A 57,671-nucleotide genomic window follows, 5' to 3' on the forward strand; every position below is an offset into this window, starting at 1 on the left:
CTGTATGACCCCTTCGCCGTGCCCGGCCGCACCATAATGGGGGGCCGCCCGCCCGGTGCCCCGGGGCGGGCCGGGCCGCCGGGCCGGCGCCGACCGGGGGGCGCCGGCCCGGCGGCGCTCCGGCACAGTGGGGACATGACGACTCGGGAGATGACGACACTGCTCGTCGTGGACGGCGCCAATGTGGTGGGTTCCGTGCCGGACGGCTGGTGGCGGGACCGTCGCGGTGCCGCCGAGCGGCTTCGGGACGGCCTGGTGGAGGTGGCCCGGCACGGCCTGCCCGGCCACCCCGGTCCGCTGGACGTCGTTCTGGTGGTGGAGGGCGCCGCACGCGGGGTGGACCCGGTCCCCGGGGTCCGGGTCGACGAGGCACCGGGCAGCGGCGACGACCGCATGGTGGAGCTGGTGGCCCGGGCGCGGGACCGCCCCTGTCTCGTGGTCACGGCCGACCGCGAGCTGCGCCGGCGGGTCACCGAGCTGGGCGCCCGGGTCACGGGCCCGCGCACCGTACGCCCCCGCCCCTGACACCGGCCGCCGCACGTCCGCCGCCACCGGAGGCGGTCGGGACGTGCGGCGGCCCCGTGCCGGGCGGCGTGGCGCCCGGCACGGGGCCGTCGGACGGGTGGCGGGCGGTCAGCCGGCCGTGCCGCCGGGCGGGTTCCGGGTGGCGTCCGGGCCCAGGTCGGCCTGACGCTGCAGGAGGCTGTGCCGGCGCCCGTAGAGGAAGTACACGACGACGCCGATCACCATCCAGATCGCGAACCGCAGCCAGGTCTCCGCCGGCAGGTTCAGCATCAGCCACAGCGTCGCGAGCACCGACAGGATCGGCACCCACGGAACCAGCGGGGTGCGGAAGGAGCGGGGCAGGTCGGGGCGCGTGTGGCGGAGGACGACGACGCCGACCGCGACCACGACGAAGGCGAAGAGCGTGCCGATGTTGACCAGCTCGGCGAGCTCGCTGAGGGTGGTGAAGCCCGCGAGGATCGCGATGATCACACCGAGCAGGATGGTCGGCCGGTGCGGGGTGCGGAACTTCGGGTGGACGCGGGAGAAGAAGCGCGGCAGCAGTCCGTCGCGGCTCATCGCGAAGAAGACGCGGGTCTGGCCGAGCAGCAGGATCATGCAGACCGTCGTGAGTCCGACGGCGGCGCCGAAGCTGATGACGCCCGCGAACCAGGGATGCCCGGTCGCCTTGAAGGCGTCGGCGAGCGGTGCGTCGATGGACAGTTCGGTGTACTTCTGCATGCCGGTGACCACGATCGACACCAGGACGTAGAGCGCGGTGCAGATGAAGAGCGAGCCGAGGATGCCGCGCGGCATGTCCCGCTGCGGGTTCTTGGTCTCCTCGGCGGCCGTCGCGACGACGTCGAAGCCGATGAAGGCGAAGAACACGACGGAGGCCGCCGTGAAGATGCCCATCACGCCGAAGTTCGTCGGCGCCCAGCCGAACATGATCTGGATCAGCGGCGACTTGATGCCGCTGCCCGCCTCCACGTTCTGCGCCGGCGGGATGAACGGCGAGTAGTTCTTGCCCTCGATGAAGAAGGCGCCCGCGATGATCACGATCAGGACGACCGTGACCTTGATCGCGACGACCAGCGTGGTGATCCGGGCGGAGAGCTTCACGCCGATGACGAGAATGGCGGTGAGGACCAGGACCAGCGCCGCGGCGAGGATGTCGAAACCGAAGCCGTCGGCCCCGTCACGCCCGCCGAGCGAGTCGGGAAGGTGCCAGCCCGCGTTGTCCATCAGCGAGCGCACGTAGCCGGACCAGCCGACCGCCACCACCGCCGTGCCGAGCGCGAACTCCAGGACCAGGTCCCAGCCGATGATCCAGGCGGGCAGCTCGCCCAGGGAGGCGTACGAGAACGTGTACGCGGATCCCGCGACGGGGACCGTGGAGGCGAACTCCGCGTAGCACAGCGCCGCCAGCCCGCAGGCGACACCCGCGGCGACGAAGGCCAGCGAGACCCCGGGGCCCGCGTTCTCCTTGGCCACCTTGCCGGTGAGGACGAAGATGCCGGTGCCGATGATGACACCGACACCGAACACGGTGAGGTCCAGGGCGGAGAGCGACTTCTTGAGCGCGTGCTCCGGCTCCTCGGTATCCAGAATCGACTGTTCGACCCTTTTCGTCCTGAAGAGGGTGTTGCTCACGGACGTACCTCCCACGCTTGTCGTCCTCGACATGATCGAGAGGGCAGGTAGCAGGTATGTCCCGACGCGGCGCGTTTCACGCAGATGGGCCGGTTCCACCACCCGTACAGGGTGCTGGAACCGGCCCATCGGCCGTGTGGGGATGCGTCAGTCGCGCGCGGGCTGTACGGCGTCCACGGCCTGCGCCGCGCTGCTCTCGAAGCGGCCGTCGAGCTTGGCGACGAGTCCGGTGACCTGCCGGGCGATGTCCGGCGCGGTCAGCCCGATCTCGGCCATGACCTCGGCGCGCGAGGCGTGGTCGAGGAAGCGCGGCGGGATGCCGAAGTCGCGCAGCGGGATGTCGACGCCCGCGTCGCGCAGGGCCTGCGCGACGGCCGAGCCGACACCGCCGACCCGCGAGTTGTCCTCGACGGTGACGACGACCCGGTGCTGCTCGGCGAGCGGCGCCATGGCCTCGTCCACCGGCTTGACCCAGCGCGGGTCCACGACGGTGGTGGAGATGCCCTGGCGGTCCAGCAGAGCGGCGATCTCCAGGCACATCGGGGCGAGCGCGCCGACGGAGACCAGCAGCACGTCCGGCGCGTCGGTGCCGGGCTCCCGCAGGACGTCCATGCCGCCGATCCGGCCCACGGCGGGGACGGCCGGGCCGACCGCGCCCTTGGAGAAGCGCACCACGGTGGGCGCGTCCTTCACCTCGACGGCCTCGCGGAGCTGGGCTCGGACCTGGTCGGCGTCGCGCGGCGCGGCGAGCCTGAGCCCCGGGACGACCTGGAGGATGGACATGTCCCACATGCCGTTGTGGGAGGCGCCGTCGGTGCCGGTGACACCCGCGCGGTCCAGGACGAAGGTGACGCCGCACTTGTGCAGGGCCACGTCCATCAGGACCTGGTCGAAGGCGCGGTTCAGGAAGGTCGCGTAGACGGCGAAGACCGGGTGCAGTCCGCCGGTGGCGAGGCCGGCCGCGGAGACGGCGGCGTGCTGCTCGGCGATGCCGACGTCGTAGACCCGCTTGGGGAACGCCTTGGCGAACCGGTCGAGGCCGACCGGCTGGAGCATCGCGGCGGTGATCGCGACGATGTCCTCGCGCTCCTTGCCGAGCGCGACCATCTCCTCGCCGAAGACGGAGGTCCAGTCGGCGCCGGAGGAGGCGATCGGCAGGCCCGTGTCCGGGTGGATCTTGCCGACGGCGTGGAAGCGGTCCGCCTCGTCCTGGAGCGCGGGCTGGTAGCCGCGGCCCTTCTCGGTGAGGCAGTGCACGATGACCGGGCCGCCGAAGCGCTTCGCGCGCGCCAGGGCCGACTCCAGGGCCTCGATGTCGTGGCCGTCGATCGGGCCGACGTACTTCAGGCCGAGGTCCTCGAACATGCCCTGCGGGGCGATGAAGTCCTTCAGGCCCTTCTTCGCGCCGTGCAGGGTCTCGTAGAGCGGCTTGCCGACGACCGGCGTGCGCTCCAGGAGGTCCTTGCCGCGGGCCAGGAAGCGCTCGTAGCCGTCGGTGGTGCGCAGGGTCGCCAGGTGGTTCGCGAGGCCGCCGATGGTCGGCGCGTACGACCGCTCGTTGTCGTTGACGACGATGATCAGCGGGCGGTCCTTGGCGTCGGCGATGTTGTTCAGCGCCTCCCAGGCCATGCCGCCGGTGAGCGCGCCGTCACCGATGACGGCGACCACGTGGTCGTTCCTGCCGAGGACCTCGTTCGCCTTCGCCAGTCCGTCGGCCCAGCCGAGGACCGTGGAGGCGTGCGAGTTCTCGATGACGTCGTGCTCGGACTCCGCCTGTGCGGGGTAGCCGGACAGACCGCCCTTCATCTTCAGCCGGGAGAAGTCCTGCCGGCCGGTGAGCAGCTTGTGGACGTAGGACTGGTGGCCCGTGTCCCACAGCACTCTGTCCTTCGGTGACTCGAAGACGCGGTGCAGGGCGATGGTCAGCTCCACGACACCGAGGTTGGGGCCGAGGTGACCGCCGGTCTTGGAGACCGCGTCGACGAGGAAGGTCCGGATCTCCTCGGCCAGCTGGTCGAGCTGCTCCAGGGTCAGCCGGTCCAGATCGCGCGGTCCCGTGATGCGGGTCAGCAGCGCCACCCGTGCCTCCTTGCAGTGATCGAGCTGTTGCCGGGTTCGTCGAGTCTAATGTTCCGCCTTTTCGGGCGCGGGCCGGGCCTGGCGATCCACGCCACACGAACGGCCCAACCGGACGGGAACACGCGCTCCCGTCCGGACGTGGCTGCGCCCGGCACCTCGACGGGTGCCGGACGTGACTGTGCCCGGCACCGCCATTGGTGCCGGGCACAGGCCTGGGTGGGTGAGGACCCTACGCGCGACCCGCGGTCTTCTGGGTCTTGCGGGTGACGGCGTCGATGACGACCGTGGCGAGCAGAACGCCACCGGTGATCATGTACTGGACCGGCGAGGCGATGCCCTGCAGGGCCAGACCGTACTGGATGGAGACGATCACCAGGACGCCCAGCAGGGCGTTCCAGGTGCGGCCACGGCCACCGAAGAGGCTGGTGCCACCGATGACGGCCGCCGCGATGGCGTTCATCAGGAGGTCACCGCCGCCCGCGCCCTGGTTGGCGGAGGCGATCTTCGAGGCGATGAACAGACCGCCGACGGCGGCGAAGGTACCGGAGATCGAGAAGACCGAGATGCGGATCAGCTCGACGTTGATACCGGCACGGCGGGAGGCCTCGACGCTGCCGCCGAGCGCGAAGATCTTCCGGCCGAAGGAGGTGCGGCGCAGCACGAAGTCCGTGACGAGCAGGACCGCGAGGAAGATCACCACGGCGAGCGGCAGACCCTTGTACTGGTTGTACATGATCGCCACGGCGAAGGTGAGGACACCCAGGAGCACCGTGCGGGCGATGGTCTCGCTCAGCGGGCGGGACGGCACACCGGCCGCCTCGCGACGCTTGTTGCCGAGGAAGGAGCTCACGAAGAACCCGGCGGTGACGACGATCGCGAGCACGTACGAGGCGGCGACATCGGTGAAGTAGTAGCTGGTCAGCTTGGCGACGACGCCCTCGCTGTCCAGGTTGATGGTGCCGTTGCTGCCGAGGATCTGGAGCATGAGGCCGTTCCAGAACAGCAGACCCGCCAGCGTGACGGCGAAGGCCGGCACACCGATGCGCGCGAAGAAGAAGCCCTGGATCGCGCCGGCGACCGTGCCGGTGAGGATGGCCAGGACGAACGCCAGCCACTCGTTCATGCCGTGGGTGACGCTGAGCACCGCGAAGGTGGCGCCGGCGACACCGGAGAGCGAACCGACCGACAGGTCGATCTCACCGAGCAGCAGCACGAAGACGATGCCGACCGCGATCATGCCCGTGCCGACCATGGCGACGGAGATGTCGGACAGGTTGCCCGCGGTGAGGAAGTTCGAGTTCAGGCTGGCGAAGATCGCCCAGATGATGATCAGACCGATGACGACCGGGATGGAACCCAGGTCGCCGGCCTTCATCTTGCGCTTGAACTCGCCGACGTAACCGGCGAGGCCCTGCTCGCGGACGAGCAGGCGCGGGTCGACGGCGGTGACCGCCTTGGCGGCCGCCTCCGGGTTCTCCACCTCGTGGGAGCCGGTCTCAGAAGTCTTGTCGATGCTCACTTCTGAGCCTCCCCGCTGCGCGCCGCACGACGGGTCACGGCGTTCTCCGTGGCGCCCGTGATGGCGGAAATGATCTCTTCCTGCGAGGTCGACTTGACCTCGAAGACGCCGTTGTTGCGCCCGAGGCGCAGGACGGCGACCTTGTCGGCCACGGCCTTCACGTCAGCCATGTTGTGGCTGATGAGGATCACCGCGTGGCCCCGCTCGCGCAGCCGCTCGACCAGGTCGAGCACCTGGGCGGTCTGCTCGACGCCGAGGGCCGCGGTGGGCTCGTCGAGGATGACGAGCTTGGGCTCACCGAGCATCGAACGGGCGATCGCCACGGTCTGGCGCTGACCGCCGGAGAGCGAGGCGATCGGGATGCGGACGCTGGGGATGCGGATGGACAGCGTGTCCAGCAGCTCGCGGGAGCGGCGCTCCATCTCGACCTCGTCCAGGACACCGCGCTTCTTGAGCTCGCGTCCCAGGTAGAGGTTCCCGACGACGTCGATGTTGTCGCAGAGCGCGAGGTCCTGGTAGACCGTCGCGATGCCCAGGTTCTGGGCGTCGTGCGGGCGGTTGATCTGAACGGCCTTGCCGTCCCATTCGATGGAACCCTCATCGATGGGGTGCACGCCGGCGATCGTCTTGACCAGCGTGGACTTTCCGGCGCCGTTGTCGCCCACCAGGGCGACCACTTCACCGGCGTGGACTTCAAGCTCTACATCGGTGAGCGCCTGGACGGCACCGAATCGCTTGGAGACCCCGCGCAACGCCAGAACAGGCGTAGCGGACACGTGAACCATCTCCTTCGCCGCCTGACCCGGCGGGAGGTTGTGCAGAAGTATGCGGTGGGGGTTCCGTCCGGTGCCCCGCTTAGCTTGCGGGGCTGTTGGATGCGGGGCACCGGAGGAGCTTTGGATATACGAGTCACGTACGGGAATCCAGCGGCGAATTCCCGTACGCGTTCACGACTCGCGGCTGTTTACTGCAGGCCGGCCTTCTTGCAGGCCGCGGCGTAGGCCGAGGTGCAGATGTCGTCGATCGTGTACAGGCCGTCCTTGACGACCGTGTCCTTGATGTTGTCCTTGGTCAGCGAGGTGACGGGAACCAGGACGGACGGGATCTGCTTGTCGGTCGGGCTGTCGACCTTGTCCTTGGCGACGGAGTCGAGCGACTTGCCCTGGGCGAGCGCGACGGCCAGCTCGGCGGCCGCGTCGGCCTCCGGGGCGTACGGCTTGTAGACGCTCATGAACTGCTCACCGGAGACGATGCGCTGAACACCCGCGAGCTCGGCGTCCTGGCCCGTGACCGGGACCTTGATGCCGGCGGCCTTCAGCGCGGTGATGATACCGCCGGCCATGCCGTCGTTCGCCGAGTAGACACCGATGATGTTCTTCTTGCCGAGGGCCGAGATCGCCGCCTCCATGTTGGCGTTGGCGTTCTCCGGCTTCCACTCCTTGGTGTCGTACTCCTTGCCCACGTTCACCTTGCCGTCGAGCACCTCGTGGGCGCCGGCCTTGAACTGAGCGGCGTTCGGGTCGGTGACCGAACCGTTCATCATGACGATCTTGCCGGACTTGGCCTTGTCGCCGAGCGCGGTGAGGAGCGCCTCACCCTGCGTCTTGCCGACCGTCTTGTTGTCGAACGAGGTGTAGGCCGAGATGGGGCCCTGCGCGAGGCGGTCGTAGGCCACGACCGGGATGCCGGCGTCCTTGGCCTTCTGGACCGAGCTCTTGATCGCGGCGGAGTCCACGGCGTCGACGATCAGCACGTCCACCTTGTTGGTGATCATGGTGTCGACCTGCTGGTTCTGCGTGGTCGCGTCCTGCTTGGCGTTCGCGTAGACGACCGTGCCCTTGTTGTTCGTGAGCTCCGCGACCTTCTTCTCGATCAGCGGCTTGTCGAACTTCTCGTAGCGGGCCGTCTGGTTCTCCGGAAGGAGCAGACCGACCTTGATCGCGTCGCCCTTCTTGGCGGAGCTGGCGGAGCTGTCGCTCCCGCCACCGGACTCCTTCGCGCTGCCACAGGCGGCGAGAGAGACAGCCATTGCACCAGCGGCAACGGCAACGGCGGCACGACGCATCTGCGTGTTCATTCCTAAACCTCCCTGACGAGGCCGCGTCGTTGCGGCCGAGGTGGACTGGAGTCAACTCGGCCACACGTGCGACGTCAAGAAGTAAATACTTAACGAGATGGCAACGGTGCCATGCGTTCTCTAAGTGAAGACAGGAGTACCGGCCGAAAGAGAACCATCCAAAAGGGTCGAATCGCCCATCTCGCTGAGTGCGAGAGCGAGCGCTCCGAGCACCTCCGCACGGCCCCCAAGTGCCCCTGGCAACACCGAGAGTTGACGTGCGGCGCTGGGGATCGCGTAGCGGCCGACAGACTCCCTTATGGGCCCCAGAACGAGCTCGCCGGCCTCGGCGAGATCGCCACCGAGGACCACTCGACTCGGGTTCAGCAAATTGCAGAGATTCGCGACTCCACTGCCGATGTGGCGGCCGACGTCGGCGATCACCCGACGGCAGCCCGGATCTCCGTCCCGCGCCAGCCTGACCACGCCCTCCATGGTCAGATCGGTACCATGGCTGGACTGGAGCAGCGGCAGCACGTAACGCGCCGCCGCGAACGTCTCCAGGCAGCCGCGGTTGCCGCAACGGCAGACGGGGCCGGATTCATCAAGTGTAATATGCCCGATTTCTCCCGCTGTGCCACCCGGACCGCGGTAGATCTTGCCCTCGATGACCAGGCCCGCGCCGACACCGCTGGCGACCTTGATGTAGGCGAGGTCCCGGACCCCGCGGCCACTGCCCCAGACCATCTCGCCGAGCGCGCCCAGATTGGCGTCGTTGTCCACGTGGACGGGCACGCCGAGCCGCCCCCGCAGCTCCTCGGCGGGCCTCGCGCCGGTCCAGCCGGGCAGGATCGAGGTGGACCCCAGGGTGCCCGACTCCACGTCGATGGGGCCCGGCACGCCGAGGCCCACGCCCGCGATCTTGGAGCGGTCCACACCCGTTGCTGCAATCAGGCGGCTGACCAGCTCCTCCGCCCGGTCGAAGCCCTGCGCGGCCGAGGCGTCGACGTCCAGCGGCTCGGACTCCTCGGCCAGCACCTGATGGGCCAGATTTCCGACAGCGACGCGCAAATGGGTATGCCCGAAGTCGACGCCGATGACGATCCCGGCGTCTCCGCTCAGGGACACGCTGCGGGCCCTGCGACCCCCCGCCGAAGTGGGTGTGACCTCGACCGTTCCGCCGTCCTTGAGTTCACGAACGATATTGGAAACGGTCGCGGCCGACAGGCCGGTCGTCCTCGCGATCTCCGCCTGCGTGAGCGAGCCGGCAAGCCGCACCGCTCGCACGACGCGCTCCAGATTGGCTCGGTGCAGCGACGACTGCGACCCCGGAGTCTCCATCGACTCATCCACTCCTGCCCTCAGCCGGGCGGCCCCGATGCCGCCCGTGTGATCTGGGTCACGTCAACGGGACCCCGGTCACTTACAAGTTGTGAACTCCAAGCTCCGCTGAACGGGTTACCGCAGTCAAGTCCTTGACGGAAATCGGGGTCACCCAGTCATGTTCGAGTCCCGGCACCACCCGGACACACGTGCGCCACCCCCGGGACGGGAGTGGCGCACGTGACGGACGGGGCGATTCGTTACTTGAGCGTCGCCGAAGTGAGACCTGCCTGGACCTGGCGCTGGAACGACAGGTAGACGATCAGCATGGGGACCATGGCGATGGTCACGCCGGCGAACAGGACGGGCAGATCGGTCGCGTAGCCCTGCTGCTGCTGGAGCTGGATGAGGCCCTGGGTCAGGACGTAGCGCTCCGGATCGGAACTGGTCTGCGGCTGCATCAGCACCGAGGGCAGGATGTACTGGTTCCACTGGCCCAGTACGTTGAAGATGCCGACGCTGAGCAGTCCGGGCTTGGCCATGGGCAGCATGACCTGGAAGAACGCCCGGGTGTGCGAGGCCCCGTCGAGCACCGCCGCCTCGAAGACCGCCGTGGGCAGCGTCCTGAAGAAGGCGTGCATGAAGAACACCGTGAACGGCAGTGAGTAGGCCACGTACACCAGCACCAGGCCCTGGTAGGTGTTCAGCATGTCGAGACGTTTGACCATGAAGAACAGCGGCACCAGGGCCAGGAAGACGGGGAACATGGCCCCGCCGACGAAGAAGAAGTAGACGATCCGGTTGCCCGGGAACTCGTAGCGGGCCAGGACGTACGCCGCCATCGCGCCGAGCAGCATGGTCAGCGGGACCGAGAACACCAGGACGATCAGGGTGTTGGTGAAGTAGTCGCCGATGCCCTTGTTCCAGGCGCGGCTGAAGACGTCGAACTGCCAGTTCGAGGGCCAGCCGAGGGCGGAGCCGCCGATCTGCGCGTCGGTCTTGAAGGAGCTCAGGACCAGCCAGAGCAGCGGCAGGATGATCAGGATCGCCCACAGGGCGAGGAACCCGTGCGAGAAGACGTTGAGGGCCACGCCCTCGGTGCGCTTGTCGCCCGGCCGCGGCGGGGCCTTCCGGGCGCCTCGCTGCGGGGGTACTGCGGCGCCGTCGACCTTCGCCGGCTCCGTGATGGGTGCGCTCATAGTCGTGTCTCCCGCTCAGAACTCGATGCGCTCGCGGCGGGTGGCGCGCAGCGTGACCACGGACAGGATCAGGGTGAGAAGGAGCATGACGACGCCCATGGCGCAGGCGTAGCCGCTCTTTCCGAAGTAGAGGAAGTTGCGCATCATGACGTTCGCCATGACCTCGCTGTGGTGGTCGGGACCGCCGCCGTAGCCGGTGCCCTGGGTCATGGTCGAGACGAGGACGAACATGTCCATCGCGATGATGCCGAGATAGACCCAGGCGGTCTGCACCGTGTCCCAGAGCAGGGGCAGGGTGACCCGGAAGAAGGTGTGGGTGCGGCTCGCGCCGTCCAGCAGCGCCGCCTCGTAGATGTCCTTCGGGATGGACTGCATGGCGGCGGAGAACAGCACCAGGTAGAAGCCGACGCCGTGCCAGACGACGACCGCCATCAGGCACCAGAGCACCAGGTCGGGCTCGTTCATCCACTCGATGGGGTTGTTGCCGTCCACCAGGCCGAGCTTGATCAGCAGGCCGTTGAGCAGACCGCCGCTGTCACTGCGGTAGAGGGCTCCGAAGAGCACCGCCACGATCGCGAGTGACAGGACCTGCGGGAAGAAGTACACGATCTTGTAGAAGCGTGAGCCCGCGACGCCCTGGACGCCGCCGGCGCCACCCCGCCCGCCCGCGTTCACCATGAAGGCGAAGAAGAGGGCGAGCAGGATGGTGATCACCGGGATGAACACCAGGAACAGGATGTTGTGCCAGATCGCCTGGAGGAATACGTCGTCCTGGAACAACGCCTTGTAATTGTCCAGGCCGACGAAACTGAACGACTGCGACTGACCCTTCCAGTCGGTGAAGGAGTAACCGATGGTCTGTAGGTAAGGCCAGATCACGAAGATCAGATACAGAGCCAAAGGTGCGAGGAGAAACCCCGCGACGAACCGGTTCTGCCCTTTTCGCATGGCATCCTGCCCCTGGTGTTCCGGGTTTACGTGATCAGTCGCGGTGGTTCTTCTTGGACGCCGGGTCCTTGGCCGCCTTGTCGACCGCCGCCTGGGCGCGCTTCAGCCATTCCTTCGGCTGGATGCGCTTGGACATGAGCTCGTTGGACGCGTTCTGGATCGCCACGTCCATCTCGCTGTACCAGTTGGGGTACAGGTAGTTGAAGGAGTTGTCGCCGGCCGCCTTGGATGCCTCGACCGTGGACTGCGTACCGGGCCGCAGCTGCACGCCGTCGGACACGCCGTCCTTGAGGATGGTGAGGGAGTTGGCCTTCTGGGCGAAGAGCGTCGACCACTCCTTGGAGAGCATGGAGCGCATGAACTCCTGGGCCTCGGGGAGGTTCGCGGCCTTCGCGGGGATGATGAACGGTTCGCCCGAACCGGCCCGGATCGCCTCGAACGGCAGCTTGTCGCCCGGCAGGCTGGGCATCGGCATGAACTTCATGTCGAAGTCGGCCGGGGTCTGCTTGAGCTGCTCGTTCTCCAGCCAGGAGCCACAGGTGATGAACGCGGCCTTGTACTGGTTCCACCGGGTCTGCGACTCGGTGTGGGTCAGGCCGTTGGTGCCGGCCAGCAAGTAGCCCTTCTCCACGACCTCGTAGATGGCCTCGATGGCGGCCTTGGCGGCGTCGGAACCGACGAACGCCTTCGGGTCGAGGTTGTCGATCGCCTTCATCGCGTCCAGACCGCCCTGCTTGGCGATCAGGTCCATGATGGCGACGTTGATGTAGTACGGGTACTTGCCCTGGTGGGCGAGGCCGCCGATGCCCTGCGACTTGGCGTCCTTGCAGATGGCGAGGAAGTCGTCCCAGGTCTTGGGCACCTCCCAGCCCTTCTCCTTGAAGAGCTTGCCGGAGTACCACAACCCCCACACCGTGTAGATGTAGTTGAGGGCCACGACCTTGCCGCCCTGCAGGCCCGGGTCGAGCGTGCCGGGGATCAGCGTGTCGCGGACCTTCTTCGACGGGTCGTCGATGGAGGGGGCGTCGAGGACGGCGGCGAGGTCGAGGAGCTGGCCGTTCTTGTAGAGCACGTCCAGCTTGATCTGCTGCGCGCCCGAGTCGTCGACGATGTCCGGCGGGTTGCCGCCGTTGAAGCGCGGCTGGAGCTTGCCGGTGATCTCCTGCGTGCCGGTGTGGGCGCTCTTGCTGCCCCACTTCTTGTCGAACGCGGCTTCCCACGCCTTGGCGTAGTCGTCGCCGTAGCCGCCCTTGAAGACGACGACGTCGAGCTTGCCGTTGCCCTTCTTCACACCGAAGGGGTTGTCCTTGCTGGTCTTGCCGGTGCCCTTGTCCCCCGACTTGTCGTCGTCGCCCCCGCCGCTGGCACACGCGGACAGGAAGCTCATCGTCGGGACGGTGATCAGACCGAGTGCGGCCGACCTCTTGATGAGGTCACGGCGGCCGACACCCTCGGGGCTGCTGTTCTCGGCGGAAGTGGATCCCATGCTCAAGTCCTCGCCTTCTCCAGGACTCAGGCGGTGAACCGGATCCTCCCCGGCACCGCGGTCAGTTCAAGCTGGGGTCGTGCGTGGGGGATTCACCGCGACGGACGGACGTTACGTGTATGGACCACGCTCCGCCGTCCCGCGAAATTCCCCCCTGGGTCCTGCCTGTCCAGCGCCAGTCGATCGACTGGCCGGACGCGACAGGTATAGTCCACTTCCCGCCAGCGGAGCAAGATCGAATGCAGGTTTGGCCGCCGGTCTTTTCCGAGTTGAGACCTCGCGGAAATATGGGGCAGCCCCGGACCACCCCGGCGAAGATCCACAGGGCGAGGCCTCCCGCAATGAACGCAATGCACGGTTCGTCACACGGTATTCACCCCGGATGCCACACCCAACACCCTTGACATCACTGTCAACTTGGCGCCCAAATGGTCCTTGCGCCTCGAATTTGACAACGTTGTCCTGCAGGGAGGGTGCCCGCGCATGCAGCACAGAGCTCGGTACAGACAGAGTTCCAAGCCGTGGAGGGGATGGCGTTCCTCGGGTGTCCTGGGGGTGGCGGCCCTCTCGCTGTTGGCGGCATCCCAGGGTGCCGCGGTCGCCCTGCCCGCCCAAGCGGCCAAGGCCGACCGGGAGTTCAGCTCGTCGTTCGAATCGGGCGATCCGGCCCCGGACTGGCTCAACACGGTGGACACCGCTCCCGACGGGACGAAACGGACCTCCGGCGTCGACGGCGGCTACAGCACCGGCATCCCCGGCAATGTGACCGACCATGTCACCGACGTGCGGGCCAGCGGCGAGAACACCGGCGCGGGCGAGGTCAAGGAGAACCTCGTCGACGGCGAGCCGAGCAGCAAGTGGCTGACCTTCGAGCCCACCGGCTGGGCGGAGTTCGACCTCGACGCGCCGGTCAAGGCGGTCACGTACGCGCTCACGTCCGCGAACGACCACGACGAACGCGACCCCGAGGACTGGACCCTCCAGGGCTCCTCCGACGGCAAGGACTGGAAGACCCTCGACACCCGCTCCGGTGAGTCCTTCGGCGAGCGGTTCCAGACGAAGTCGTACGACATCTCGGGTCCCGTCGAGTACCAGCACTTCCGGCTCGACGTCACGAAGAACAACGGCGGCGACATCCTGCAGATCGCCGATGTCCAGTTCTCCACGGGGCAGAGCGACGACCCGACGCCCAAGGACATGCTCTCGCTGGTGGACCAGGGGCCCAGCGGCTCGCCGACCGCCAAGGCGGGCGCGGGCTTCACCGGCAAGCGGGCCCTGCGCTACGCCGGCACCCACAAGGGCGAGAGCCGGGCGTACTCGTACAACAAGGTGTTCGACGTGAACGTCGCCGTCGGGCGTGACACGGAACTGTCGTACCGGATCTTCCCCTCGATGGCGGACGGCGACCGGGACTACGACGCCACGAACGTGGCGGTGGACCTGGTGTTCACCGACGGCACCTCGCTGAGCGGTCTGAACGCCGTGGACAGCCACGGATTCACGCTGACGCCGCAGGGCCAGGGCGCCGCCAAGGTCCTGTACGTCAACCAGTGGAACAACGTGTCCTCGCGGATCGGTTCCGTCGCGGCCGGCAAGACCGTCGACCGGATCCTGCTCGCGTACGACTCGCCCAAGGGTCCGGCCAAGTTCCGCGGCTGGCTCGACGACGTCTCGCTCAGGACGGCCGCTCCGCAGAAGCCGGCGGCACACCTGGCCGACTACGCGCTCACGACCCGCGGCACCAACTCCAGCGGCGGCTTCTCGCGCGGCAACAACTTCCCGGCGACGGCCGTGCCGCACGGCTTCAACTTCTGGACGCCGGTCACCAACGCGGGTTCGCTGAGCTGGCTTTACGACTACGCCCGTGCGAACAACGCGGACAACCTGCCCACCATCCAGGCGTTCAGCGCGAGCCACGAGCCGAGCCCCTGGATGGGCGACCGGCAGACCTTCCAGGTGATGCCGTCGGCCGCCTCCGGCACCCCGGACACCGGCCGGACGGCACGCGAACTGGCCTTCAGGCACGAGAACGAGACCGCGCGGCCGTACTACTACGGCGTGACGTTCGAGAACGGACTCAAGGCCGAGCTGGCCCCGACCGATCACGCCGCGGCCATGCGCTTCACCTATCCGGGCGACGACGCGAGCGTGATCTTCGACAACGTCACCGAGCAGGCGGGCCTCACGCTGGACACCGACGCGGGAGTCGTCACCGGCTACTCGGACGTCAAGTCCGGGCTGTCGACCGGCGCCACCCGGCTCTTCGTCTACGGGACCTTCGACGCGCCCGTGACCGGGGGGTCCTCCAGCGGCGTCAAGGGCTATCTCAAGTTCAAGCCCGGCTCCGACCACACCGTCACCCTGCGCCTGGCCACCTCGCTGATCAGCATCGACCAGGCCAAGGACAACCTGAGCCAGGAGATCCCGGACGGCACGTCCTTCGACGCGGTCAAGAAGGGGGCGCGCAAGCAGTGGGACCGGCTCCTGGGCAAGATCGAGGTGCAGGGCGCCACGCCGGACCAGCTCACGACGCTGTACTCCAGCATGTACCGGCTGTACCTGTACCCGAACTCCGGCTTCGAGAAGGTGGGTTCGAAGTACCAGTACGCCTCGCCGTTCTCCGCGATGCCGGGTCCGGACACCCCGACCCACACCGGGGCGAAGATCGTCGACGGCAAGGTGTACGTCAACAACGGCTTCTGGGACACCTACCGGACGACCTGGCCCGCCTACTCCTTCCTGACACCAGGTCAGGCCGGTGAGATGGTCGACGGGTTCGTGCAGCAGTACAAGGACGGCGGCTGGACCTCGCGCTGGTCCTCGCCCGGCTACGCGGACCTGATGACCGGCACCTCCTCGGACGTGGCGTTCGCGGACGCGTACGTCAAGGGAGTCGACTTCGACGCCAAGTCGGCCTACGAGGCTGCCCTGAAGAACGCGACGGTCGTCCCGCCGACCTCCGGCGTGGGCCGCAAGGGCATGACCACCTCGCCCTTCCTCGGCTACACGAGCACCTCCACGGGCGAGGGCCTGTCCTGGGCCATGGAGGGCTACGTCAACGACTACGGCATCGCGCAGATGGGCAAGGCGCTCTACAAGAAGACCGGCGAGAAGCGCTACAAGGAGGAGTCGGACTACTTCCTCAACCGCTCCCAGGACTACGTGAACCTCTTCGACTCCAAGGCCGGCTTCTTCCAGGGCCGCGACGCCAACGGGAACTGGCGGGTCGACTCCGCGAAGTACGACCCGCGCGTGTGGGGCTACGACTACACGGAGACCGACGGCTGGGGTTACGCGTTCACCGCGCCCCAGGACTCGCGCGGTCTCGCCAACCTGTACGGAGGCCGCGCCGCGCTGGCGGAGAAGCTCGACACGTACTTCTCCACCCCGGAGACGGCCTCGCCGGACACGGTGGGCTCCTACGGCGGTGTCATCCACGAGATGACCGAGGCACGGGACGTACGGATGGGCCAGTACGGCCACTCCAACCAGGTGGCGCACCACGTCAACTACATGTACGACGCGGCCGGTCAGCCCTGGAAGGCCCAGAAGAACATCCGTGAGGTCCTCTCCCGTCTCTACACGGGCAGCGAGATCGGCCAGGGTTACCACGGCGACGAGGACAACGGCGAGCAGTCGGCCTGGTACCTCTTCTCCTCGCTCGGCTTCTACCCGCTGGTGATGGGCAGCGGCGAATACGCCATCGGCTCCCCGCTGTTCACCAAGGTGACCGTCCACCTGGAGAACGGTCACGACCTGGTCGTCAAGGCCCCGCGCAACAGCACGAAGAACGTGTACGTGCAGGGCGTCCGGTTCAACGGCAAGGCGTGGAACTCGACTTCACTGCCCCAGTCGCTGATCGCCAAGGGCGGCGTGCTGGAGTTCGACATGGGCTCGAAGCCGTCCTCGTGGGGCACCGGCAAGAACGCGGCGCCGGTGTCGGTCACCGAGGACGACAAGGTGCCCTCCCCGCGCGCGGACACGCTGAAGGGGGACGGCGCCCTCTTCGACAACACCTCGGCCACGGACGCCCGTGTCACCTCGGTGGATCTGCCGGCCGGCGCCGGGACCAAGGGAGTTCAGTACACGCTGACCTCCTCCGACCACACGAAGGCACCGACCGGGTGGACCCTCCAGGGTTCGTCCGACGGGAGCACGTGGACGGACCTCGACAAGCGCTCCGGTGAGTCCTTCCCCTGGGACAAGCAGACACGGGCGTTCACGGTCGCGACGCCCGGCTCGTACGCCCACTACCGTCTCGTCCTCGACGGCGAGTCGACCCTCGCGGAGGTGGAACTGCTGGCCTGAGCCGCACCCGACGAGAAGGGGCGGGCCCGGAGGAGACTCCGGGCCCGCCCCGCGTCCGTGTACGGGCGCTCCTCTCGGGCGTTCCCGTCAGCTCACGGGCCGACCGCGAGGGTGAACACGTGCAGGTCGGCGTTGTCCGGGAGCTTCACGCTCCTGATCGTCCTTCCCTCCGGTGCCGTGAACGGCCTGGTGGCGAAGACATACGTGGCCACCGGGTCCTTGTCGGCGCCGGCGACGTTGCGGTAGGCGGTCCTCGCGACGGTCTCGTTGCCGTACTGGACGGTGCCGCCCCCGCCGCCGACGGTCCAGTCGGTGAAGGACAGGTCGACGGAGTCGGTGCCGCCGTCGGTGTAGGTGACGGTGGCCGTGGCCTTCTGGTTGCCGTTCACGGCGCTGCCGATGAACGACAACCGGTGCGCCGGGTCGCTCAGTTCGATGGTCTGCGAGGTTCCCGAGGCGTTGTCGGGGCGGCCGGCGGGGGACTTCGGCCAGACGAAGGCGAGTCCGTCCACCGTTCCATGGCCGCCCGGGGTCAGGCCCGCGTCGGCGAGCGCCTGACGGGAGTAACTCCAGCCGCCGCCGTCGTAGTCGGCCTCCGAGTGATCCCCGGAGTCGTCCGAGACACCGGTGTTGTCGTAGGCCGCGAGCAGGGTTCCCGGGGCCGCGACGGTGAGCGCCACCGGCTGCGTGTACGAGGTGTCGCCGGAGGTCACGGTGACCTTGGCGTCGTAGAACCCCTGCTCGGCGTCCCCGGCGGCGGTGAGGGCGATCCGCTGGGCGCCGTCGGTCACCGTGCCCTCGGCGGGTGTCGCCGTCACGCCCGCGGGCGTCTCCACCCGGAAGCGGACCTCGGGCCCGGCGCCGCCGCCCAGGGCGAGGGCGCGGATGTCCAGCGCGGTGCTGCCGCCGGGCGCGATCGTCGCCGCCGTCGGGCCCACACCGATCTGGTACGGCTGCTCACCCGTACGGAAGGAGGGCGGCGCGGCCGCCTCGGCGCTCCCCCAGTTCTTGTCCGGTGTCGCCGACAGCGTGTAGTCGAGGGTGCCGCCCTCACGGACGAAGGAGGCCGGCAGCCAGGGCCGCTCGCTGCCGCGGCCGTCGACCCGCAGCGACTGGACGTACGGGGTGTCCGCGGCCGCGCCCCGGGCCCGGATCGCGATGTCGGCGCCGCCCGGACGCTCGATCTCGACCCTCGGGAACAGCGGTGAGGCCAGGGTGAGTTCGGCGCGGGAGGGCACCTGCGGGTACATGCCGAGCGCGGAGAACACGTACCAGGACGACATCTCACCGAGGTCGTCGTTGCCGGGGATGCCCTCGGGCTTCGTCGACCACAGCCGGGTCATCGCCGCGCGGACGGTCTCCTGTGTCTTGTACGGCGCGCCCGCGTAGTCGTACAGGTAGGGCACGTTGATGGACGGCTCGTTGTCCAGCTCGGACTTGTCACCGCCGCTGCCGCTGAACGCCCAGCTTCCGTCCGCGTTGTGGAAGAACGTGTCGAGCCGGTCGAGGGCCTTGGCGCGCCCGCCCATGGCGGCGAAGAGGCCGGCCGGGTCGTGCTGCACCATCCAGGTGTACTGGGCCGCCGTGCCCTCCACGAAACCGTTGCCGGTCGCCGGGGTGAAGCCGGTGACCCAGCTCCCGTCGGCCTTGCGGTTGGCGATGTAGCCCCCGCCGGGGTCGGCCGCGATGTTGAAGTTGTTCTGCCACCACTGGGAGCGCTCGGCGAAGTCGGTCGCTGTCTTCTTCTCCCCGGCCGCCCTGGCCAGTTGGGAGATGGCGAAGTCCGCGCCGGACATCTCCAGGGTCTCGGCCGCGCCGCCCCAGGCGTTGGACACCGACGGCATGTAGTGGTGTTCGAGGTACTTGTCGAGCGAGGGGCGCTGGCCCACCGAGAGCACCGGTTTGCCCGCCGGTGAGAGGTCTCCTTCGGTCGGCACGGTCGCCGCCTTCACCAGGGAGTCGAGCGCGCCGTCCAGGTCGAAGTCCGTGCCGCCGAACGCGCGGATGCCCGCGAGGGCGGGGGCCGAAGGATCGCCGTTCATGACGTGCGTGCCGCTCGCGCCGTGCAGCCAGCGGTCCCAGACCCCGCCGTTCTGCCGGGCCAGTTCGAGCAGCGACTGAGCGATGTCGGAGCCGGTGTCCGGGTCCAGCAGGGTCACGAGCTGGACCTGGGAACGGTAGACGTCCCAGCCGGAGAAGGTGCCGTACTGCGCCTCGTGGCCCCGGCCGACCTTGTGCACCTTGTCGTCGGAGCCCCGGTATCTGCGGTCGGCGTCACTGATGACGTTCGGGTGCAGCAGGGCGTGGTAGAGCGCGGTGTAGAAGGTGGTGCGGTCGCCGTCGGTGCCGCCGCCGACGCCGATCGCGCCGAGCCGTTCGCGCCAGGCGCGGTGCGCCGCGCGCTGGACGGAGGCGAAGGAGCGGGACGGCGGGTTCTCGTCCTCCAGGTTGGCGGCGGCGCCCTCCTGACTGACGTAGGAGATGCCGACCTTGACGTTCACCGGGTCGGCGCCCGGCTCGAACTCCACATAGCCACCGGCTCCCTTGCCCGCGACGGGGCGGCCGCCCTGCGCGAAGCCCCCGGTGCCGCCGCTCGCCTCGGTGGCTCCCGGACTCAGCCGGTCGTCCTGCCAGGTGCCGGTGGTCTTGAATGCGCGGTCGAAGCGGGCGGTGAAGTACAGCGTGTAGTAGGAGCGTCGGCCCTCCGGGTCGAGGTAGCCGCAGAAGTTGCCGGAGGTGACGGAGCCCGAGACGGTCCTGGTCGCCGGGTCGATGCGCACGGCCGAATCCGTCGACCCGACCTCGGAGTTGGCGGTGCGGATCAGCATCGAGGCGGGCTTGTCCGCGGGGAAGGTGAAGCGGCCCGAGCCGGTGCGCGCGGTCGCCGTGAGGTCGGCCGTCACCCCGGAGGCGAGCCCCACCTTGTAGTGGCCGGGCTCGGCCAGCTCGTCGGCGTGCGCGAACCCCGAGGCGTAGACGGCGTCCTTGGTGTCGGTCGCCGGCGACGAGGTGACCTCACCCGCGTACGGGAAGAAGGGGATGTCGCCGCTGCCGCCCGCGCATCCCGTGCCGGACATGTGGGTGAGGCTGAAGCCCCGGACGCGCGTGGCGTCGTAGTGATAGCCGCCGGGCGCTGCCGTGCGGGTGGCGTCCCCTCTGGTGTTCTCCGGGCTCCAGGAGAGCATGCCGAAGGGCGTGACGGCTCCGGGGAAGACGTTGCCGCCGTTCCTGGTGCCGATGAGCGGGTCGACGTACGTGGTGGGGTCTTTGACGAGTTCCGGTGGCCCCGACGAAGGTGCGGCGAGCGCCGGGGTGGCGCCGGCGACCGTCAGGGCGACGGCCAGCAGTAACGATGACGGACGGAAACGCATGACGCGGCCCCTCCTCCTTCGGACGGGTCGCGCACCACAGGTCGCACAAGCCGCAGGGACAGTAACGTGCGCCACGGGTACCACGGAAGACCGCCTGGGCCGTCGACGCCGCGCCCCGCGCGCACTCCGATGGCCCCGGCGGCGGCCGGCGGTCTCCCGGCCGGGGCCGTCCCGCGCCGCGCTCGCTCCCGATGGGCCCGAACGCGCCGAGGACGACCGTCAACACGCTTGACATCGTTGTCCGTTGAGGCGATAGAGTCGGGAGCAGACCGTTCGACAACGTTGTCGTGCACCTCGGTCGCCACAAGCCGCACCATCCCGGGCAGGGCCTCCCCCGCCGCGTCCGGGCTCGCGGACCGGGTGGGCCCGAACCCACCCGCCCGGTCCGCCCCGAGCCTCGCCCGTTCAGCCGACCCGGCAGGGAAGGGCCGCCGAGGGATCGCCGCCCGAACCCGTGACGACGTAGCCGAACGTGGTGCTGCCGCCCGGGCTCAGCGAGCCGTTCCAGTCGGCGTTGTGCACCATCACCGCCTGCCCGCCGAAGGTCGCGTTGCCGTTCCACAGACTGGCGACCGACTGCCCGCCCGGCAGCGTCCAGTCGACCATCCAGCCGAGCATGGGGACCGTGCCGGTGTTGGTCACCGTCACCTCCGACTGGTAACCGCCGGGCCAGGTGCTGGTCGTGCGCCGGGTCGCCGAGCAGGTGCCGGGCGGGGGCTCGGTCGGGTTGCCCGGGTCGTGGATGCCGGTGACCTCTCCGTTGCCGCCGTCGAACACGACGTCGGAGCAGGAGTAGAAGGTCTCCGCGCTGTCGGAGCGCTGCCAGACCATGTAGACGATGTGGCGGCCGGTCTTGCCCGCCGGCAGCCTGCCGCTCCAGGAGTAGTTGGCCTCGACCGTGCCCGGGGTGCCGTTCAGCGGCGGGTGGTCGACGGTGAGGAAGGGCTGCTCCTCCACGGCGTCCCAGGTGAGCGTCCTGGTCGGGTCGAAGCCGTCCTTGGTGATGTAGACGCGGAACCAGCCGGGGTGCGCCGCCCAGGCGTTGTAGGCGAAGTCGACGGTCGCGCCCGCGGTGAGATGGGTCAACGGCCAGTCGGAGCGCGGCAGATCGAAGCCGGAGAAGTTGGCGTTCCCGCCGCTGCACAGCGAACCGTCGGGGACGAAGCCGCGGGTGCGCCCCGCGCCGTCCGAGCGCAGCACCGAGAACCAGTTGTAGAACGGCGTCGTCCCGCCGGCCTGCTGGGCCGCCCTGCAGGCCGGGTTCACCGGTTTGATCTCACCGGTGTCGGTCAGTCCGTCCTGCCAGCACAGGAACGTCCGGCTGCCGGGCTTCATGGGGGTGCCGTGCGCCTCGGCCCGGCCACCGGTGACGCCGATCAGGACGAGGGCCGGGATCACGGCCAGCAGGGCGAGGAGCACGAGCCAGGGGGACGGGCGGCGGCCGGGGAACCGTAATCGGGTGAGCGGCCGTCGCACACCCGCCGGACGCGGTGGGGTGATTGTTAGGTGCATGACAATGTCTCCTCCGTGGGGGCGTACGGGATCGGGGGCGAGGCGGGAGCGGCCCCCGGGCGGGTTCCGGTCCACCTGTGGGAGCGCTCCCACCTCATGCGGAACGTAGCGCGCCGAAGAACCGGTGTAAACGCCCGGCGCAGCCGCGACCCGAGCCGGGCCGGGCCGGTGGCCCCCTTTCCGCGAGGGTGCGTGGCCTCCGCGTGGTCATCACCTGGGGGAGGCGGCGGCTTGCCCTTCGGTACGGGGTGCGGGTGGACCTCCGGTCGGGGGTGCGGGTGCTGTTCCTGTCCGGGGTGCGGGTGGCCGCTCTCCCCCGGCGGCTCCCTGCGGGGTCCCCGGTTGGACCGGGTCCTCCGTGGGGCGCGACTGGTCGGGCGCCGAAGGGGGCCGTGGTGGGGCCGAGCCCGAAGCGGGACGCCGCGGAACCGAGCCCGAAACAGGCCGGGACGGAACCCAGCCCGAAACAGGACGCGGCGGAACCGAGGCCGAAGCAGGCCGCGGTGGGACCGGGGCCGAAGCAGGCCGCGGTGGAACCGGGTCCGAAGCAGGCCGCGGTGGAACCGGGTCCGAAGCAGGCCGCGGTGGGACCGGGGCCGGAGCGGGACGGGGCGGGGGAACGGGTCGTAGGGTCGGGAATTCGATGGTGAACTCGGTGCGGCCCGGGGCGCTCTCGGCCTGGACACGGCCGCCGTGCGCCTTCGTGACGGCGGCAACGACAGCGAGCCCGAGGCCCGAGCCGCCGTGGCCCGGGAACACGCGGGAGCGGGAGGCGTCGGCGCGGGTGAAGCGTTCGAAGACGTCGGGCAGCAGCGCGGGCGGGATGCCGGGGCCGTCGTCGCGGACCCGGATCGCGCAGACCGCCCCCGTGGCCTCCAGCGTGACGACGACCGTCGTCCCCGCCGGTGTGTGCGCACGGGCGTTGGCCAGCAGGTTCGCCACGACCCGGCGGAGGCGGGCCGCGTCGCCGGCCACCAGGGCCGGGGAGTCCGGAAGCCCGGCCAGGTGCCAGTCGTGGCCCTCCCCCGCGGCCCGCGCCTCCCGTACGGCCTCGGCGACCAGCACCCTCAGGTCCACCTCCGCCGCCTGCGGCGGGTGCCCCTCGTCGAGCCGGGCGAGCAGCAGCAGGTCCTCGACCAGGCCCGTCATCCGGGCCGACTCGGCGGACACCCGCCGCCAGGCCGTCGCCGCTTCGCCGACGCCGGTGCCCCGGTTCATCAGCTCGGCGTATCCGGCGATCGACGCCAGCGGTGTCCGCAGTTCGTGGCTCGCGTCGGCGATGAAGCGGCGCGTGCGCTCCTCGCCGCGGCGTGTCTCCCGCTCGGCGCGCAGGCGCTCCGCGTGAGCGGTCACGGCGTGGCCCGTGAGCCGGTCCAGGGCGGCGCCGATCCGGTCGGCCTCACTGCCGGACCGGGCACCCTGTCCGGGTACCTGGTCCGGGTCGGCGGTCTCATCCCCGGCCGGGGGTGAGAGGCAGATCTCGACGGCCGCGGCCGCCACCCGTTCGAGCGGGCGCAGTCGGCGCCGGACCACGACCGCGCAGACCGAGCCCACGAGGGTGAGGGCTCCGGCCGCCACCACGGTCTCGGCCACGGCCAGACCCCGTACGGCGTCCCGTACGCCGTCCATCGGGAGGGCCGTGAGCACGGGCCGTCCGCCGCCGTCGAGCGCGGCGACGCGGTAGACACCGAGCCCGGGGACGGTACGGGTGTGCGGTGAGCCGTCCGGTTCGATGCCGGCCAGGGCCGAGCGCTGGGCGGCGCGGAGCCTGCGCGGCTCGCCGGAACGGCTCACCACCTCGGCCACGACGACGGTCCCGTCCGCGCCGAGCCGGGCGGTGATCGTGCCGGCCGGCTGTCCCCGGCCGTCGAACGAACCGAGGCCCGTCCCGGCACCGGGCCCGTCGCCGAGGACGCCGTCCCGGCCGCGCTCGGCCGCCTCAGCGACCCTCCGGTCCAAGTCGTCGAGGAGATAGGCGCGTTGCGCTAGGAGCGTGGTGAAGGCCATGGTCACGCACACCGTGAAGAGCGCCAGTCCGACGAGCGTTAGGAGCCGTGCGCTCAGGGACCGCGTCCGGCGGGAACGTCCGCGCGGCCGCGCCCAGAGGAGCCGGTGCGCCCCGGACGGGCTCATCTCCCGTACTCCGGCGAGCCGATGGCGTACGCACCGACGGGTGCCGTGCTGCGCACGGGAGCCCGGAGCGGGCCGCTTTCGCGCTGCGGGACGGCGGCAGGCGGCTGGCCGGCGTGCACGGGGCCATGGCGGACGACCGGTTCACGGAGCCGGAGACCGGACCCGGGACGGACGCGGACGCGGACACGAGCAGGGAGAACTCGGAGGCGCGCTCCGCCGCTGACACGGACAGCTCGGAGACGGACTCGGACTTGGCTGACAAGGACCCCGGATGCGCCGTTCATGGGGCAATCGTGGCCCCGCCCACTGAGGGAATCCTGTGTTCCGGCTGAGCACCGCCGATGTTCCGCAAGGGAGTTCGCGGCGACGGCGAAGGGCCGCACCCCCCTCAACCGGGGATGCGGCCCTCGACTCCTGCGGAGCCGACCTACAACTGCGTCACCAAAGTGCTCAGTTGCGGATCAGGTTGCGCAGCACGTACTGCATGATGCCGCCGTTGCGGTAGTAGTCCGCCTCGCCGGGGGTGTCGATGCGGACGACCGCGTCGAACTCGACGCCGGTGTCGGTGGTGACCTTCACCGTGCGCGGGGTGGTGCCGTTGTTGAGCTCCTCGACGCCGGTGAAGGAGAAGGTCTCCTCGCCGGTCAGACCGAGGGACTCGGCCGTGACGCCCTCCGGGAACTGGAGCGGCAGGACGCCCATGCCGATGAGGTTCGAGCGGTGGATGCGCTCGTACGACTCGGCGATGACGGCCTTGACGCCGAGGAGCGCGGTGCCCTTGGCGGCCCAGTCGCGGGACGAGCCGGAGCCGTACTCCTTGCCGGCCAGGATGACCAGCGGGATGCCCTGCGCGATGTAGTTGCGCGAGGCGTCGTAGATGAACGCGACGGGCGCGCCCTCGACGGTGAAGTCGCGGGTGTAGCCGCCCTCGGTGCCCGGCGCGATCTGGTTGCGCAGGCGGATGTTGGCGAACGTGCCGCGGATCATGACCTCGTGGTTGCCGCGGCGCGAGCCGTAGCTGTTGAAGTCACGGCGCTCGACACCGTGCTCCGTGAGGTACTTGCCTCCGGGGGTGTCGGCCTTGATCGCACCGGCCGGGGAGATGTGGTCGGTGGTGACCGAGTCGCCGAGCTTGGCGAGGACGCGCGCGCCGGCGATGTCCGAGACCGGGGTGGTCTCCATCGTCATGCCCTCGAAGTAAGGGGGCTTGCGGACGTACGTCGACTGCGGGTCCCACTCGAAGGTGTTGCCCTCGGGGATCGGCAGCGCCTGCCACTGGGCGTCGCCCGCGAAGACGTCCTGGTAGGACTTGCTGAACATGTCCTCGCCGATGGCGTTCGCCACGACGTCGTTGACCTCGGCCTCGGAGGGCCAGATGTCGGCCAGGTAGACCGGCTTGCCCTCGGTGTCGGTGCCGAGCGCGTCGCGGGTGATGTCCACCTTCATGGAACCCGCGAGGGCATAGGCGACGACCAGCGGCGGGGAGGCCAGGTAGTTCATCTTGACGTCGGGGTTGATACGGCCCTCGAAGTTCCGGTTGCCGGAGAGGACCGAGGTGACCGCGAGGTCGTGGTCGTTGACGGCCTTGGAGACCTCGTCCGGCAGCGGGCCGGAGTTGCCGATGCAGGTGGTGCAGCCGTAACCGACCAGGTTGAAGCCGACCTTGTCGAGGTAGGGGGTGAGCCCCGCCTTGTCGAAGTAGTCGGTGACGACCTTGGAGCCCGGGGCGAGGGTGGTCTTGACCCACGGCTTGCGGGTCAGGCCCTTCTCCACGGCCTTCTTCGCGACGAGCGCGGCGGCGACCATGACGTACGGGTTCGAGGTGTTGGTGCAGGAGGTGATGGCCGCGACCGTCACCGCGCCGTGGTCGATCGTGTAGGTCGTGCCGTCGGGGGCGGTGACCTGGACCGGGTTGGACGGCACGCCGTTCGTGGCGGCCGGGGCGTCGGAGGCCGGGAAGGACTCCTGGCCCGCTTCGTCGGCGGTGGAGACGTAGTTCAGGACGTCGGTCTTGAACTGCTCGGCGGCGTTCGCGAGGACGATGCGGTCCTGCGGGCGCTTCGGGCCGGCGATGGAGGGGACGACCGTGGAGAGGTCGAGCTCCAGCTTCTCGGAGAAGTCGGGCTCGGCGGCCGGGTCGAGCCAGAGGCCCTGCTCCTTGGCGTACGCCTCGACGAGCGCGACCTGCTGCTCGGAGCGGCCGGTGAGCTTGAGGTAGTTCAGGGTCTCGCCGTCGATCGGGAAGATCGCGGCGGTGGAGCCGAACTCGGGCGACATGTTGCCGATGGTGGCGCGGTTGGCCAGGGAGGTGGCGGCCACACCCTCGCCGTAGAACTCGACGAACTTGCCGACGACACCGTGCTTGCGCAGCATCTCGGTGATGGTCAGCACGAGGTCGGTGGCGGTGGTGCCGGTGGGCAGCTCGCCGGTCAGCTTGAAGCCGACGACGCGCGGGATGAGCATGGAGACCGGCTGGCCGAGCATCGCGGCCTCGGCCTCGATGCCGCCGACGCCCCAGCCGAGCACGCCGAGGCCGTTGACCATCGTGGTGTGCGAGTCGGTGCCGACGAGGGTGTCTGGGTACGCCTGGCCGTTTCGGACCATGACCGTACGGGCCAGGTGCTCGATGTTGACCTGGTGGACGATGCCGGTGCCCGGGGGGACGACCTTGAAGTCGTCGAAGGCGGTCTGGCCCCAGCGCAGGAACTGGTAGCGCTCCTTGTTGCGGCCGTACTCCAGCTCGACGTTCTGGCCGAAGGCGTCCTTCGTGCCGAACTTGTCGGCGATGACGGAGTGGTCGATGACCAGCTCGGCCGGGGAGAGCGGGTTGACCTTCGCCGGGTCGCCGCCGAGCTCCTTGACGGCCTCGCGCATGGTGGCGAGGTCGACGACACAGGGCACGCCGGTGAAGTCCTGCATGATCACGCGGGCGGGCGTGAACTGGATCTCCTGGCTGGGCTGGGCCTGCGAGTCCCAGCCGCCGAGCGCCCGGATGTGGTCGGCGGTGATGTTCGCGCCGTCCTCCGTGCGGAGCAGGTTCTCCAGCAGCACCTTCAGGCTGTACGGAAGGCGAGCCGAGCCTTCCACCTTGTCCAGCCGGAAGATCTCGTACGACTCGTCGCCCACCTGCAGCGTGCTGCGGGCGTCGAAGCTGTTCGCCGACACGACAGTCTCCTTCATTGATGTGCGCGTTCCCACCGCATCCTGCCGCCACGACGCCATGGCCGATCCGCTAAGGTAAGGCTAAGTTAGGTAACCCTTACCGTCGGACCGATGGCGGCGTGCCACTGCGGTACGCCTCGGCAGATATCTCGATGTCGAGATAACTCTAGTGCATGGGGGCGGACAGGTCATGTCCGCACGCCCGCATGTCCGGGCCGTGCCGCTTGGCCCGGCCCGGGCGGAATGCCCGCATCATCCGGTATCGCCCGGCCGCGGGGACGCACCCCCACCCCCTTCACCGGCGAGCCGCCTCCGCGCAAATCCCGCGCCCGGGCGGTCACGGCGCCACCTCCCGAAGGAAGTTGACGCGCCGAAGCCGCCGACAGGCACGCCGGAGCCGTTTCGGGGTACCCGGTGTCCGCCGGGAAAGCCCCGGCACGACGACACAGGGGGGCACCCATGCCGCTCACCTTCCGCAAGAGCTTCCGCATCCTTCCCGGGGTACGGCTCAACATCAACCGCAAGTCGTGGTCCATCACCACCGGCGGAGCCCACGGGCCGAAGCACACGCACAGCAGCACCGGGCGCAGGACGACGTCGATGGACCTGCCGGGGCCGTTCGGATGGCGTAAGACCACCCGCAAGGCAAAGTGACCCAAGAGCGACAAAGAGCCCAGCACCGACGAACCGTCACGGAAGTACGCCTTCACGGCATTCACGGGCGGCGGCACGGGCCCGCGGAGCCGTCGGCGCGCCGCGGGCGCCGTCGCCGCACCGGCGCGGGGCACCCGAACTGCCCCTCGAACACCGCCTGGTGACCCCGGCCACCCGGAAGGCGGCGCTCCATTTTTGTTTATCTCACATCCGATATACGGTCGCGCCATGGCAGACGACTACCTCGTACGTATCGGCAAGCTCATCCGTGACGCCCGGCAACACCGGGGCTGGACACAGTCGCAGCTCGCCGAAGCGCTCGGCACCAGTCAGAGCGCCGTCAACCGCATCGAGCGCGGCAACCAGAACATCAGCCTTGAGATGATCGCCCGGATCGGTGAGGCGCTCGACAGCGAGATCGTCTCGCTCGGATATGCGGGTCCGATGCATCTGCGCGTCGTCGGCGGGCGTCGTCTGTCCGGCTCGATCGACGTCAAGACGAGCAAGAACGCCTGTGTCGCCCTGCTGTGCGCGACGCTCCTGAACAAGGGGCGCACGGTGCTGCGCCGGGTGGCCCGGATCGAAGAGGTCTACCGCCTGCTGGAGGTCCTGGGCTCGATCGGCGTCCGCACCCGCTGGATCAACGACGGCGTCGACCTCGAGATCGTGCCGCCCGCCGCGCTGGACATGGAGTCCATCGACCACGAGGCGGCCATCCGCACGCGGTCCATCATCATGTTCCTCGGCCCGCTGCTGCACCGCCTGGAGGCCTTCAAGCTGCCCTACGCGGGCGGTTGCGACCTCGGCACCCGCACCATCGAGCCGCACATGATCGCGCTGCGCCGGTTCGGACTCGACATCGCCGCGACCGAAGGGCTCTACCACGCCCGCGTCGACCGGTCCGTCGCCCCCGGCCGGCCGATCGTGCTGACCGAGCGCGGAGACACGGTCACCGAGAACGCGCTGCTCGCCGCCGCCCGCCACGACGGCGTCACGGTCATCCGCAACGCCTCCTCCAACTACATGGTCCAGGACCTGTGCTTCTTCCTGGAGGCCCTGGGCGTACGGGTGGAGGGCATCGGCACCACGACGCTCACCGTGCACGGCGTGCCGAACATCGACGTCGACGTGGACTACTCGCCCTCCGAGGACCCGGTCGAGGCGATGAGCCTGCTCGCCGCCGCCGTGGTCACGGAGTCGGAGCTGACGGTGCGCCGGGTGCCGATCGAGTTCCTGGAGATCGAGCTCGCGGTCCTGGAGGAGATGGGCCTCGACCACGACCGCACGCCCGAGTACTACGCGGACAACGGCCGTACGCGGCTGATCGACCTGACCGTGCGGCCCTCCAAGCTGGAGGCGCCCATCGACAAGATCCACCCGATGCCGTTCCCCGGCCTGAACATCGACAACGTCCCCTTCTTCGCGGCCATCGCGGCCACCGCGCAGGGCCAGACGCTGATCCACGACTGGGTCTACGACAACCGGGCGATCTACCTGACGGACCTCAACCGCCTCGGCGGCCGCCTCCAGTTGCTCGACCCGCACCGCGTACTCGTCGAGGGCCCGACCCGCTGGCGCGCCGCCGAGATGATGTGCCCGCCCGCCCTGCGGCCCGCCGTGGTCGTCCTGCTCGCGATGATGGCGGCCGACGGCACATCGGTACTGCGCAACGTGTACGTCATCAACCGCGGCTACGAGGACCTCGCCGAACGCCTGAACTCGATCGGCGCCCAGATCGAGATCTTCCGGGACATCTGACCCGGCGTCGTGGTGGGGGCGCGACGGCGCCCCCACCCCCCACCGGCCCTCGCGACCGCCGGACGCGGGGCCAGGTCCTTCCGCTAGCCGTCCACGTCGGTGTCCGTCGCGGCCAGCACCGTCACCCGTGTACGGGTGGGATCCAGTACCGCGAAAGCCACGTCCGCGGTGTCGTGGTGGAACCAGTCCGCGAACGCCATGAAGCGCAGCCAGCGGTGGTCGAGGGCCTGCCCCGCCGCCTCCAGGAACGGGATGTCGGTCGGCAGGCCCATCAACGCGCAGAGGCTGTGCCACGCGTACAGACGGGAGTACGCGCCGCCTTGCGCGCTGCCGTTCACTCCTCCGTCGTAGGCCGCCGCGAACAACGTGGCGAGCACGTCATCGGGTGTCGTCCGGCAGGCGACGGCTCCGCCACGACGTGTTCCCTCGCCCGCCAGGCAGTCGAGCGGCAGTTCCTTGAGGAAGGAGATGTTGAAGTCGTCCGGGTCGAGCGGGCGTGGCAGCGTGAAGAAGCGCACTTCCGACGCGCGGGCCCATCCGCCTGCGGTGAAGGGCCTGGCGGCGGTCCTCGCACGCGGTCCGTCCGGTGTCCGCCCCGCCGCACGTCCCGCTGCCGCTCCGCCCTCGGTCGGGGAGATCTCAGGGAATCGCGCCCGGAGCTGATCGGAGGTCTTGACGCGCCCGAGGCCCCGTACGCGGACCGTGAACCGGTGTTCGACGTCGAGAAGCGTCCTGGGCAACACCGCAAGCGGGTGCCCCAGCTCTCGCAGTCGCTCCGCGTAGGCGTCGAGGGCCGGCCTGCCCCGGCCCGAGCCGATCAGCGCGAGTTCCCCGAGGAGACAGGCGCGCACCTCTGTCGACGGGTCCTCATCGGTGTCCGGAAGCTCCGCGAACAGGGGTGTCAGGTCACTCAGTTGTTGGGCCCCGGCCAGCTTCGCGGCCACCGAGCGCCGCAGCAGCTCGGCTTCCTCCCGACGGGCGGGGCCGACCGGCAGCAGCCGGCCCACCAGATCCACGGCGAACCTCGAGCAGTCCCGGGAGCGTGTCTCCGCCAGGACGGCGGCGAAGCGTCCGACGATCCGCACGGCAGCCGCCCCTTCGGGTCCGCCGTCGGGGGCGTCACGGCACAGCCGCTCCGCCGCCGCGTACAACTCCTCGGGACGGGACCTGGCCAGGAGCCTGAGCTCAGCCGTGTCGGACGGTTCCCCGAGGGGCCGACCGGAAGCGCCGCCGACGGGTGCCTCCGGGTTGTCGTCCACGCCCGGAGTCTACGAGGGGGCATCAACCAGCTGTGCGGCGGCGTACGGGCGTTGGGCGGACCGACGTGACAGTGGGCGGGCGCGGGAGACCGGCAAGGGGGGTGGGGCCACCGGTCCGCAGCGCCGGTGGCCCCTCGCTTGCGTTCAGCCCTGTACGACCGTGATGTCCTGGTCCCGGACCGCGTGGAACGTGGGGAGGGGGAGGCCAGTGGCGCTCAGTTCCATCAGGGTGGCCTGGACGTGGGCCGCGCCGGGCTTGAGGGTGCCGGCCTCGCGCTTCTCCGAGTTGCTCCAGGTGTGCTCGGCGCCGTCGCAGCGTGCCGACGTGCCGCCGATGCCCTGGTTGACCCGCGGGTCGCCCTGGGAGACCGAGGAGGACACGAAGACCGGTCCGGAGGCACCCGTGCAGCGGTAGGTGCCGGACAGCGTGATGGTGCCGTCGGACGCGACCGTGGCCGTCGGGTCGACCGTCACCTCGTCGGAGGAGACGGCCGAGGGGGCGGTCACGGCTACGGCGGACGGGGCGAGGAGCAGGAGCAGCGCGGCACCGGCGGCCGCGCCGACGGCCTGGCGGAACAACATGGGGTACCTCCTGGAGCGGGGACCTGCAAAGGGTGCTCAACAGGTACCGGTCCAAGGCCCCGCGGCCGGTGATCATCACCCCTTTGGTGGCGATTTGGCGCCGTCCGTCTCGGCGGCGTCCGAGAGTTGTCCTCGTGTTGTCACGCTTCCCGTCCGGGTGTTCCGATCGGTTCGCCGTGCGGGCATCTTCTAGCCATGCGAGGGCGACGACAGCGCCGCCGACACTCTTCGCATCCCACGTGGAGGTGCACCATGTGTACTCACCGGTCTTCGTGCCCGTCCGCGGACGCCGTCACCCCGCACATCGTCTCGGCCCATCCCGAGCAGGGCTGGAACCTCCTGTGCAACGGCGCGATCGTCTTCGACGACAGCGGCGAACTGCTCCCCGACGGCAGCGTGGTCGCTCCGCACCGGGTGTTCGCCGGGCAGTTGGCCGTCGCGGCCTGAACCCGGCCCGGCCCGCGCTCCTACGGCAGCACGGCGAAGCCGTCGAGTTCGACCAGCGCCTGTTCGTCCCACAGGCGCACGGCGCCCACGACGGCCATCGCGGGGTAGTCGCGGCCCGCCAACCGGCGCCAGATCCCGCCCAGTTCGGCGCCGTGGGCACGGTAGTCGGCGACGTCCGTGGCGTAGACGGTGACCCGGGCGAGGTCCGCGGGGGCGCCGCCCGCCGCCCGTAGCGCGGTCAGCAGATTGGCCAGCGCCGTCTCGAACTGCGCGGGCAGGGTCTCCCCCACCACCTTTCCGTCCACGTCCAGCGCGGTCTGCCCGGCCAGGAAGACGACGCGGGAGCCGGTGGCGACGACGGCGTGGGAGAACCCGGCCGCCGGGGAGAGTTCGGACGGATTGACGCGCTCGACGGTCATACGGGCCCCGCATCCCTGGTGGTCTGTTCGGCGGTCATGTGAGCATCCTGCCTACCGGCCGCTCGGCGGTCACGTGGGCATCGCGCCTTCGGTCGCCTTGACGGTCACGTGGACACCTTGTCTTCCGGCCGTTCGGCCGTTCGGTACAACTCCTTCGCGATGATGGTCCGTTGGACCTCACTGGCCCCCTCGTAGATACGCGGCGCCCGCACCTCCCGGTAGAGGTGTTCGAGCACATGGCCCCGGCGCAGGGCACGGGCACCGTGCAGTTGGACGGCCGCGTCGACGACGTACTGGGCCGTCTCTGTCGCGAGCAGTTTCGCCATCGCCGACCGCCGGGGCACGTCCGCCGCCCCCGCGTCGTACGCCGCCGCGGCCGCGTAGACCATCAGCCGGGCCGCCTCGGTGCGCAGCGCCATCTCGGCGACCTGGTGGGCCACGGTCTGCAGGTCCTTCAGCGGGCCGCCGAACGCCTCGCGCCGCGCCGTGTGCGCGAGGGCCGCGTCCAGCGCGGCCTGCGCCATGCCGACGGCGAACGCGCCCACGCTCGGCCGGAAGAGGTTGAGGGTGTTCATGGCGACCCGGAACCCGTGACCCGGTTCGCCGAGGACGTCGTCCGCCGTGACGGGTACGGCGTCGAAGGCGAGGGCGCCGATGGGGTGCGGGGAGAGCATGTCGAGCGGGGTGCCGGTGAGTCCGGGGCGGTCGGCGGGGACGAGGAAGGCGGTGACGCCGCGGGCCCCGGCGTCGGCCGCGGTGCGCGCGAAGACGGTGTAGACGTCGGCCTCGGGTGCGTTGGAGATCCAGCACTTCTCACCGGTGAGCCGCCAGCCGCCCGCGCCGTCATCGTCGGCCCGCAGCGCCAGCGCGGCGGCGTCCGAACCGGCGCCGGGCTCGCTCAGCGCGAAGGCCGCCACGGCGGTGCCGTCCGCGACCCTCGGCAGCCAGTGTCCGCGCTGGGCGTCGGTGCCGTGGGCGTGGACGGGATGGGCGCCGAGCCCCTGGAGCGCCAGGGCCGTCTCGGCCTCGGTGCAGACCTGGGCCAGGGACTCGCGCATGAGACAGAGGTCGAGGGCACCGGAGGTGAACAGCCGGGAGAGCAGACCGAGCCGGCCGAGTTCGGCGACGAGCGGCCGGTTGACGTGGCCCGGCTCTCCCTTCTCGACGAGGGGGCGCAGCTGCTCCGCGGCCAGCGCGCGCAGCTCGGCACACCAGGCGGTCTGCCCCGGTTCGAGCGAGAATGCGGTCATTGTCCGTCCTCTCTCCCCATCGGACGTCACTCACGTTATCGCGAACCGTTGACTGTCGTCACCAACACGATACGCTCCTTGTGCGAGCCCACCACGACGCCCACCGAGGCAGCCCACCAAGGCAAGGGGGCGAGACGCCATGGACCTTGTGGATCCCCTGGATCCCGCAGACACTCCGGGGCCGGCACGCTCGGCCCACGTCGACACCTTCGCGCGCGACCATCTCCCGCCCCCCGAACAGTGGCCCGAGCTCCGTTTCGACCTGCCCGAGCTGCGCTACCCCGACCGGCTCAACTGCGCCGCCGAGCTGCTCGCGGACACCGACCCCGAACGCCCGGTGTTCCGTACGCCCTCCGGCGCACCGTGGACGTACGGACAGCTCCGCACCCGGGTCGACCGGATCGCCCATGTGCTGACCGGTGAGCTGGGTGTCGTGCCGGGCAACCGGGTGCTGCTGCGCGGCCCGACCACACCGTGGCTCGCGGCCTGCTGGCTGGCGGTTTTGAAGGCGGGCGCGGTCGCCGTCACGGTGCTCGCGCAGCAGCGGCCGCACGAGCTGAGCACGATGTGCTCGATCGCACGGGTGACGCACGCCCTGTGCGACGTCCGCTCGGTCGACGACCTGGTCAAGGCGGAGGTCCCCGGACTGCGGGTCACGACGTACGGCGGTGACGCGCCGGACGATCTGCTGCTGCGGATCACCGGCGCCCCGGACGGGCCCTTCGAGGCGGTGGACACCGCCGCCGACGACGTCGCGCTGATCGCCTTCACCTCCGGCACCACCGGCCGGCCCAAGGGCTGCATGCACTTCCACCGCGATGTGCTGGCGATCGCGGACACCTTCTCGAAGCATGTGCTGCGGCCACGCGCGGACGACGTCTTCGCGGGCAGTCCTCCGCTGGGCTTCACGTTCGGGCTCGGCGGTCTCGTCGTCTTCCCGCTGCGCGCCGGCGCCTGCTCCCTGCTGCTCGAACAGGCGGGCCCCAGACAGCTCCTGCCCGCGATCGCCGAGCACCGGGTCTCCGTGCTGTTCACCGCGCCGACCGCCTACCGGACGATGCTGGCGGAGATGGCGGAGGCGGACGGGCACGACGTCGGGTCGCTGCGCCGCTGCGTGTCCGCAGGCGAGAACCTTCCCGCCGCGACCTGGCGGGACTGGAAGGGCCGCACCGGGCTCGGCATCATCAACGGCATCGGCGCCACCGAGCTGCTGCACATCTTCATCTCCGCCGCCGACGGGCACATCCGCCCCGGCACGACGGGCCTGCCGGTGCCGGGCTGGCAGGCGCGCGTGGTCGAGGCCGACGGGACGCCGGTGCCGGACGGCGAACCCGGGCTGCTGGCCGTACGCGGCCCGGTCGGCTGCCGGTATCTCGCCGACCCCCGGCAGCGGGAGTACGTGCGCGGTGGCTGGAACATCACCGGCGACACCTATGTCCGCGACCCCGACGGATACTTCCGCTACGTGGCCCGTGCCGACGACATGATCATCTCGGCGGGGTACAACATCGCGGGCCCCGAGGTCGAGGACGCGCTGCTGCGGCACCCGGACGTCCTGGAGACGGCGGTCGTCGGGCGGACCGACGAGGCGCGCGGACAGATCGTGGTGGCCTACACCGTGGTCAAGGAGGGGGCCCGCAGGGACTCCGAGGCGCTGCGCACCTTCCTCAAGTCCGAGCTGGCGCCGTACAAATGCCCCCGCGAGATCGTCTTCCTGGACGCGCTGCCCCGGACCGCCACGGGCAAGCTCCAGCGGTTCAGACTCCGGGAGGAGACGTCGTCCGACGGCGGTACGGACACCCCGTCGGCACCCGCTCCACGGGAGCCGGCCTCCGCGCCCGAGGGCGGCCCGCCCGCGGACGGCGATTCCAAGTGATCTTCGCGCACTAGAGTGATCAACGTGTCAGAGCACCACGCCCCCCGGTCCCTCATCGTCACCTTCTACGGCGCCTACGGCCGCTTCGCTCCCGGCCCGGTGCCGGTGGCCGAGTTGATCAGACTCCTCGCCGCGGTCGGCGTGGACGCGCCCTCGGTGCGCTCGTCGGTGTCCCGGCTCAAGCGCCGCGGGCTGCTGGAGCCGGCACGCACCATCGCGGGCGCGGCCGGATACGCATTGTCGCCGGACGCACGGCAGTTGCTCGACGACGGCGACCGCAGGGTGTATGCGACGACGCCTCCCGAGGACGGCGGCTGGGTGCTCGCCGTGTTCTCCGTACCCGAGTCGGAGCGCCAGAAGCGGCACGTCCTGCGCTCGCGACTGGCCGGTCTCGGCTTCGGCACGGCCGCGCCCGGGGTGTGGATCGCCCCGGCACGGCTGTACGAGGAGACCCGGCACACCCTGGAACGGCTGCGGCTCGACGGGTACGTGGAGCTGTTCCGGGGCGAGCATCTGGGATTCGCGGCGACGGCCGACGCGGTGGCGCGCTGGTGGGACCTGACCGCGATCTCCAAGGAGCACGAGGCGTTCCTCGGCCGGCACGCGCGGGTGCTGCACGCCTGGGAGGAGCGGAAGGACACCCCGCCCGACGAGGCCTACCGCGACTATCTGCTCGCCCTCGACTCCTGGCGCCATCTCCCCTACACGGACCCGGGGTTGCCCGCGGCCCTGCTCCCCGAGGACTGGCCCGGTGCCCGATCGGCGACCGTCTTCCGGGCGCTGCACGAGCGACTGCGGGACGCGGGCGCGGAGTTCGCCGGGGTACCCCCGTGGCCGGGGCACCCGGACGCTATCGGCCACCCAGGCTGAGCCGGGGTTTGGGGGCGTCGGTGCGGCCGGTCTGCGGGCGGCGGCTGCCCGCGCGGTAGGGCATCGGCCAGTCGGCGCCCGGCCCTTCGTAGCCCTGCTCGGCCGCCGCGTGCAGCGTCCAGTTCGGGTCGTACAGATGCGGCCGGGCGAGTGCGCACAGGTCCGTCCGTCCCGCCAGGATCAGGGAGTTGACGTCGTCCCAGGAGGAGATGGCGCCGACGGCGATCACCGGGAGCCCGGTCTCGTGCCGGATCCGGTCCGCGTACGGCGTCTGGTAGGAGCGTCCGTACTCAGGACGCTCGTCCGCCACGACCTGGCCGGTCGACACGTCCACCGCGTCGGCGCCGTGGGCGGCGAAGGCCCGGGCGATCGCGACCGCGTCGTCGCCGGTGGTGCCGCCCTCGGCCCAGTCGGTGGCGGAGATGCGGACGGTCATCGGGCGTTCGGCGGGCCACACCGCGCGCATGGCGTCGAACACCTCGAGCGGGAAACGCAGCCGCCTCTCCAGCGACCCGCCGTACGCGTCGGTCCGCCGGTTGGTCAGCGGGGAGAGGAATCCGGAGAGCAAGTAGCCGTGGGCGCAGTGCAGTTCGAGGAGGTCGAAGCCGCAGCGGGCCCCGCGGCAGGCGGCCGCGGTGAACTGCTCGCGCAGATCGGTCAGCTGGGCGCGCGAGAGCTCGCGGGGAGTCTGGCTGTCCGGCCGGTACGGGAGCGGGGAGGCGGCCACGAGGGGCCAGTTGCCGTCCGGCAGCGGCTCGTCGATGCCCTCCCACATCAGCCGCGTGGAGCCCTTGCGGCCGGCGTGGCCGAGCTGGAGGCCGATCGCGGCGCCCGGTGCCTGACGGTGCGTGAAGTCCACGATCCGCCGCCAGGATTCGGCCTGCCGGGCGGTGTAGAGGCCCGCGCACCCGGGCGTGATGCGCCCCTCGGCGCTGACGCACACCATCTCGGTCATCACCAGTCCCGCGCCGCCCAGGGCACGGGCGCCCAGGTGCACGAGATGGAAGTCGCCGGGAACGCCGTCCACGGCCGAGTACATGTCCATCGGCGAGACGACGACCCGGTTGCGCAGCGTCAGTCCGCGCAGCCGGAACGGGGTGAACATCGGCGGGGTGCCGGGCGGGCAGCGGAACTCGCGCTCGACCGCGGCCACGAAGCGCGGATCGCGCAGCCGCAGGTTGTCGTGGGTGACCCGGCGGCTGCGGGTGAGGAGGTTGAACGCGAACTGCCGGGTGGGCTGGCCGAGATAGCGGCCGAGGTTCTCGAACCAGTCGAGGCTGGCGCGGGCGGCCCGCTGGGTGGAGGCGACGACCGGTCGCCGTTCCTCCTCGTAGGCCGCCAACGCCTCCGCCGGCGTGGGCTGTTCCTCCAGGCAGGCGGCCAGCGCGAGCGCGTCCTCGACGGCGAGCTTCGTACCGGAGCCGATGGAGAAGTGCGCGGTGTGCGCCGCGTCGCCGAGCAGGACCAGATTGCCGTGCGACCAGCGGTCGTTGACGACCGTGCGGAAGCTCGTCCACGTCGACTTGTTGGCGCGCAGGGGGCGTCCGCCGAGCGCGTCCGCGAAGATCTTGCCGCACCGCTCGATGGACTCCGCCTCGTCGAGGTCCGCGAACCCCGCCGCGCGCCAGACCTCTTCGCGCATCTCGACGATGACGGTGGAGGCGTCGGCCGCGTACGGGTAGCCGTGGAGCTGCATCACGCCGTGCTCGGTCTCGGCGATCTCGAAGCGGAAGGCGTCGAAGGCGAAGTCGGCGGCCAGCCAGATGTAGCGGCAGCGGTGCTCCTCGACGGACGGGCGGAACACCTCCGCGTGGGCCGCGCGGGTGAGGCTGTGGACGCCGTCGGCGGCGACCACGAGGTCGTACCGCGCCATGAGTTCGTCCACGGGCGGGGCCTCGGTGGTGAAGCGCAGGACGACGCCGAGGGAGCGGCAGCGTTCGTGCAGGATCTCCAGGAGCCGGCGTCGTCCGAGCGCGGCGAAGCCGTGGCCGCCGGAGGTGTGCCGCACTCCGCGGTGCACGATGTCGATGTCGTCCCAGCGGACGAACTCGGCCTGGAGGGCGGCGAACACGACCGGGTCGGCATGCTCGATGCCGCCCAGGGTCTCGTCCGAGAGGACGACGCCGAAGCCGAAGGTGTCGTCTGGCGCGTTGCGTTCCCAGACGGTGATCTCCCGGTCCGGGTCCAGACGTTTGAGGAGGGCCGCGGCGTAGAGTCCGCCGGGGCCGCCGCCGATCACCGCGACCCGCGTCGCGCCGGCCTTCACGCGCATCGCGGGTTCACCTCCCCTGCCACTTCGGGGCCCGCTTCTCCGTGAAGGCGGCGTGGAACTCGGTGTAGTCCTCGCCGTTCATCAGCAGGGCCTGGGTCGCGGCGTCCAGTTCGACGGCGGCCGCGAGCGGCATGTCCAGTTCGGCGGTGAGCAGCGCCTTGGTCTGCGCGTACGCCAGCGCCGGGCCGTCGGCGAGCCGGCGGGCCAGCGCCTGAGCGCCCTCGTCGGCGTGCCCCTCGTCGGTGAGTTCGCTGATCAGCCCGATGCGTTCGGCCTCGGGCGCCCGCACCGGTTCGCCGAGCATCAGCAGCCGGGTCGCGTGACCGAGCCCGACCACGCGGGGCAGCAGATAGGCCGCGCCCATGTCGCCGCCGGACAGCCCGACCCGGGTGAACAGGAAGGCGAAGCGGGCGCTCGGGTCGGCCACCCGGAAGTCCGCGGCCAGCGCCAGCACCGCTCCGGCGCCCGCCGCCACCCCGTGCACCGCCGCGATCACCGGGAACGGGCATTCCCGTACGGCCCTGACGACCTGGCCGGTCATCCGGTTGAAGTCGAGGAGCTGGGCGGTGTCCATGGACAGGGTCGCGCCGATGATCTCGTCGACGTCGCCGCCGGAGCAGAATCCGCGGCCCTCGCCGGCGAGCACCAGAGCGCGCACGGACCGCTCGCGGGACAGCTCGGCGAGCAGGTCGCGCAGGTCGGCGTAGGCACCGAAGGTGAGCGCGTTCAGTTTCTCGGGGCGGGCCAGGGTGACCGTGGCGACGCCGTCGGTGAGCTCGTACCTCAGATGCTGCCAGTCGGCGGTGCGGCCGGCGGAGCCGGTGAAGGGACTCATGGCGGGCGGCCTCCTAGGGCGGGGGCGACGCGATACGGCTGTGCCACCAAGTTATCACTCATTCGTGACCGTCGTCACGAGTGCGCTATAGGCCAAGAGGGGATCGACACCTTGGGGTCGCGTGACGCCTACGAGGCATGAAGGGACGGTCGCCCAGGGTGAGAGGGCGGCCACATCTCGTGAACACGGGGGCCCGAGGGGTCCGTGGTCCGTGACCCCGTCACGGCCCTTCGACAGACGTGTAACGGCGGGAGCGGACGCGGGAGGAGGGCCGTTCGTCCGGGTACACAGCCGGTATCCGACCGAACGTCCCGAAACGAGAGGGGGAAGCCCCGGGGGACACACCGGCCGATGTCCCGAGAAAGCCCACCGCGCGCGTTCGGCCGGTGGAGCCGTACCATTCCTTAGGTTGCAAGCAGGACAGCCTGCTCCATGAACGGACTCGCCTTGCCCGACACCCCAGCACCCGCCTCCTGGCGCATCGCGCTGCCGCACACCGTCGCGGCCGTGCCGGTGGCCCGCGCCCTGGTCCGCACGGCACTCGCGGAGCGGGAGCACGCGGCCGACAGCGACACCGCCGAACTGCTCACCGCGGAGCTGGTCGCCAACGCCGTCGAGCACACCGCGGGCGACGGCCCCATAGAGCTGGTCGTCGAGCTGATGCCGACCGGTTGCCGGGTCGAGGTGCACGATCCCGACCCCGAACCGCCCGTCGATCTCACGCTGCCGCACCCGCCCGGCGAGCCGGACCCCTGGCAGGAGCACGGGCGCGGCCTGCTGCTGCTCCGCGCCCTCAGCTCGGCCTGCGGACACCGCCCCACCGACTCCGGCAAGGCGGTCTGGTTCAGGCTCCCCGTCATTCCCGCACAGCGCCGGCCGGCGTTGTAGCGGGAAGGCCCCGGGGCCGGCGCGTCAGCGCAGCGTGGCGACCATGATCGCCTTGATGGTGTGGAGCCGGTTCTCCGCCTGGTCGAACACCACGGAGTGCGCCGACTCGAAGACCTCGTCGGTGACCTCCAGCGAGTCGAGTCCGTACACCTCGTACAGCTCGCGGCCGACGCGGGTGCCGAGATCGTGGAAGGCCGGCAGACAGTGCAGGAACCTGACGTCCGGGTTCCCGGTGGCGCGCAGCACGTCCATGGTCACGGCGTACGGGACGAGGGCGCCGATGCGCTCGGCCCACACCTCCTTGGGCTCCCCCATGGAGACCCAGACGTCGGTGGCGACGAAGTCGGCGCCCCGCACGCCCTCGGCCACGTCCTCCGTGAGGGTGACGGTGCCGCCGCTCTTCGCCGCCAGTTCACGGGCCCGGGCGACGATCTCGTCGGCCGGCCAGTAGGCCCGCGGGGCCACTATCCGGACGTCCATGCCGAGCAGCGCGCCGGTGATCACGTACGAGTTGCCCATGTTGAAACGGGCGTCACCCAGATAAGCGAACGTGATGTCGGCGACCGGCTTGGGGCAGTGCTCGGTCATCGTGAGGACGTCGGCCAGCATCTGGGTGGGGTGCCACGTGTCGGTGAGACCGTTGTAGACCGGCACTCCGGCATGGGCGGCCAGCTCCTCCACCGCGTCCTGGCTGTCGCCGCGGTACTCGATCGCGTCGAACATGCGGCCGAGCACACGGGCGGTGTCCTTCACGGACTCCTTGTGGCCGATCTGGGAACCGGAGGGGTCGAGGTACGTCGTCGAGGCACCCTGGTCCGCGGCCGCGACCTCGAAGGCGCAGCGGGTGCGCGTCGAGGTCTTCTCGAAGATCAGCGCGATGTTCATGCCGCTGAGATACCGGGTCTCCGCCCCGAGCTTCTTGTCCGCCTTGAGCCCGGCGGCCAGCTCGACCAGGCCGAGGAACTCCTCCTCCGTGAAGTCCAGCTCCTTGAGGAAGTGACGGCCGGCGAGGGCGGTCGGGACTGTCGCCATGGGGGCGCTCCAGGGATGACGGTGACGAGGACGGGGCCGGACGCCTGAAATTCTATACGACGCTCAGCATTTCTATGCGGTCTGTCGTTCGACTCCGCCCGACGGCCCCGCCCCTCGGCCCGCACGGGCCCCTACACGGGGTCCCGCACGACGGGACAGCTCATGCAGCGCGGGCCGCCCCTGCCCCTGCCCAGCTCGCTGCCCGGGATCTCGATCACCTCGATGCCCTGCTTGCGCAGATGGGTGTTGGTGGTGGCGTTGCGCTCATAGGCGATGACGACGCCCGGCTCGACGGCGAGGACGTTGCAGCCGTCGTCCCACTGCTCCCGTTCGGCCGCGTGCACGTCCTGCGTGGCGGTCAGCACCCGGATCTCGTTGAGGCCGAGCGCCGCCGCGATGGCGCGGTGCATGTGCTCCGGCGGATGGTCGGTGACCTTCAGCTCCTTGTCCCCCACGCCCGGCTCGATGGTGTACGAGCGGAGCATGCCGAGCCCGGCGTACTGCGTGAAGATGTCGCCGTCGACCATGGTCATCACGGTGTCGAGGTGCATCAGCGCGCGCCGCTTGGGCATGTCGAGCGCCACGATGGTGCGGGCCGAGCCGGCCGCGAACAGCTTGTGGGCGAGCATCTCGACGGCCTGCGGGGTCGTCCGCTCGCTCATGCCGATGAGCACCGCGCCGTTGCCGATGACGAGGACGTCGCCGCCCTCGATGGTGGACGGGTAGTCGGCCTGGCCCTCCGACCAGAGATTGAAGCCCTCCTCACGGAACAGCGGGTGATGCCGGTAGATCGCCTCGAAGTGCACGGTCTCGCGCTGCCGGGCCGGCCAGCGCATGGCGTTGATGGAGACCCCGTCGTAGATCCAGGCGGAGGTGTCGCGAGTGAAGAGGTGGTTGGGCAGCGGCCGCAGGAGGAAGTCGTCGAGGTCCATGACGTGGAAGCGCACGGAGGTGGGCTCCGCGTGTGCGTCCAGGAACTCGCGCTTGGTCATGCCGCCGACGAGCGCGGACGCCAGTTCCGGGGCGGGCATGGCGTCGAAGGCGGCCCGGAGGTGGTCGGTGGCGAGCGGCCCGTACTCCTTCTCGTCGAAGACCCGGTCCAGGACGAGCGACCTGGCCTCCGCGGTCGCCAGGGTCTCGGTGAGCAGGTCGCCGAAGAGGTGGACGGTGACCCCACGGTCGCGGAGCACGTCGGCGAACCCGTCGTGCTCCGCCCGCGCCCGGCGTACCCACAGCACGTCGTCGAAGAGGAGTGCGTCCTTGTTGCTGGGGGTGAGCCTTTTGAGCTCGAGATCGGGCCGGTGCAGGATGACGCGGCGCAGCCGCCCGGCCTCGGAGTCGACGTGGAATCCCATGCCTCCATCCTGACCATCCGGACGCGTGTTCACCCGTGGATCGCCCGAGCCGCACCGCATTCATTTCGTCCCCTTGACGATAAGCGGGTGGATTCATTATCGTCTCGATGACGACAACGAAGGACGCGGGACCGCCGGGACCGACCGGCGGCGAGGGGGTACTCATGGCCGACATCACGCGACGGCTCGGCTGGCGCCATCTGCGGGGGGCGCCCACCGCCCACATCCGGCACCACAGGTCGGGGCAGCTGGTCCACGACGGACCCGGGCTCAGCTTCTGGTACCGCTCACTGACCGCGGCGCTCTCCGAGGTCCCGGTCGACGACCGCGAGCTGGCGATGACCTTCCACGCCCGGACGTCCGACTTCCAGGACGTCGCGGTGCAGGCGACCGTCACCTACCGCATCAGCGACCCCGCGGTCGCGGCCGCCCGCATCGACTTCTCCATAGACCCCGACTCCGGCGCCTGGCGCGGCACCCCGCTGGAACAGCTCGGCTCGCTGCTGACCGAGACGGCCCAGCAGCACGCGCTCGACGTACTGGCCAGGACGTCACTGGCGTCCGCCCTGGTCGACGGCGTCGCGGCGGTGCGGGAGCGGATCGCCGAGGGCCTCGCCGCCGAACCCCGGCTGCCCGCCACCGGCATCGAGGTGGTCGCGGTACGGGTCGTCGCGCTGCGCCCGGAACCCGAGGTGGAACGGGCGCTGCGCACCCCCGCGCGTGAGCAGATCCAGCAGGACGCGGACAAGGCCACGTACGAACGCCGGGCGGTCGCCGTCGAGCGGGAGCGTGCCATCGCCGAGAACGAACTCGCCAGCCGGATCGAACTCGCCCGGCGCGAGGAGCAGTTGGTCGACCAGCAGGGCACGAACGCCCGCCGCGAGGCGGAGGAGCACGCGGCGGCGGACGCGGTGCGCGCCGGGGCGGAGGCGGCCCGCACCGTCCGGCTGGCCGAGGCGGAGGCCACCCGGTCGCTGCGGCTCGCCGAGGCGGAGGCCACGCGCAAGGTACGGCTCGCGGGGGCCGAGGCGCAGGCGGCGCGCGAGGTCGGCGCGGCGCGTGCCGATGCCCAGGCGGCCTGGCTGCGGGTCCACGGCGACGTCGACGTCGCCACGCTGCACGCCCTGACCGGCAGCCGGCTCGCCGAGAACCTGCCGCGGATCGAGAACCTCACGCTCTCGCCGGACGTCCTCACCGGGCTGCTCGCCAAGCTGGGCAACGGAAGCGCCGGGGACCCGGCGTGAGTCTCGCTCCCCGGGTCGTCCTCGTCCACCGGACCACGGAGTACGAGGAGTTGACGGCCCGGCACGGCACGCACGGGCAGGCGGCGTTCTTCCTGTCCTCACGTGGCCGGGACATCGCGGAGGTCGCCGAGCGGCACCGGCGCTCCCGCGAGGCGCTGGCCGCGGTCGTGTCGGCCATTCCGCTGACCTGGCGTCAGGCACGCGTGGAACGGGCCGACCTGGACCGCTTCCTGTTCGCTCCGGAGGACGTGGTGGTCGTGGTCGGCCAGGACGGGCTGGTCGCGAACGTCGCCAAGTACCTGACGGGCCAGCCGGTGGTGGGGATCGACGCCGACCCCGGGCGCAATCCGGGCGTGCTCGTGCGGCACCGGCCCGCGGACGCGGCGGCGCTGCTCGCCTCGGCGCACGGGGGCGGCGCGGACGAGCTGACCATGGTCGAGGCGGTCGCGGACGACACCCAGCGGCTGGTCGCGCTCAACGAGATCTATCTGGGGGCCGCGGGCCATCAGACGGCCCGCTATCGCCTGGGGCTCGACGAGTACGGGGGTGCCGTCGAGCCCCAGGCGTCCTCCGGGGTGCTGGTGGGGACCGGGACCGGGGCCACCGGCTGGCTCCGGTCGGTGTGGCAGGAGCGGGGCGAGCGGCTGCCGCTGCCGGGGCCCACGGACGAGCGCCTGCTGTGGTTCGTCCGGGAGGCCTGGCCCTCGCCGGCCACGGGCACCTCGCTCGTGGCCGGCGAGCTCACCGGGGCCGGGCGGCTGTCCCTCACGGTGGAGTCGGACCGGCTCATCGTGTTCGGGGACGGGATGGAGGGGGATGCGGTGGAGCTGGTCTGGGGCCAGACCGTGCAGGTGGGTGTGGCTGGGGTTCGGCTCCGCCTGGTCGGCTGAGGCTCGCTCCGCTCCCTCACCGACCCCGGCCGCGCCGAACCCCGCCGGGCCCCGCCGCCCCGGACCGGGCTCACCCCGGCCGGGGTGGGTTTCGGCTGCCCGTCCGGTGGGGGCCGGCCGCGCCGTTCCCCGCGCCCCTGACGGGGCTTCTGCCGCGCCGGGGACTACCGGTCCCGGTGGGTTCGGGTTCGGCCGCCCCTCCGGTGGGGGCTGGGCGCGCAGTTCCCCGCGCCCCTGACGGGGCTTCCCCCCACCTGGGGGCGTGGCAGCCCGCCCGGCAAGGGCCGCGTTCGGCTGTCCGCCCGGTGGGGGCCGGGCGCGCAGTTTCCCGCGCCCCCAAAGGGGCCCGCCCCGCCCGCGGACGTAGGGACCCGCCCGGCAAGGGCCCCGCGTTCGGCTGCCCGTCCGGTGGGGGCCGGCCGCGCCGTTCCCCGCGCCCCTGACGGGGCTCGCCCCGCCCGGGGACGTGGCAGCGCGCCCCCAAAGGGGGCTTCCCGCGGCCGGGGTGAGGAGGGTGTACCCGCTACAGGCGGGGGTCGACCGGTTCGGATTCCAGGGACAGGACTCCGAAGACCGCCTCGTGGACTCGCCACAGGGGTTCGCCCTCGGCCAGGCGGTCCAGGGCTTCGAGGCCCAGTGCGTACTCCCGGATGGCCAGGGACCGCTTGTGGTTGAGGAAGCGGCCGCGCAGCCGGGCCAGGTTCTCCGGGCGGGTGTACTCGGGACCGTAGATGATCCGCAGGTACTCGCGGCCCCGGCACTTGATGCCGGGCTGCACCAGACGTCCGTGCTCGCCGCGCACCACCGCGCCGACGGGCTTGACGACCATGCCCTCGCCGCCCCGGCCGGTCATCTCCAGCCACCAGTCGACACCGGCCCGCACCGACTCCGGGTCGGCGGTGTCGACGAAGAGCCGCCGGGTGGTGTGCAGCAGTCCGCTCCCGTCGTTCTCCACGAGCCGGTCGATCAGGGCGAGTTGTTCGTCGTGCGGCAGCGCGGCGAGGCTCCGGCCCTGGACCGCCAGGATCTGGAACGGTGCGAGGCGGACGCCGTCGAGGCCGTCGGTGGTCCAGCAGTAGCGCCGGTACGCGTCCGTGAACGCGGCGGCGTCCGTGGCCCGTTCACGCTGGCGTGCCAGCAGGTCCGTGACGTCGATGCCCCGCGCCGCCGCCCCTTCGAGCGCGGCCACGACTCCCGGGAACACCGCCCCGGACGCGGCGCCGACAGCGGCGTACTGACTGCGCAGCAGCCCGGACGCCTTCAGCGACCACGGCATCAACTCGGCGTCCAGCAGCACCCAGTCGGTGCCCAGCTCCTCCCACAGCCCGGCCTCGGTCGCGGCGGCGCGCACCCGGCCGAGGATTTCCTCGGTGACGGCGGCGTCGTCGAAGAAGGGGCGGCCCGTACGGGTGTACAGCGACCCGGTGGGGCCGTCGACCCCGAACCGCTCGCGTGCCACGTCCGCGTCCCGGCAGACCAGGGCCACCGCCCGCGACCCCATGTGCTTCTCCTCGCACACGACCCGTCCGACGCCGTCCTCCCGGAACTGGGCGAAGGCCTCGGCGGGGTGCTCCAGATAGCCCTCGACGTGCGAGGTGGCAGTGGGGGCCATGGTCGGGGGCAGGTACGGGAGCAGGCGGGGGTCCACCGCGAAACGGCTCATGACCTCCAGTGCCGCGGCCGCGTTCTCCTCACGGACGGCCACCCGCCCGGCGTGCCGGGTCTCGACGGCCCGGCGTCCGTGCACGTCGGCCAGGTCCAGCGGACGGCCCTCGTGACCGCCGGGCGCCTCGGTGGCCAGCGGCTTGGCCGGCTCGTACCAGACCCGTTCGGCGGGTACGTCGACCAGCTCGCGCTCCGGCCAGCGCAGGGCGCTGAGCTTGCCGCCGAACACGGCGCCGGTGTCCAGGCAGATGGTGTTGTTGAGCCAGGTCGCGGTGGGAACGGGGGTGTGTCCGTACACCACCGCCGCGCGGCCCCGGTAGTCCTCCGCCCACGGATAGCGCACGGGCAGCCCGAACTCGTCGGTCTCCCCCGTCGTGTCGCCGTACAGCGCGTGCGAGCGCACCCGGCCCGAGGTGCGGCCGTGGTACTTCTCGGGCAGACCGGCGTGGCACACGACCAGGCGTCCGCCGTCGAGGACGTAGTGACTGACCAGTCCGTCGACGAACTCCCGCACCGAGGCCCGGAACTCCTCGCTCTGCGCGTCCATCTGCTCGATGGTCTCGGCGAGTCCGTGCGTGTGCTGGACCTGGCGGCCCTTGAGATAACGGCCGAGCTTGTTCTCGTGGTTGCCGGGCACGCACAGGGCGTTGCCGGAGCCGACCATGGACATCACGCGGCGCAGCACGCCGGGCGAGTCCGGACCGCGGTCGACGAGGTCGCCCACGAACACGGCCGTACGGCCCTCGGGGTGCACACCGTCGACGTAGCCGAGCTTGCCGAGCAGGGTCTCCAGCTCCGAGGCGCAGCCGTGGATGTCACCGACGATGTCGAACGGGCCGGTGAGGTGGGTCAGGTCGTTGAACCGCTTCTCGGTCACGACGGTCGCGTTCTCGGCGTCCGCCACCCCGCGCAGGACGTGCACCTTGCGGAAGCCCTCACGCTCCAAGGAGCGCAGGGAACGCCGCAGTTCGCGGATGTGGCGCTGGATCACCCGGCGCGGCATGCCGGCGCGGTCGGTGCGCGCCGCGTTGCGTTCGGCGCAGACCTCCTCGGGCGTGTCGAGCACGATGGCGATGGGCAGCACGTCGTACTTCCTGGCCAGCTCGATCAACTGGCGGCGGCTGTCCTGCTGGACGCTGGTGGCGTCGACGACGGTCCGGCGGCCGGCCGCGAGCCGCTTGCCGGCGATGTAGTGCAGGACGTCGAAGGCGTCGCCGCTGGCGCTCTGGTCGTTCTCGTCGTCGGCGACCAGACCTCGGCAGAAGTCGCTGGAGATGACCTCCGTCGGCTTGAAGTGCCGCCGCGCGAAGGTGGACTTGCCGGAGCCGGAGGCGCCGATCAGCACCACGAGGGAGAGGTCGGTGACGGGCAGGACCCGCCCCTGTTCGGTCTGCTCGCTCATGCGGCCTTCTCCTCCTTCGCGTTCGGGGTGCCGGTGTTTCCGGTCGTGCCGGTGGCCTGGGTGAAGACGGCCATCTGGGTGGGCGGGCCGACCTCGGGATCGTCGAGGCCGACGGGGGTGAACTCCACGTCGTATCCGTGCCGTTCGGCGACCGTGCCGGCCCAGGAGCGGAACTCCTCGCGGGTCCACTCGAATCGGTGGTCGCCGTGCCGGGAGTGGCCGGCCGGCAGGGTCTCCCAGCGGACGTTGTACTCGACGTTCGGGGTCGTCACGAGGACGGTCCGCGGGCGGGCGGAGCCGAACACCGCGTACTCCAGGGCGGGCAGCCGGGGCAGGTCGAGGTGCTCGATCACCTCGCTGAGCACGGCGGCGTCGTATCCCTTGAGGCGGCGGTCGGTGTAGGCGAGCGAACCCTGCAGGAGCCGGACGCGGGCGGCCTGCCGCTCGCCCATGCGGTCGAGCTTGAGGCGGCGCGAGGCGATGGTGAGCGCGCGCATCGACACGTCGACGCCGACGATCTCGGTGAACCGCGTGTCCTTGAGCAGGGCCTGCACCAACTGGCCCTGTCCGCAGCCGAGATCGAGGACGCGGCTCGCACCGGAGGCGTGCAGCGCGGCGAGGATCGCGTCCCGGCGCTGCACGGCGAGCGGCACCGGCTTCTCCTCGGTGTCGGTCTCCTCGTCGACGGCGTTGTCGATCTCCTCGACCGCGATGTCGTCGGTCTCGGCGAGCCGGGCGAGTTCCAGCCGCTCCAGGGCCTGGCGGGTCAGCGACCAGCGCCGGGAGAGATAGCGGCTGGTGATCAGCTTCTGCTCCGGGTGGTCCTGAAGCCAGCCCTCGCCCGCCCGCAGCAGCTTGTCGACCTCGTCGGGCGCCACCCAGTAGTGCTTGGCGTCGTCGAGGACCGGGAGCAGTACGTACAGGTGCCGCAGCGCCTCGGCGACCGTCAGCTCACGGGACTCCAGCTCCAGGCGTACGTAGCGGGAGTCGCCCCACTCCGGGAAGCGCTCGTCGAGCGGCACGGCCTCGGCCGTCACCGTCCAGCCCAGCGGCTCGAACAGCCCTCGTACGAGCTCGGCGCCGCCGCGCGCGGGCAGCGCGGGCACCTCGACGCGCAGAGGCCTGGTCTCGGCGGGCAGCTCGGGCCGGGCGTTGCACTGGCCCTTCATCGCGCTGGAGAACACGGCGCTGAGCGCCACGGCGAGCAGCGAGGAGGCGGCGTACGGGCGGTCGTTGACGTACTGCGCGAGGGCCGCGTCGGGAGCGCCGCCGCGCCCCTTCCCCTTGCCCCGCCGGACCAGCGCCACCGGGTCGACCTCGAGGATCAGGGCCGCCGTGCACCGCTCGGCGGTCGCCTCGGGGTAGATCACGTGCGCCGTGCCGTACGAGGTCGAGAACTTCTGCGCGTTGTCGGGATGCTTGTGCAGCAGAAAGCCGAGGTCGGTCGCGGGCCGCTCTGGGGTACCGGTGGTACTGATCGTCAGGAACACGGTGTCTCTGCCTCGAAACGTCTTCTGAGCTGTGCGGACCCGGCCGTTCGTCCGGTCGGCGCGCAGCGCGCGTCCGCCGGGCGCCGTCGGGCCACAGCGTGGGCGAGCGCGCCTCGGCCGCCGCCGCTCCCGGCTTCTCCGCAGCCCCGCGTGGCCCCCGGCCACGCCGCGCCGCGGCCGACCGCAGGGGCGACGCCTGCCCTCGGCGCGCCCCCACAACGTACAGCGGAAGCCGCAGGTGGACCCGGGGTTTTTCACCGCGCTCGGACGGCGCGGGCGGGGCCGGCCGGGGGCTTCCGGGCGACTCGACCACGGGCGTCCGGACCGGGCGTACGGAGGGTCCGGGCAGGTCAGCCCGAGGTTTCCGGGGCCCGGGGTGCGGTGTCGTTCATGCCCGCGCCGGTGAGCAGGGCGGTGGCGGTGGCGAGGGCGAGGCCGTCGAGGCCCTGGCCCTGCATGACGGCCCGGACGCCCGATCCGTCGAAGGTGACGGTCAGTTGGCGCGCCAGAAGCTCGGGGTCCCCGGCTCCGCCGCGCGCCGCCTCCTGCCGGAAGAACGCGGTCAGCTGGTCCTTGCAGCGGCGGGCCACCAGGCTCGCGGGGTGGTCCGGTGCCTTCAGTTCGGCGGTCACGGCCACGAAGGGGCAGCCGCGGTAGTCCGGGCGCGCCGCCGTCTCCTCCAGTCGCTCGAAGACGTGCAGGATGCGATCACGCGGCGCCCGGTCGTCGTCGTCGGGAGGCAGCAGGAAGGCCAGGTAAGCGGGCGCGCTGCGCTCCAGGCTCGCCGCGAGCACGCTGTCCTTGCTGTCGAAGAGCTGGTACATCGAGCGCTTGGACACCCCCGCGACCCGGCACAGCGCCTCGACACCGACGCCGACGCCCTCGCGGTAGAAGAGCTCCGCCGCGGCGTCGAGCAGTCGGTCGCGGGTCGGTGAACCGGCGGTCGCGGTCGAGGTCGCCTGTGTCATGGGCCCAGCTTACGTTCTCCGCTTGCCTTTCGGAAACCGATCGGTTTACAGTGCGGGCACCGACAGAAAACCGATCGGTTTACGATGAGGCGGGGACGGGCCGGACGCGACGGAGGCCACGGCCGACCGCCCCTCGACCGCTTCGTCTCCCCGATTCCCGGCGGACCTCAGAAGGAGAAGCTCATGACCAGCATCGACGGCTCGGTGGCGCTCGTGACGGGCGGCAGCCGAGGTATCGGCAAGGCCCTCGTGGACGCCCTCTACGAACGCGGCGCCCGGAAGGTCTACGCGACGGCCCGCGACCCGCGGACCGTCGCGCATCCCGACGCGGTGCCGCTGGCCCTGGAGGTCACCGACCCTGCGTCGGTCGCGGCCGCGGCCGCGCAGGCGCAGGACGTCACCATCCTGATCAACAACGCGGGCGCGACGACCCCCACGTCCTTCCTGGACTCGCCCGTCGAGGACGTACGGCGCGAGTTCGACATCAACTTCTTCGGACCGCTCCTCACCACCCGGGCCTTCGTGCCCGTCCTGGAGCGCAACGGCGACGGACACATCCTCACCGTCCACTCGGTGCTGTCCTGGGTCACGGTGCCCGGCGCCGACGGCTACAGCGCCGCCAAGGCCGCCCTGTGGTCCCAGAGCAACGCCCTGCGGCTGGAGCTCCAGCCGCGCGGCATCAAGGTCACCGGGCTGCACGTCGGTTACGTCGACACGGACCTGACCGCGAGCCTCGACGTGCCCAAGGTCTCCGCGCACAGCGTCGCCGGCCAGGCGCTCGACGGGATCGAGACCGACGCGCACGAAGTCCTCGCCGACGCGCTCACCCGCCAGGTCAAGGCCGGTCTCTCCGGTGAGGTGAGCGACCTGTACCCGCAGCTGGCGGTGCAGCGGTGGTAGCCCCGCGCGAGGAGGGGCCCCGGCGCCAGCGGTTCGGCACGGGACGGCTGTTGTGACCGGTGCATGATGGATACATGGATCTTCGAGTCTTCACAGAACCGCAGCAAGGCGCGACCTACGAGACGCTGCTCCGCGTCGCCAAGGCCGCCGAAGACCTCCATTACGGAGCCTTCTTCCGCTCTGATCACTATGTGCACATGGGATCCGTCGACGGGCTCCCCGGCCCCACCGACGCGTGGATCACCCTGGCCGGCATCGCCCGCGAGACGAGCCGCATCCGCCTGGGTACGTTGATGACCGCCGGAACCTTTCGCCTCCCCGGCGTCCTGGCCATCCAGGTCGCCCAGGTCGACCAGATGTCGGGCGGCCGTGTCGAACTCGGGCTGGGTGCCGGCTGGTACGAGGCCGAGCACACGGCGTACGGCATTCCCTTCCCGAAGGAGAAGTTCGGCCGGCTGGAGGAGCAACTGGCCGTCGTCACCGGGCTGTGGAGCACGCCGGTCGGCGAGCGATTCACCTTCGACGGAACGTATTACCAGCTCAAGGACTCGCCCGCGCTGCCCAAGCCCGCGCAGGCGAAGGTGCCCGTCCTGATCGGCGGCCACGGAGCCCGGCGGACCCCCGCTCTCGCGGCACGCTACGCCGACGAGTTCAACATCCCCTTCGCCTCGGTCGCGGACACCGAGCAGCAGTTCGGCCGGGTCCGCGCGGCGCTGGGACAGGCAGGGCGCAAGCCCGACGAACTCGTCTACTCCAACGCCCTGGTGGTGTGCGTCGGCCGTACGGACGGCGAGGTACGGCGACGGGCGGACGCCATCGGCCGCGACGTCGACGAGCTGAAGGCCAACGGGCTCGCGGGCTCGCCGGCGGAGGTCGTCGAACGCATCTCCCGCTATCAGGCGGTGGGTTCACAGCGGATGTACCTCCAGATGCTGGACCTCGCCGACCTGGACCACCTGGACCTGATCGCCTCCGAGGTGGCCCCGCAGCTCGGCTGACCGGCGAACACCACGAGCGGTTCCGGTCGGGCGACGCGCCACGACCGGGGCCGGTTCCCCGGCGAGGCCCGGGGTCTCGTGGGGCAGCGGGAAGCGGCCGACGGCCTTCGGTACGGCGGGCTCGCCAGGTGGCTAGCCCGCGGCCGTGTCCCGTTCCACCACGCGTTTCTCGTCCCGCACCGCGAGGCGTCTCAGCATCTCCAGGACGCGGTCGCGGGACTCGTCCGCCGCGTCGATCGCCTCCATGCACTGCCAGTACGTCCCCTCGTCGTCCGCCGCGCAGGCGATGCCGACCAGGGCTATGCCGACCTCGGCGAGGAGGCCGCCGAGACAGAGCAGGGCCTCGCGCGCGTCGCCCAGCTCCGTGAGCTGGGCGGCCCGTAAGACCCCGACCCCGAGGGCGTGGTCGCCGAGGATTCCGCAGCCACGGCCCGCCAGCTCGGTCAACCCCAGCGCCTCGCCCCGGAGTTCAGGGGGCCCGGACACGGCGAGGCGGCTGCCGATCGCCTGTGCCAGGGAATGCCCCTGCCACGCCTCCGCCATGACCTCCGGAGTCTCGCCGCTCTCCGCCAGGGCACGTCTGCTCGCCACGATGAGCCGCACCGCTTCCATGCGCTGCCCCCGTCTGTCCGACGCGCTCGCGCACGTCCACCCGAACTCCCTTGTTCACTACCCAGAGTGAAGTCGGTTGAGACGAAAAGCCAGAGGAAGCCCGAAATCTGTGGACACGGAATTGCATCGGAGTGCGGAAATGACTACAGAGAGTACCTAATTCCACTTTGCGGGCCGTGCGACCGCCGGTCCGTCAGGGTTTCTCCGGCACCGGGAAGCGCCGCTCGTTCCGGTCGATCTTCGCGTCGAGGGCGGCGAGCGGATCGACGCCCAGCACCTCGCAGAACTGGAGGAGGTACGCGAGGACGTCCGCGACCTCGTCGGTGACGCGGTGCGCGGTGTCCGGGTCCTCCATCACGCGGGCCGATTCCTCCGGCGTCAACCACTGGAAGATCTCGACGAGTTCGGACGCCTCCACGCTCAGGGCGGCGACCAGGTTCTTGGGGGTGTGGTACGGCTGCCAGTTCCGCGCGGCCGCGAACTCGGCCAGTCTGCGCTGCAGCGTCGCTACGTCCAGTTCACTCACGGCGTCAGGTCTATCACCGTGACACCGGCCGTTCCGAGCGCGTGCGTCCCCTCGCTCACCGCGCCCAGCAGCCGGATGTGCCCCCGCTCGCACATCCGGGCCGCCAGCCGCACCAGTTCCCCGGCCTGCCCGGAATCCAGTCCGCGGTCGAATCCGTCGGCCAGGACCGTCAGCGCCTGGAGCGCGGCGGGCACCTCGCCCGCCGGGTCGACCTCCAGGACACCGGGCCCGGTGAGCAGCACCAGGGCGAGCGCGAGATACCGCAACTCGCCGTCCCCGAGCAGCCCGAGCGGCGTACGGACACCGTCGCCGCGGTCGAGGAGCGCGCGGACCGTGCCGTCGCCGAGCACGTCGGCGAGGACGTCCGTGACCGGACCGGCGCATCCGGCGCGCACCGCCGCGACCAGGTGGGCGTACCGGTGGCCGCACTCCGACCGGGTGCGCCACAGCACTTCGGCGAGGTTCCCGCAGCCGCGCAGCAGCCGGCCCGGGCCGAGCGGGGCGGGGGCCCGCATGGAGTCCGGGTCCGGATCGCAGACGTAGACGGACCGCAGGGCGAGCACCACCTGCTCGGCCGCGGCCAGGACATGACGCTCCCCCGCGGTGCGGCCCGCGACGCGCAGGGGCAGCAGCGCGGTGCCGAGGCGGTCGTCGGGGAGCGGGACCCGCGTCACCGCCGAGGACCCGCCGGTGTGCCAGGCCGCCTGGACGGACGGGCGGCCCGGATCGCGCAGGGCCGTCTCCAGCAGCGTCCGCCCGCCCGCCGACAACCGCTCGCCCACGACGCGCAGTTCGGGTTCGGCCTGGACCGCGACGTCGAGCCGGACCGGGCCTTCGGGGCCGTCGACCGTGCAGCCGATGCGGAAGCCCCGGCGGTGCTGGGCGTCGGGCCGGGACCGTTCGGGCACGCAGGCGACCGGGTCCGGGAACACCTCCGCGAGCCCGGCTCCCGCACCGAGCCGCGCCAGCGCCTCGTAGGCGCGCAGTACGGCCGTCTTGCCGCTGCCGCTCGGGCCGGTGACCAGGGTGAGGGGCCCGAGCGGGAACCGGAGGCGGCGGTGGGCGGCGAAGGCGGCGAGCCGCAGCTCGGTGACACCCGGACGGACCGGGCGCGCCGCCACCGCCGTGGGGGCTTCCGGTGAGGACAGAGTCATATGCGGACGGTAAGCCGCCGCCCCGGGGCGAACCGTTACACCCGGTGGACCTTCCTACGATCGGGGGACGCGGCCCCCGATCGGGGTCGGGCACTGTCCGCGCGGCGCACCAGGGTTCAGAGGCCGGGAACGCCGACCCCCTCCATCAGACCGCGCACCTCGGTGCCCGGGGGCGTCAGCAGGAAGACGTTCCGGTCGACCCGGTGCATACCGCTGGCCAGGCCGAAGACCACACCCGTGCTGAAGTCCAGGACCCGCTTGGCGACTTCGGTCTCCGCGCCGGTCAGGTCGAGGAGCACCGGGACGCCGGACATGAGCGTCTCGGCGACGTCGCGGGCGTCCGCGAAGACGTTCACCCGCAGGACCACGAAACGGCGTCGCGTCTCGGTCGCGGCCTCGGGTATCGACCGGTGACGGACCGCGGACGGCCAGGCGTCCCGGCCGCGCAACGGAACGACCTGGGCGAGCCCTTCCCACTGTTCATCGGTGACGTCGTGGCCGTTCATCGATCCACCCCGTCCTGGCTCGCACTCGTAGTCTGCACCGGGCAATTCTTACGCATGGTCACCCGTTCGGCCCAACAGCGACACGGTCCGCGACCCGGACCGGGAGCCGACGCGTGCGGCAAGCTACGCATATACGCCCGTATCCATCACGCAGCACGGCAAGCGAGGCCACCGCATGAGCCTGAGCATCCGCAATCAACTCCCCGGCACCGTCACGGCCGTCACCGCCGGTGAGGTGATGGCGACGGTCAGGGTCCGGCTCGACGCCGGAGGGGAGATCACCGCGGCCGTCACCCTGGAGGCCGTACAGGAGCTCGGGCTGTCCGCCGGCTCCGCCGTGCGGGCCCTGGTCAAGTCCACGGAGGTCGCCCTCGCGACCGGCCCGGTGGACGGGCTGAGCATCCGCAACCAGCTGCCGGGCACGGTCACCGACGTCACCTCCGGCGGCGCCATGGCCCGCGTCAAGGTCCGGGTCGCGGGCGGCGAACTGACCTCCGCGATCACCAGGGACGCGGTCTCGGACCTGGGTCTCTCGGAAGGTTCCGAGGTCGTCGCGCTCATCAAGTCCACCGAGGTGTCGCTGTCCAACGCCTGACGCGCCCGGTCGCCCGCGGACGGGCTCTTACTGGCCTCACACCGGACTCTTCACACCCCGCCACACCCCGCTCACCTGGGACAACTAGCGTGTCGGGCCGTGTACTCGGCAGAAACCAAGCCGGCGCCCGTCCGTCGGCAGACCTCTTCGAAGGTCTCACCCGGCGCGCCGGCCGCGCGATGGGACCCGGACGAGGCGCCCGCGCAGTGGCACCGCGTCCTGACCCTCCTGGCCGACATCAGCCTGTTCATCGGCACGCGGCCGCTGTGGGCGCAGGCCGCGAGCCACCGGCTCCTCGTGGCCGCCGTCGTCTCGCTCTGCTACGCCTCGATCCTGGCGACGGGCGTACTGACCCTCGTGGTCCGCCGGGGCCGCTCGCTGGCGCGGCTCGACCTCGTGGTCCTGGTGACCGCGGTGACGCTCGTCGTGTGCGGGCTGGTCATGAACCACCAGGGCAGCGACGAGTCGGTCCTCACCACCCGGGCCGCGCACGAGTTCCTGGCCGGCCACCAGGTCTACGGCCGCCCCTGGCCCCGGCTCTTCGGCCACGGCGTCGCCCTGACCGCGACGATGAACGGCGGCTACGACTACACGTACGGCTATCCGCCGCTCGCGCTCATGCTCACCGCGCCGCTGCTGTGGGCGGGACTCGGTCCGGCCGCCGCCACGATGGTCGGCACCGGGGCGCTGATCGCGGGCGCGGTCGTCATGTGGCGGACGCTGCCGGTGCCGTGGCGGTCCGCCGCGACGCTCGCCTGTCTCGGCTTCGGTCTGCTGCCGACGTACGCGCGGCTCGGGTATCCGGCGGTCCTCGCCTGCGCCCTGCTCGTCCCGGTGGTCCTCGGATGGCCGGGCGCGGGCCGCGGGGGTCGGGCCGACATCGTGCGGGCGGCCTGCCTCGGGGCGGCCTGCGCGGCCCAGCAACTCCCCTGGTTCCTCGCCCCGTTCCTGCTGGCCGGGGTGTACGCGCTGCGCCGCGGCGACCTGGGCGCACGGGCGGCGGCGATCGCGGTGGGCCGGATCGTCGGCGTCGCCGTCACCACCTGGCTGCTGATCAACGCGTACTTCGTGGTGAGCGAGCCGCGCGCCTGGCTCTCCGGGATCGCGCTGCCCCTCACCCAGGACGCGGACGTCCACGGACAGGGCCTGGTCGGCATCTCGCTGTACCTCACCGACGGCAGCGACCGCCTCGCCTGGTACGCGCACGCGAGCCTGCTGCTGGCGGCGGGTCTGCTGGCGCTGTCCGTGCTGTTCGTACGGCGGCTCGGACCGGCGGCGACGGTGCTGCCCTGGTGCGCGTTCTACGCGGCGACCCGTTCGCAGGACGGCTACTACCTGCTGATGACGCCGTTGTGGGTGGCCGCCGCGATCACCGCGCCCTGGCAGTCGTTCCGCACCGCCTGGCAGCCCCGGCCGGCCTTCCTGCGCGGTCCGCACCGGCGCGGGGCCCGGGTGGCCGCGGTCGCCCTGCTGCTGGCCCCGTCGGCGGCCGCGGTGGGCCTGGCGGCCACCGGGTCGCCGCCGCTGCGCATGCGGGTCACCGAGGCACGCCGCGCCGCGCACGCGCTGACCGGACTCACGGTCGGCGTCACCAACCTCGGTGCCGCGGCACTGAGTCCGCACTTCACGCTGACCACGGGCCAGGGCATGAGCCGCTACTGGTCGGTGACCTCCGGCCCCGCCACCCTGGCGGGCCACGCCTACGGCCGCTACGAACTGAGGCCCCCCGACGGGAGGTTCAGGCTCCCGCGCGCCGGCGTCCGCATCCGGCTGCGAGCCGTCTCGGCGTCACCGATGACCCTGTCGAGCACGGATCTCCACCTGCCGAAGCCCCGGTCCTGAGCCTGGTGCCGGCGAGGCGGACGTGCTGGAATGACCCGTCTCCCCGACTCGCTGGGACGGTGAAGCCCATGCCGGAACCGTCGGACCTCTCACACCGCTCGGACTTCTCGCACCGCTCAGACCTCTCAC

Annotated in this window: 43 protein-coding genes (1 of these 43 running past the window's edge); 15 read left to right on the forward strand and 28 right to left on the reverse strand. The window is 70.9% G+C overall.

Annotation, left to right across the window (positions count from 1 at the left end):
- The first annotated feature begins 135 nt into the window (after positions 1-135).
- On the forward strand, positions 136-525 hold the full coding sequence (locus ACFYYF_RS19450) for an NTP pyrophosphohydrolase (protein WP_388777262.1): 390 nt from the start codon (positions 136-138) through the stop codon (positions 523-525).
- A gap of 108 nt (positions 526-633) precedes the next feature.
- Here ACFYYF_RS19450 and ACFYYF_RS19455 read toward each other — a convergent pair whose 3' ends face one another.
- The 9 genes from ACFYYF_RS19455 to ngcE all read right to left on the reverse strand — a co-directional run bounded on the left by ACFYYF_RS19455 (position 634) and on the right by ngcE (position 12,767).
- Positions 634-2,157: an amino acid permease gene (locus tag ACFYYF_RS19455; RefSeq protein ID WP_361681918.1), complete on the reverse strand. Its 1,524-nt coding sequence runs from the start codon at positions 2,155-2,157 to the stop codon at positions 634-636.
- Positions 2,158-2,304: 147 nt separating this feature from the next.
- A complete protein-coding gene (gene dxs / locus ACFYYF_RS19460) occupies positions 2,305-4,236 on the reverse strand; it encodes a 1-deoxy-D-xylulose-5-phosphate synthase (protein WP_361681915.1) in 1,932 nt (643 codons plus the stop codon).
- A 229-nt stretch (positions 4,237-4,465) separates the two neighbouring features.
- The gene (locus tag ACFYYF_RS19465) at positions 4,466-5,755 is read right to left on the reverse strand and encodes a sugar ABC transporter permease (protein ID WP_361681912.1); all 1,290 of its coding nucleotides are present in this window, start codon (positions 5,753-5,755) and stop codon (positions 4,466-4,468) included.
- Positions 5,752-6,540 (reverse strand): ATP-binding cassette domain-containing protein, encoded by a 789-nt coding sequence (locus tag ACFYYF_RS19470; RefSeq protein WP_361681909.1) that lies wholly within the window; start codon positions 6,538-6,540, stop codon positions 5,752-5,754. The genes ACFYYF_RS19465 and ACFYYF_RS19470 overlap by 4 nt, the downstream gene beginning before the upstream one ends.
- 179 nt (positions 6,541-6,719) lie before the next feature.
- On the reverse strand, positions 6,720-7,820 hold the full coding sequence (locus ACFYYF_RS19475; protein ID WP_361682281.1) for a substrate-binding domain-containing protein: 1,101 nt from the start codon (positions 7,818-7,820) through the stop codon (positions 6,720-6,722).
- A 132-nt stretch (positions 7,821-7,952) separates the two neighbouring features.
- Positions 7,953-9,152, reverse strand: coding sequence for an ROK family transcriptional regulator (locus tag ACFYYF_RS19480; protein ID WP_361681906.1), 1,200 nt, complete (start codon positions 9,150-9,152; stop codon positions 7,953-7,955).
- Between the two features lie 242 nt (positions 9,153-9,394).
- Positions 9,395-10,333, reverse strand: coding sequence for a carbohydrate ABC transporter permease (locus ACFYYF_RS19485; protein ID WP_037621842.1), 939 nt, complete (start codon positions 10,331-10,333; stop codon positions 9,395-9,397).
- A 15-nt stretch (positions 10,334-10,348) separates the two neighbouring features.
- Positions 10,349-11,281 (reverse strand): carbohydrate ABC transporter permease, encoded by a 933-nt coding sequence (locus ACFYYF_RS19490; RefSeq protein ID WP_037621843.1) that lies wholly within the window; start codon positions 11,279-11,281, stop codon positions 10,349-10,351.
- 34 nt (positions 11,282-11,315) lie between these two features.
- Positions 11,316-12,767, reverse strand: a complete 1,452-nt coding sequence (gene ngcE, locus ACFYYF_RS19495; RefSeq protein WP_361681897.1) for an N-acetylglucosamine/diacetylchitobiose ABC transporter substrate-binding protein — start codon at positions 12,765-12,767, stop codon at positions 11,316-11,318.
- A 483-nt stretch (positions 12,768-13,250) separates the two neighbouring features.
- Here ngcE and ACFYYF_RS19500 point away from each other — a divergent pair, with 483 nt between their 5' ends.
- Positions 13,251-17,075 carry a GH92 family glycosyl hydrolase gene (locus tag ACFYYF_RS19500; protein ID WP_388777269.1) on the forward strand — a complete coding sequence of 1,275 codons (3,825 nt, stop codon included), beginning with the start codon at positions 13,251-13,253 and terminating at the stop codon, positions 17,073-17,075.
- A gap of 92 nt (positions 17,076-17,167) precedes the next feature.
- Here the strand turns inward: ACFYYF_RS19500 and ACFYYF_RS19505 are convergent, their stop codons facing one another.
- From ACFYYF_RS19505 to acnA, 4 genes are all read right to left on the reverse strand, one after another.
- Positions 17,168-20,446 (reverse strand): GH92 family glycosyl hydrolase, encoded by a 3,279-nt coding sequence (locus ACFYYF_RS19505; RefSeq protein ID WP_388777272.1) that lies wholly within the window; start codon positions 20,444-20,446, stop codon positions 17,168-17,170.
- Between the two features lie 405 nt (positions 20,447-20,851).
- Positions 20,852-21,958, reverse strand: coding sequence for a lytic polysaccharide monooxygenase (locus ACFYYF_RS19510; protein ID WP_388777274.1), 1,107 nt, complete (start codon positions 21,956-21,958; stop codon positions 20,852-20,854).
- Positions 21,959-22,168: 210 nt separating this feature from the next.
- Positions 22,169-23,965: an ATP-binding protein gene (locus ACFYYF_RS19515; RefSeq protein WP_388777276.1), complete on the reverse strand. Its 1,797-nt coding sequence runs from the start codon at positions 23,963-23,965 to the stop codon at positions 22,169-22,171.
- Between the two features lie 576 nt (positions 23,966-24,541).
- Positions 24,542-27,256 (reverse strand): aconitate hydratase AcnA, encoded by a 2,715-nt coding sequence (gene acnA, locus ACFYYF_RS19520; protein ID WP_388777279.1) that lies wholly within the window; start codon positions 27,254-27,256, stop codon positions 24,542-24,544.
- A gap of 456 nt (positions 27,257-27,712) precedes the next feature.
- Between acnA and ACFYYF_RS19525 the strand changes: the two genes are divergently transcribed.
- Positions 27,713-27,907, forward strand: a complete 195-nt coding sequence (locus ACFYYF_RS19525) for a DUF4236 domain-containing protein (RefSeq protein ID WP_361681882.1) — start codon at positions 27,713-27,715, stop codon at positions 27,905-27,907.
- A 228-nt stretch (positions 27,908-28,135) separates the two neighbouring features.
- Positions 28,136-29,665: a helix-turn-helix domain-containing protein gene (locus tag ACFYYF_RS19530; protein WP_388777282.1), complete on the forward strand. Its 1,530-nt coding sequence runs from the start codon at positions 28,136-28,138 to the stop codon at positions 29,663-29,665.
- Between the two features lie 83 nt (positions 29,666-29,748).
- Here the strand turns inward: ACFYYF_RS19530 and ACFYYF_RS19535 are convergent, their stop codons facing one another.
- Together ACFYYF_RS19535 and ACFYYF_RS19540 are read right to left on the reverse strand one after the other, a co-directional pair.
- Complete coding sequence (locus tag ACFYYF_RS19535) at positions 29,749-30,924, reverse strand: DUF6183 family protein (protein ID WP_388777284.1); 1,176 nt, start codon at positions 30,922-30,924, stop codon at positions 29,749-29,751.
- A 144-nt stretch (positions 30,925-31,068) separates the two neighbouring features.
- Complete coding sequence (locus ACFYYF_RS19540) at positions 31,069-31,506, reverse strand: DUF6299 family protein (RefSeq protein ID WP_388777286.1); 438 nt, start codon at positions 31,504-31,506, stop codon at positions 31,069-31,071.
- Between the two features lie 252 nt (positions 31,507-31,758).
- On the opposite strand from ACFYYF_RS19540, the gene ACFYYF_RS19545 reads away from it, so the two are divergent.
- Positions 31,759-31,953: a DUF5999 family protein gene (locus ACFYYF_RS19545; protein WP_361681873.1), complete on the forward strand. Its 195-nt coding sequence runs from the start codon at positions 31,759-31,761 to the stop codon at positions 31,951-31,953.
- 20 nt (positions 31,954-31,973) lie between these two features.
- Here the strand turns inward: ACFYYF_RS19545 and ACFYYF_RS19550 are convergent, their stop codons facing one another.
- Together ACFYYF_RS19550 and ACFYYF_RS19555 are read right to left on the reverse strand one after the other, a co-directional pair.
- Positions 31,974-32,372: a RidA family protein gene (locus ACFYYF_RS19550; protein WP_388777290.1), complete on the reverse strand. Its 399-nt coding sequence runs from the start codon at positions 32,370-32,372 to the stop codon at positions 31,974-31,976.
- Between the two features lie 104 nt (positions 32,373-32,476).
- Positions 32,477-33,622, reverse strand: a complete 1,146-nt coding sequence (locus ACFYYF_RS19555; RefSeq protein WP_388777292.1) for an acyl-CoA dehydrogenase family protein — start codon at positions 33,620-33,622, stop codon at positions 32,477-32,479.
- Between the two features lie 139 nt (positions 33,623-33,761).
- On the opposite strand from ACFYYF_RS19555, the gene ACFYYF_RS19560 reads away from it, so the two are divergent.
- Both ACFYYF_RS19560 and ACFYYF_RS19565 read left to right on the forward strand, forming a co-directional pair.
- Positions 33,762-35,498 (forward strand): AMP-binding protein, encoded by a 1,737-nt coding sequence (locus tag ACFYYF_RS19560; RefSeq protein ID WP_388777295.1) that lies wholly within the window; start codon positions 33,762-33,764, stop codon positions 35,496-35,498.
- Positions 35,499-35,513: 15 nt separating this feature from the next.
- The gene (locus ACFYYF_RS19565) at positions 35,514-36,368 is read left to right on the forward strand and encodes a PaaX family transcriptional regulator C-terminal domain-containing protein (protein ID WP_388777297.1); all 855 of its coding nucleotides are present in this window, start codon (positions 35,514-35,516) and stop codon (positions 36,366-36,368) included.
- Here ACFYYF_RS19565 and ACFYYF_RS19570 read toward each other — a convergent pair.
- Positions 36,349-38,640, reverse strand: coding sequence for a bifunctional salicylyl-CoA 5-hydroxylase/oxidoreductase (locus tag ACFYYF_RS19570; RefSeq protein ID WP_388777299.1), 2,292 nt, complete (start codon positions 38,638-38,640; stop codon positions 36,349-36,351). The genes ACFYYF_RS19565 and ACFYYF_RS19570 overlap by 20 nt on opposite strands.
- 7 nt (positions 38,641-38,647) lie before the next feature.
- Positions 38,648-39,475, reverse strand: a complete 828-nt coding sequence (locus ACFYYF_RS19575; RefSeq protein WP_326785004.1) for an enoyl-CoA hydratase family protein — start codon at positions 39,473-39,475, stop codon at positions 38,648-38,650.
- Between the two features lie 432 nt (positions 39,476-39,907).
- On the opposite strand from ACFYYF_RS19575, the gene ACFYYF_RS19580 reads away from it, so the two are divergent.
- Positions 39,908-40,363, forward strand: a complete 456-nt coding sequence (locus ACFYYF_RS19580; protein WP_361681856.1) for an ATP-binding protein — start codon at positions 39,908-39,910, stop codon at positions 40,361-40,363.
- Positions 40,364-40,387: 24 nt separating this feature from the next.
- Here ACFYYF_RS19580 and argF read toward each other — a convergent pair whose 3' ends face one another.
- Complete coding sequence (gene argF / locus ACFYYF_RS19585) at positions 40,388-41,395, reverse strand: ornithine carbamoyltransferase (RefSeq protein ID WP_361681853.1); 1,008 nt, start codon at positions 41,393-41,395, stop codon at positions 40,388-40,390.
- Between the two features lie 131 nt (positions 41,396-41,526).
- The gene (locus ACFYYF_RS19590) at positions 41,527-42,750 is read right to left on the reverse strand and encodes an arginine deiminase (RefSeq protein ID WP_361681850.1); all 1,224 of its coding nucleotides are present in this window, start codon (positions 42,748-42,750) and stop codon (positions 41,527-41,529) included.
- A gap of 164 nt (positions 42,751-42,914) precedes the next feature.
- Here ACFYYF_RS19590 and ACFYYF_RS19595 point away from each other — a divergent pair, with 164 nt between their 5' ends.
- On the forward strand, positions 42,915-43,994 hold the full coding sequence (locus tag ACFYYF_RS19595; RefSeq protein WP_361682275.1) for an SPFH domain-containing protein: 1,080 nt from the start codon (positions 42,915-42,917) through the stop codon (positions 43,992-43,994).
- A complete protein-coding gene (locus ACFYYF_RS19600; protein WP_388777303.1) occupies positions 43,991-44,884 on the forward strand; it encodes a hypothetical protein in 894 nt (297 codons plus the stop codon). Before ACFYYF_RS19595 ends, ACFYYF_RS19600 begins: the two co-directional genes overlap by 4 nt.
- Before the next feature lie 523 nt (positions 44,885-45,407).
- Here ACFYYF_RS19600 and ACFYYF_RS19605 read toward each other — a convergent pair.
- From ACFYYF_RS19605 to ACFYYF_RS19615, 3 genes are all read right to left on the reverse strand, one after another.
- Complete coding sequence (locus ACFYYF_RS19605; RefSeq protein WP_388777306.1) at positions 45,408-47,951, reverse strand: polynucleotide kinase-phosphatase; 2,544 nt, start codon at positions 47,949-47,951, stop codon at positions 45,408-45,410.
- On the reverse strand, positions 47,948-49,441 hold the full coding sequence (locus tag ACFYYF_RS19610; RefSeq protein WP_388777309.1) for a 3' terminal RNA ribose 2'-O-methyltransferase Hen1: 1,494 nt from the start codon (positions 49,439-49,441) through the stop codon (positions 47,948-47,950). The genes ACFYYF_RS19605 and ACFYYF_RS19610 overlap by 4 nt, the downstream gene beginning before the upstream one ends.
- 350 nt (positions 49,442-49,791) lie before the next feature.
- Complete coding sequence (locus tag ACFYYF_RS19615) at positions 49,792-50,409, reverse strand: TetR/AcrR family transcriptional regulator (protein ID WP_388777312.1); 618 nt, start codon at positions 50,407-50,409, stop codon at positions 49,792-49,794.
- Between the two features lie 183 nt (positions 50,410-50,592).
- On the opposite strand from ACFYYF_RS19615, the gene ACFYYF_RS19620 reads away from it, so the two are divergent.
- Both ACFYYF_RS19620 and ACFYYF_RS19625 read left to right on the forward strand, forming a co-directional pair.
- Positions 50,593-51,309 carry an SDR family oxidoreductase gene (locus ACFYYF_RS19620; RefSeq protein ID WP_365481804.1) on the forward strand — a complete coding sequence of 239 codons (717 nt, stop codon included), beginning with the start codon at positions 50,593-50,595 and terminating at the stop codon, positions 51,307-51,309.
- A gap of 74 nt (positions 51,310-51,383) precedes the next feature.
- Positions 51,384-52,307, forward strand: coding sequence for an LLM class F420-dependent oxidoreductase (locus ACFYYF_RS19625; protein ID WP_361681832.1), 924 nt, complete (start codon positions 51,384-51,386; stop codon positions 52,305-52,307).
- 132 nt (positions 52,308-52,439) lie between these two features.
- Here the strand turns inward: ACFYYF_RS19625 and ACFYYF_RS19630 are convergent, their stop codons facing one another.
- The 4 genes from ACFYYF_RS19630 to ACFYYF_RS19645 form a co-directional block, all read right to left on the reverse strand.
- Complete coding sequence (locus ACFYYF_RS19630) at positions 52,440-52,919, reverse strand: DUF6099 family protein (protein ID WP_361681829.1); 480 nt, start codon at positions 52,917-52,919, stop codon at positions 52,440-52,442.
- A gap of 193 nt (positions 52,920-53,112) precedes the next feature.
- On the reverse strand, positions 53,113-53,445 hold the full coding sequence (locus ACFYYF_RS19635) for a nucleotide pyrophosphohydrolase (RefSeq protein WP_361681826.1): 333 nt from the start codon (positions 53,443-53,445) through the stop codon (positions 53,113-53,115).
- On the reverse strand, positions 53,442-54,599 hold the full coding sequence (locus ACFYYF_RS19640; RefSeq protein WP_388777315.1) for an AAA family ATPase: 1,158 nt from the start codon (positions 54,597-54,599) through the stop codon (positions 53,442-53,444). The genes ACFYYF_RS19635 and ACFYYF_RS19640 overlap by 4 nt, the downstream gene beginning before the upstream one ends.
- 116 nt (positions 54,600-54,715) lie before the next feature.
- Entirely contained in the window at positions 54,716-55,105 is a 390-nt protein-coding gene (locus ACFYYF_RS19645; RefSeq protein WP_361681820.1) for a cell division protein SepF, read from the reverse strand.
- Between the two features lie 175 nt (positions 55,106-55,280).
- Here ACFYYF_RS19645 and ACFYYF_RS19650 point away from each other — a divergent pair, with 175 nt between their 5' ends.
- From ACFYYF_RS19650 to ACFYYF_RS19660, 3 genes are all read left to right on the forward strand, one after another.
- Positions 55,281-55,700: a molybdopterin-binding protein gene (locus ACFYYF_RS19650; protein WP_388777316.1), complete on the forward strand. Its 420-nt coding sequence runs from the start codon at positions 55,281-55,283 to the stop codon at positions 55,698-55,700.
- A 99-nt stretch (positions 55,701-55,799) separates the two neighbouring features.
- Complete coding sequence (locus tag ACFYYF_RS19655) at positions 55,800-57,542, forward strand: hypothetical protein (RefSeq protein ID WP_388777317.1); 1,743 nt, start codon at positions 55,800-55,802, stop codon at positions 57,540-57,542.
- A 68-nt stretch (positions 57,543-57,610) separates the two neighbouring features.
- Positions 57,611-57,671, forward strand: the 5' portion of a protein-coding gene (locus ACFYYF_RS19660) for an SDR family NAD(P)-dependent oxidoreductase (protein WP_388777320.1). It continues 785 nt past the right edge of the window; the window shows 61 of its 846 coding nt (coding positions 1-61); the start codon lies at positions 57,611-57,613; its stop codon lies off the right edge, out of view.

The sequence above is a fragment of the Streptomyces sp. NPDC001914 genome (assembly GCF_042891215.1).
Classification (GTDB): domain Bacteria; phylum Actinomycetota; class Actinomycetes; order Streptomycetales; family Streptomycetaceae; genus Streptomyces.

Coding starts and splice junctions, on each gene's coding strand:
- ACFYYF_RS19545 (WP_361681873.1), top strand. CDS start 31,759: ATGTGTACTCACCGGTCTTCGTGCCCGTCCGCGGACGCCGTCACCCCG.
- ACFYYF_RS19615 (WP_388777312.1), bottom strand. CDS start 50,409: ATGACACAGGCGACCTCGACCGCGACCGCCGGTTCACCGACCCGCGAC.
- ACFYYF_RS19550 (WP_388777290.1), bottom strand. CDS start 32,372: ATGACCGTCGAGCGCGTCAATCCGTCCGAACTCTCCCCGGCGGCCGGG.
- ACFYYF_RS19645 (WP_361681820.1), bottom strand. CDS start 55,105: ATGAACGGCCACGACGTCACCGATGAACAGTGGGAAGGGCTCGCCCAG.
- ACFYYF_RS19480 (WP_361681906.1), bottom strand. CDS start 9,152: ATGGAGACTCCGGGGTCGCAGTCGTCGCTGCACCGAGCCAATCTGGAG.
- ACFYYF_RS19640 (WP_388777315.1), bottom strand. CDS start 54,599: ATGACTCTGTCCTCACCGGAAGCCCCCACGGCGGTGGCGGCGCGCCCG.
- ACFYYF_RS19540 (WP_388777286.1), bottom strand. CDS start 31,506: ATGTTGTTCCGCCAGGCCGTCGGCGCGGCCGCCGGTGCCGCGCTGCTC.
- ACFYYF_RS19590 (WP_361681850.1), bottom strand. CDS start 42,750: ATGGGATTCCACGTCGACTCCGAGGCCGGGCGGCTGCGCCGCGTCATC.
- ACFYYF_RS19515 (WP_388777276.1), bottom strand. CDS start 23,965: ATGGCCTTCACCACGCTCCTAGCGCAACGCGCCTATCTCCTCGACGAC.
- ACFYYF_RS19580 (WP_361681856.1), top strand. CDS start 39,908: ATGAACGGACTCGCCTTGCCCGACACCCCAGCACCCGCCTCCTGGCGC.
- ACFYYF_RS19490 (WP_037621843.1), bottom strand. CDS start 11,281: ATGCGAAAAGGGCAGAACCGGTTCGTCGCGGGGTTTCTCCTCGCACCT.
- ACFYYF_RS19510 (WP_388777274.1), bottom strand. CDS start 21,958: ATGCACCTAACAATCACCCCACCGCGTCCGGCGGGTGTGCGACGGCCG.
- ACFYYF_RS19595 (WP_361682275.1), top strand. CDS start 42,915: ATGGCCGACATCACGCGACGGCTCGGCTGGCGCCATCTGCGGGGGGCG.
- ACFYYF_RS19450 (WP_388777262.1), top strand. CDS start 136: ATGACGACTCGGGAGATGACGACACTGCTCGTCGTGGACGGCGCCAAT.
- ngcE (WP_361681897.1), bottom strand. CDS start 12,767: ATGGGATCCACTTCCGCCGAGAACAGCAGCCCCGAGGGTGTCGGCCGC.
- ACFYYF_RS19525 (WP_361681882.1), top strand. CDS start 27,713: ATGCCGCTCACCTTCCGCAAGAGCTTCCGCATCCTTCCCGGGGTACGG.
- ACFYYF_RS19470 (WP_361681909.1), bottom strand. CDS start 6,540: ATGGTTCACGTGTCCGCTACGCCTGTTCTGGCGTTGCGCGGGGTCTCC.
- ACFYYF_RS19605 (WP_388777306.1), bottom strand. CDS start 47,951: ATGAGCGAGCAGACCGAACAGGGGCGGGTCCTGCCCGTCACCGACCTC.
- ACFYYF_RS19560 (WP_388777295.1), top strand. CDS start 33,762: ATGGACCTTGTGGATCCCCTGGATCCCGCAGACACTCCGGGGCCGGCA.
- ACFYYF_RS19575 (WP_326785004.1), bottom strand. CDS start 39,475: ATGAGTCCCTTCACCGGCTCCGCCGGCCGCACCGCCGACTGGCAGCAT.
- ACFYYF_RS19625 (WP_361681832.1), top strand. CDS start 51,384: ATGGATCTTCGAGTCTTCACAGAACCGCAGCAAGGCGCGACCTACGAG.
- ACFYYF_RS19475 (WP_361682281.1), bottom strand. CDS start 7,820: ATGCGTCGTGCCGCCGTTGCCGTTGCCGCTGGTGCAATGGCTGTCTCT.
- ACFYYF_RS19570 (WP_388777299.1), bottom strand. CDS start 38,640: ATGCGCGTGAAGGCCGGCGCGACGCGGGTCGCGGTGATCGGCGGCGGC.
- ACFYYF_RS19630 (WP_361681829.1), bottom strand. CDS start 52,919: ATGGAAGCGGTGCGGCTCATCGTGGCGAGCAGACGTGCCCTGGCGGAG.
- ACFYYF_RS19555 (WP_388777292.1), bottom strand. CDS start 33,622: ATGACCGCATTCTCGCTCGAACCGGGGCAGACCGCCTGGTGTGCCGAG.
- ACFYYF_RS19530 (WP_388777282.1), top strand. CDS start 28,136: ATGGCAGACGACTACCTCGTACGTATCGGCAAGCTCATCCGTGACGCC.
- ACFYYF_RS19500 (WP_388777269.1), top strand. CDS start 13,251: ATGCAGCACAGAGCTCGGTACAGACAGAGTTCCAAGCCGTGGAGGGGA.
- argF (WP_361681853.1), bottom strand. CDS start 41,395: ATGGCGACAGTCCCGACCGCCCTCGCCGGCCGTCACTTCCTCAAGGAG.
- ACFYYF_RS19485 (WP_037621842.1), bottom strand. CDS start 10,333: ATGAGCGCACCCATCACGGAGCCGGCGAAGGTCGACGGCGCCGCAGTA.
- ACFYYF_RS19650 (WP_388777316.1), top strand. CDS start 55,281: ATGAGCCTGAGCATCCGCAATCAACTCCCCGGCACCGTCACGGCCGTC.
- ACFYYF_RS19620 (WP_365481804.1), top strand. CDS start 50,593: ATGACCAGCATCGACGGCTCGGTGGCGCTCGTGACGGGCGGCAGCCGA.
- ACFYYF_RS19505 (WP_388777272.1), bottom strand. CDS start 20,446: ATGCGTTTCCGTCCGTCATCGTTACTGCTGGCCGTCGCCCTGACGGTC.